General features: G+C 37.5%; 45 protein-coding genes. 24 read left to right on the top strand and 21 right to left on the bottom strand.

Going from position 1 to position 43,898, the window contains the following annotated elements:
- Positions 1 to 816 precede the first annotated feature (816 nt).
- The 7 genes from GQ598_RS06895 to nlpD all read right to left on the bottom strand — a co-directional run bounded on the left by GQ598_RS06895 (position 817) and on the right by nlpD (position 6,879).
- The gene (locus GQ598_RS06895) at positions 817 to 2,490 is read right to left on the bottom strand and encodes a hypothetical protein (protein ID WP_160403157.1); all 1,674 of its coding nucleotides are present in this window, start codon (positions 2,488 to 2,490) and stop codon (positions 817 to 819) included.
- A 19-nt stretch (positions 2,491 to 2,509) separates the two neighbouring features.
- On the bottom strand, positions 2,510 to 2,806 hold the full coding sequence (locus GQ598_RS06890) for a hypothetical protein (RefSeq protein WP_160403155.1): 297 nt from the start codon (positions 2,804 to 2,806) through the stop codon (positions 2,510 to 2,512).
- A gap of 44 nt (positions 2,807 to 2,850) precedes the next feature.
- A complete protein-coding gene (locus tag GQ598_RS06885) occupies positions 2,851 to 3,288 on the bottom strand; it encodes a pyridoxamine 5'-phosphate oxidase family protein (RefSeq protein WP_160403153.1) in 438 nt (145 codons plus the stop codon).
- Positions 3,289 to 3,306: 18 nt separating this feature from the next.
- Positions 3,307 to 3,900, bottom strand: a complete 594-nt coding sequence (locus GQ598_RS06880; RefSeq protein ID WP_160403151.1) for a UbiX family flavin prenyltransferase — start codon at positions 3,898 to 3,900, stop codon at positions 3,307 to 3,309.
- Between the two features lie 300 nt (positions 3,901 to 4,200).
- The gene (locus GQ598_RS06875) at positions 4,201 to 4,779 is read right to left on the bottom strand and encodes a thymidine kinase (RefSeq protein WP_141683378.1); all 579 of its coding nucleotides are present in this window, start codon (positions 4,777 to 4,779) and stop codon (positions 4,201 to 4,203) included.
- A 119-nt stretch (positions 4,780 to 4,898) separates the two neighbouring features.
- Positions 4,899 to 5,651 (bottom strand): 2,3-diphosphoglycerate-dependent phosphoglycerate mutase, encoded by a 753-nt coding sequence (gene gpmA, locus GQ598_RS06870; RefSeq protein ID WP_065637836.1) that lies wholly within the window; start codon positions 5,649 to 5,651, stop codon positions 4,899 to 4,901.
- Between the two features lie 121 nt (positions 5,652 to 5,772).
- Positions 5,773 to 6,879 carry a murein hydrolase activator NlpD gene (gene nlpD, locus GQ598_RS06865; protein WP_160403149.1) on the bottom strand — a complete coding sequence of 369 codons (1,107 nt, stop codon included), beginning with the start codon at positions 6,877 to 6,879 and terminating at the stop codon, positions 5,773 to 5,775.
- Between the two features lie 505 nt (positions 6,880 to 7,384).
- On the opposite strand from nlpD, the gene rsmI reads away from it, so the two are divergent.
- From rsmI to moeA, 3 genes are all read left to right on the top strand, one after another.
- On the top strand, positions 7,385 to 8,212 hold the full coding sequence (gene rsmI / locus GQ598_RS06860) for a 16S rRNA (cytidine(1402)-2'-O)-methyltransferase (RefSeq protein WP_091350898.1): 828 nt from the start codon (positions 7,385 to 7,387) through the stop codon (positions 8,210 to 8,212).
- Between the two features lie 143 nt (positions 8,213 to 8,355).
- Positions 8,356 to 9,447 carry a redox-regulated ATPase YchF gene (gene ychF, locus GQ598_RS06855; protein WP_091350896.1) on the top strand — a complete coding sequence of 364 codons (1,092 nt, stop codon included), beginning with the start codon at positions 8,356 to 8,358 and terminating at the stop codon, positions 9,445 to 9,447.
- 110 nt (positions 9,448 to 9,557) lie between these two features.
- The gene (moeA, locus tag GQ598_RS06850) at positions 9,558 to 10,784 is read left to right on the top strand and encodes a molybdopterin molybdotransferase MoeA (protein ID WP_160403147.1); all 1,227 of its coding nucleotides are present in this window, start codon (positions 9,558 to 9,560) and stop codon (positions 10,782 to 10,784) included.
- 30 nt (positions 10,785 to 10,814) lie between these two features.
- On the opposite strand, the gene GQ598_RS06845 is transcribed toward moeA, so the two are convergent.
- The 4 genes from GQ598_RS06845 to folB are packed head-to-tail and all read right to left on the bottom strand — an operon-like array spanning position 10,815 to position 12,910.
- The gene (locus GQ598_RS06845) at positions 10,815 to 11,243 is read right to left on the bottom strand and encodes an EamA family transporter (RefSeq protein ID WP_091350892.1); all 429 of its coding nucleotides are present in this window, start codon (positions 11,241 to 11,243) and stop codon (positions 10,815 to 10,817) included.
- A gap of 1 nt (position 11,244) precedes the next feature.
- Positions 11,245 to 11,451 carry a hypothetical protein gene (locus GQ598_RS06840; RefSeq protein WP_091350890.1) on the bottom strand — a complete coding sequence of 69 codons (207 nt, stop codon included), beginning with the start codon at positions 11,449 to 11,451 and terminating at the stop codon, positions 11,245 to 11,247.
- A 58-nt stretch (positions 11,452 to 11,509) separates the two neighbouring features.
- A complete protein-coding gene (locus tag GQ598_RS06835; protein WP_091350888.1) occupies positions 11,510 to 12,511 on the bottom strand; it encodes an MBL fold metallo-hydrolase in 1,002 nt (333 codons plus the stop codon).
- Positions 12,512 to 12,541: 30 nt separating this feature from the next.
- Positions 12,542 to 12,910, bottom strand: coding sequence for a dihydroneopterin aldolase (gene folB, locus GQ598_RS06830; protein ID WP_091350887.1), 369 nt, complete (start codon positions 12,908 to 12,910; stop codon positions 12,542 to 12,544).
- A gap of 98 nt (positions 12,911 to 13,008) precedes the next feature.
- Between folB and rsmE the strand changes: the two genes are divergently transcribed.
- The 6 genes from rsmE to purM all read left to right on the top strand — a co-directional run bounded on the left by rsmE (position 13,009) and on the right by purM (position 17,506).
- Positions 13,009 to 13,734, top strand: coding sequence for a 16S rRNA (uracil(1498)-N(3))-methyltransferase (gene rsmE / locus GQ598_RS06825; RefSeq protein ID WP_160403145.1), 726 nt, complete (start codon positions 13,009 to 13,011; stop codon positions 13,732 to 13,734).
- A 229-nt stretch (positions 13,735 to 13,963) separates the two neighbouring features.
- On the top strand, positions 13,964 to 14,920 hold the full coding sequence (gene gshB, locus GQ598_RS06820) for a glutathione synthase (protein ID WP_160403143.1): 957 nt from the start codon (positions 13,964 to 13,966) through the stop codon (positions 14,918 to 14,920).
- A 3-nt stretch (positions 14,921 to 14,923) separates the two neighbouring features.
- A complete protein-coding gene (locus GQ598_RS06815; protein WP_160403142.1) occupies positions 14,924 to 15,376 on the top strand; it encodes a GNAT family N-acetyltransferase in 453 nt (150 codons plus the stop codon).
- 21 nt (positions 15,377 to 15,397) lie between these two features.
- Entirely contained in the window at positions 15,398 to 15,955 is a 558-nt protein-coding gene (locus GQ598_RS06810; RefSeq protein WP_160403140.1) for a YqgE/AlgH family protein, read from the top strand.
- Positions 15,956 to 15,958: 3 nt separating this feature from the next.
- Complete coding sequence (ruvX, locus tag GQ598_RS06805) at positions 15,959 to 16,369, top strand: Holliday junction resolvase RuvX (RefSeq protein ID WP_160403138.1); 411 nt, start codon at positions 15,959 to 15,961, stop codon at positions 16,367 to 16,369.
- Positions 16,370 to 16,468: 99 nt separating this feature from the next.
- A complete protein-coding gene (gene purM / locus GQ598_RS06800) occupies positions 16,469 to 17,506 on the top strand; it encodes a phosphoribosylformylglycinamidine cyclo-ligase (RefSeq protein ID WP_160403136.1) in 1,038 nt (345 codons plus the stop codon).
- Between the two features lie 157 nt (positions 17,507 to 17,663).
- Here purM and GQ598_RS06795 read toward each other — a convergent pair whose 3' ends face one another.
- Positions 17,664 to 19,229: a hypothetical protein gene (locus GQ598_RS06795; protein ID WP_160403135.1), complete on the bottom strand. Its 1,566-nt coding sequence runs from the start codon at positions 19,227 to 19,229 to the stop codon at positions 17,664 to 17,666.
- A gap of 543 nt (positions 19,230 to 19,772) precedes the next feature.
- On the opposite strand from GQ598_RS06795, the gene nifJ reads away from it, so the two are divergent.
- Together nifJ and GQ598_RS06785 are read left to right on the top strand one after the other, a co-directional pair.
- Entirely contained in the window at positions 19,773 to 23,315 is a 3,543-nt protein-coding gene (gene nifJ, locus GQ598_RS06790; RefSeq protein ID WP_160403133.1) for a pyruvate:ferredoxin (flavodoxin) oxidoreductase, read from the top strand.
- A gap of 266 nt (positions 23,316 to 23,581) precedes the next feature.
- The gene (locus GQ598_RS06785) at positions 23,582 to 24,769 is read left to right on the top strand and encodes a histidinol-phosphate transaminase (protein WP_160403131.1); all 1,188 of its coding nucleotides are present in this window, start codon (positions 23,582 to 23,584) and stop codon (positions 24,767 to 24,769) included.
- Between the two features lie 106 nt (positions 24,770 to 24,875).
- On the opposite strand, the gene GQ598_RS06780 is transcribed toward GQ598_RS06785, so the two are convergent.
- The 4 genes from GQ598_RS06780 to zapB form a co-directional block, all read right to left on the bottom strand.
- The gene (locus GQ598_RS06780) at positions 24,876 to 25,409 is read right to left on the bottom strand and encodes a C40 family peptidase (protein ID WP_160403115.1); all 534 of its coding nucleotides are present in this window, start codon (positions 25,407 to 25,409) and stop codon (positions 24,876 to 24,878) included.
- Positions 25,357 to 26,715, bottom strand: coding sequence for a DUF3482 domain-containing protein (locus GQ598_RS06775; protein ID WP_160403113.1), 1,359 nt, complete (start codon positions 26,713 to 26,715; stop codon positions 25,357 to 25,359). Before GQ598_RS06775 ends, GQ598_RS06780 begins: the two co-directional genes overlap by 53 nt.
- A gap of 1 nt (position 26,716) precedes the next feature.
- Complete coding sequence (locus GQ598_RS06770; RefSeq protein WP_160403111.1) at positions 26,717 to 28,024, bottom strand: DUF2868 domain-containing protein; 1,308 nt, start codon at positions 28,022 to 28,024, stop codon at positions 26,717 to 26,719.
- A 79-nt stretch (positions 28,025 to 28,103) separates the two neighbouring features.
- Positions 28,104 to 28,349 (bottom strand): cell division protein ZapB, encoded by a 246-nt coding sequence (gene zapB, locus GQ598_RS06765; RefSeq protein WP_160403109.1) that lies wholly within the window; start codon positions 28,347 to 28,349, stop codon positions 28,104 to 28,106.
- A gap of 100 nt (positions 28,350 to 28,449) precedes the next feature.
- On the opposite strand from zapB, the gene tpiA reads away from it, so the two are divergent.
- The gene (tpiA, locus tag GQ598_RS06760) at positions 28,450 to 29,214 is read left to right on the top strand and encodes a triose-phosphate isomerase (protein ID WP_160403107.1); all 765 of its coding nucleotides are present in this window, start codon (positions 28,450 to 28,452) and stop codon (positions 29,212 to 29,214) included.
- Between the two features lie 63 nt (positions 29,215 to 29,277).
- On the opposite strand, the gene GQ598_RS06755 is transcribed toward tpiA, so the two are convergent.
- Complete coding sequence (locus GQ598_RS06755) at positions 29,278 to 29,505, bottom strand: helix-turn-helix domain-containing protein (RefSeq protein WP_091349515.1); 228 nt, start codon at positions 29,503 to 29,505, stop codon at positions 29,278 to 29,280.
- A 161-nt stretch (positions 29,506 to 29,666) separates the two neighbouring features.
- On the opposite strand from GQ598_RS06755, the gene GQ598_RS06750 reads away from it, so the two are divergent.
- From GQ598_RS06750 to GQ598_RS06715, 8 genes are all read left to right on the top strand, one after another.
- A complete protein-coding gene (locus GQ598_RS06750; protein WP_160403105.1) occupies positions 29,667 to 30,356 on the top strand; it encodes a LexA family transcriptional regulator in 690 nt (229 codons plus the stop codon).
- 289 nt (positions 30,357 to 30,645) lie between these two features.
- On the top strand, positions 30,646 to 31,764 hold the full coding sequence (mnmA, locus tag GQ598_RS06745) for a tRNA 2-thiouridine(34) synthase MnmA (RefSeq protein ID WP_160403103.1): 1,119 nt from the start codon (positions 30,646 to 30,648) through the stop codon (positions 31,762 to 31,764).
- Position 31,765: 1 nt separating this feature from the next.
- Complete coding sequence (gene hflD, locus GQ598_RS06740) at positions 31,766 to 32,413, top strand: high frequency lysogenization protein HflD (RefSeq protein WP_160403101.1); 648 nt, start codon at positions 31,766 to 31,768, stop codon at positions 32,411 to 32,413.
- Positions 32,414 to 32,460: 47 nt separating this feature from the next.
- Entirely contained in the window at positions 32,461 to 33,831 is a 1,371-nt protein-coding gene (gene purB / locus GQ598_RS06735; RefSeq protein WP_160403099.1) for an adenylosuccinate lyase, read from the top strand.
- Between the two features lie 141 nt (positions 33,832 to 33,972).
- On the top strand, positions 33,973 to 34,893 hold the full coding sequence (gene hemC / locus GQ598_RS06730; protein ID WP_091349501.1) for a hydroxymethylbilane synthase: 921 nt from the start codon (positions 33,973 to 33,975) through the stop codon (positions 34,891 to 34,893).
- Positions 34,890 to 35,630, top strand: a complete 741-nt coding sequence (locus GQ598_RS06725) for a uroporphyrinogen-III synthase (RefSeq protein ID WP_160403097.1) — start codon at positions 34,890 to 34,892, stop codon at positions 35,628 to 35,630. Before hemC ends, GQ598_RS06725 begins: the two co-directional genes overlap by 4 nt.
- An 18-nt stretch (positions 35,631 to 35,648) precedes the next feature.
- On the top strand, positions 35,649 to 37,118 hold the full coding sequence (locus tag GQ598_RS06720; RefSeq protein ID WP_160403096.1) for a uroporphyrinogen-III C-methyltransferase: 1,470 nt from the start codon (positions 35,649 to 35,651) through the stop codon (positions 37,116 to 37,118).
- A gap of 10 nt (positions 37,119 to 37,128) precedes the next feature.
- A complete protein-coding gene (locus tag GQ598_RS06715) occupies positions 37,129 to 38,028 on the top strand; it encodes a heme biosynthesis HemY N-terminal domain-containing protein (RefSeq protein ID WP_160403094.1) in 900 nt (299 codons plus the stop codon).
- 82 nt (positions 38,029 to 38,110) lie between these two features.
- Here the strand turns inward: GQ598_RS06715 and GQ598_RS06710 are convergent, their stop codons facing one another.
- On the bottom strand, positions 38,111 to 38,440 hold the full coding sequence (locus tag GQ598_RS06710; protein ID WP_370516531.1) for an AzlD domain-containing protein: 330 nt from the start codon (positions 38,438 to 38,440) through the stop codon (positions 38,111 to 38,113).
- Positions 38,421 to 39,125: an AzlC family ABC transporter permease gene (locus GQ598_RS06705; protein ID WP_237410327.1), complete on the bottom strand. Its 705-nt coding sequence runs from the start codon at positions 39,123 to 39,125 to the stop codon at positions 38,421 to 38,423. The genes GQ598_RS06710 and GQ598_RS06705 overlap by 20 nt, the downstream gene beginning before the upstream one ends.
- 208 nt (positions 39,126 to 39,333) lie before the next feature.
- Here GQ598_RS06705 and gmk point away from each other — a divergent pair, with 208 nt between their 5' ends.
- Entirely contained in the window at positions 39,334 to 39,963 is a 630-nt protein-coding gene (gmk, locus tag GQ598_RS06700) for a guanylate kinase (protein ID WP_160403088.1), read from the top strand.
- Between the two features lie 47 nt (positions 39,964 to 40,010).
- On the opposite strand, the gene gloA is transcribed toward gmk, so the two are convergent.
- On the bottom strand, positions 40,011 to 40,418 hold the full coding sequence (gene gloA, locus GQ598_RS06695) for a lactoylglutathione lyase (protein ID WP_091349487.1): 408 nt from the start codon (positions 40,416 to 40,418) through the stop codon (positions 40,011 to 40,013).
- A 204-nt stretch (positions 40,419 to 40,622) separates the two neighbouring features.
- A complete protein-coding gene (locus GQ598_RS06690) occupies positions 40,623 to 41,123 on the bottom strand; it encodes a glycine zipper 2TM domain-containing protein (RefSeq protein ID WP_160403159.1) in 501 nt (166 codons plus the stop codon).
- A 167-nt stretch (positions 41,124 to 41,290) separates the two neighbouring features.
- Between GQ598_RS06690 and GQ598_RS06685 the strand changes: the two genes are divergently transcribed.
- From GQ598_RS06685 to pgm, 3 genes are all read left to right on the top strand, one after another.
- Positions 41,291 to 41,476, top strand: coding sequence for a hypothetical protein (locus tag GQ598_RS06685; RefSeq protein WP_091349485.1), 186 nt, complete (start codon positions 41,291 to 41,293; stop codon positions 41,474 to 41,476).
- Between the two features lie 22 nt (positions 41,477 to 41,498).
- Positions 41,499 to 42,002, top strand: coding sequence for a replication initiation regulator SeqA (locus GQ598_RS06680; protein ID WP_160403086.1), 504 nt, complete (start codon positions 41,499 to 41,501; stop codon positions 42,000 to 42,002).
- 100 nt (positions 42,003 to 42,102) lie between these two features.
- The gene (pgm, locus tag GQ598_RS06675) at positions 42,103 to 43,740 is read left to right on the top strand and encodes a phosphoglucomutase (alpha-D-glucose-1,6-bisphosphate-dependent) (RefSeq protein ID WP_160403084.1); all 1,638 of its coding nucleotides are present in this window, start codon (positions 42,103 to 42,105) and stop codon (positions 43,738 to 43,740) included.
- The last annotated feature ends 158 nt before the right edge of the window (positions 43,741 to 43,898 follow it).

The raw sequence follows: 43,898 nt of genomic DNA, 5'->3' as shown, positions 1-43,898 counted from the left end.
GTATAAAGATAAACAACAATTTTGGTTTTGAAAACCCTTTTTTTGAGGTGTTTTATAATTTATTGATTTTATTTAATTTTAAATTGTCGTTAAAAAAAGGGTTTGGAGCGGTTAATTTGCTGTTATTAGGGCGCTATTTGTGGTTTTGTTGATTTACTGTATGCCAACACCTTTGCTTAGGTTGTGTAAGCAGTTGATTTTCCTTGAAAATAAAAAACAAAAACTTCAATAAAATCAATACCTTTCCTGACCACTTTTTGGATGTAATTGCATTGCTTTTTTACACAAAAGTAACTCATCAAAAAACACCTACGATTATGTTGTCTGTCTTGTTCCGGCGTCAGAATGTGCCGACAACAGAGCGAGGTTAGCACGCCAAACAGGGATGTTTGGCGAGTTTGTGGTGCGTCTGGAACGCGTCCACAAACGGTGCGTTAAGACCGAGCGACGGCGGAGGGCAGCCGCAGGCCACATTCTGTAGCCAAAGCGTGGGATTGCAAAGGGAATTCGCTTTAATTCCCTTTGCTCGGACGTGGTCACTGTGGCTATTTTGTTCACCCAAGGTCAAAACGTCCGAAACCTTGCCGTACTATAAATAGACCACAAATTTAAACCGCCACAGCATTATCCACTAGGATTGCCAACCACGCTTTTAGCGTCGTCGGCGGCGGGGCGGCGCGATTGTGGCTTCGCCGCAACAGCGCAACCCTAAGGGAATGTCCCAACTTGCGCGGGGGCGTTATTCTTTGTTAGATTGTCCTCTCAGGCACCATAACCTCCCCCGCGGCCCAAGGATTAAGGACTAAACGCTAAAAACTAAGGTGCGGCACAAAGGCCAGAGCGGATATTGCCAACTCTGGTGCTGGTAACACTGCCGTAGAACGAGTTGACATAGAACCCATCGCTACCTGTAGCGTCGCTTGTCCACCAGGTGCCGTTGCCGACGAAGCCCGCATGGTAGATGCCCATGCCGCCCCACTCCGTGAAAAAACCAGAACCTATGTGACGCATATAATAATTAACAGATGAATGAGGCAAGGCGCCAGAAATAGGATGATTACCAGTGTTGACTGCATTGGTTAAATCGCTGACCCTAGCAATACGATAACCCAAACTACTACACCAAGTGGATTGGTTAGCCTGAGTATCCCGTTTATCACCCCGATTGACGAACCACTGTTTTAACACAAACCCATACCTCACCTCATTACCTCGACTATCCCTACCGACTAACTCAAATGTCTGTGGCAAAGAGGGGACATCTAGCGGACTAGGATTACTTGAATTTTTCTGAGTATCATCAGCCCTAGGACCGCTTAATTTTACCCTTGTCCTATTTGACTCCCAGTTGACTGTAGCTGTTATTCCATCACGAGTAACAGGAGACCACGTAAACCGCCTTCCATCCACTCCTGCAGGCATCTCTAAGTCAAAATACAACCCATCAGCACCCGTTGTAGGAAAATTTCGGCCGTAAGAGGATGAATCAGTTGACTGAGTTAAAAAACCCTTAGGATAATCCCATATGTTAGCTGGGCCGGCGTAATTGCCTGTGCCATTGTTGGGATTCGGCCTTGCGTGACCCACAAAGTAACAAGTAACAGGACCTGTAACACCATACGGATTGATATAATATGTCACCGCCTGACTGCTAAAATTGGTCCTATTAGGAACACCGTACTGGGTCTGTAAATATCCCCCTGTACTACTTAAAGTTACCCTATAAGGAGCCTTACATCCACTTAATTCTTCGTTAAAACTAACATCATTGCCATCCTTATCTGTAAAGGATGCCGATATACTCCCTGATATACCATTTGCTGCCGGCTCATCTCCATCATCATCTCGCCAATAATTATACCTTGTGGCTAAATCACTTAAACTCACTGAACTAGCTGTTGTTCGTGGGAATATCATTCCTATATCTCCCAATCTACTTCCTTCATAAGGTAAGCTTATTGGATTTGATACGCTTGATGTATTAGTAGATGGCCTGATTACCCGACCACCTTCCAACCTTATAGACAACAAACTGTCTGTATCTGTTGCCTTTGTTCGACCATGGTTGAACGCTAAATACGGCGCACTACCCTCTATTACCCTTGAAGTACACGCCATGAATGGCTGTGAACAAGGCGTTAATGCCACAGAACCCTGTGTATATGACAACAACAACAATGCCACGAAGAACAACGCCGATTTAAGGAATCTAAATAATCTAAGTAAACTGAGTAAACCTGATAAGCCTGATAAGCTTGGTAAACTTGGTAAACTTGGTAAACTTGGTAAACTTGGTAAACCTGAAAATTTAAATAGAAGAGGTAAACGCCTTGACCTCGGCGATAACCCTACCGATAACGTCGCCGATTTCGCTACGCGAAATGACCTCGCTGATGAAAATAAGAATTGAGCTCGGTTTTGAATACCGTGAAAATTAAAAAGTTTTAGGGCGTAGGTTTGGCAGGCCAGATGCCAGATGCCAGATGCCATAAATGGTAACGCATTTCGATTATCCTGTCAAGTAATTTTTTGTTTTATTTCGATTTTTTATAACTGACTGCTCTAATAATGAGCACTCCCTTGCTTTAAAAGCGATTAAATTATAACCGCTTGACCAATAATGCGCTACCTTTTTTGTTAAAAATTTGTAAAGTTTTGTTAAAGGATGAGTCAGCTTATGCTTGTATGCTTTGGGGAATAGTTTTGGGTGGTGTTTTTTAGCTAAAAACCAATAAATAAAAACTTTAATAAAATCAATACCTTTTCTGACCGATTTTTGGGTAGTAATTGCGTTGTTTTTTAACAAAAAACACCCCAAACTTTTTCAGGGTGGACGAAGGATCTTTTATTTTATCTGTTTTGTTGTTTTACCCAATGCGTTTTTTTGGCAAATCCTAACAAGTTGTTGGTCATTTTTATGCTTTGCAGTTCTAATGCCCAAATCGGCGCTTTGATGATTCTTGCAAAAGGAAACGCTCGATAATATTGCCTATAGGCTTGTTCGGCTTGTTCATTTTGTAATTGGGTTGCTTTAGCTTGGAATTGGATGCCTTGGATTTGTGCAATGGTTTTGGGAGTGACGCTAATTGTTCCTGCCACCTGAGGGTGCATTATCATGGCTTTGGCGTGTTGGGTTTTTAGTTCGGAAAGAAGATATAGGTGCATTAGCTGTTCATCAAATACATAGAAGGTGTTGCATGCCCATGGAGTGTTGTCGGGTAAGATGACGCTGAGCGTTAGTACATGGTTCTTTTTGATAAATTTGGTGATTTTAGGATCGGCTTGCATAGTTTGGGCTTGTGCGAGTTATTCGGGTTTGTTATTTAGGTGCAGGTCTTCACCCCAGCGTGGTAGTGTTGGGATATCAATTCCAAATAAGTCGAGCGCTCTGGCAACACTGTGGGTGATGATGTCATCAATGTTGTTAATATGTTGATATAACGCAGGCACAGGTGGACAAATAACGCCGCCCATAAGGGTGATTGTTTCCATGTTTTTTAGATGTGCTAGGTTAAAAGGCGATTCGCGGACCATTAGCACTAAGCGACGGCGTTCTTTTAATACGACGTCGGCAGCGCGAGTCAGTAAATTATCAGATAGGCCTTGCGCTATGGCGGCAAGCGTGCGCATTGAGCAAGGGGCAATTAGCATTCCCATAGTTTTAAATGAGCCGCTTGCAATGGCAGCGCCAATGTTGTTAACGGGGTAGACCTTGTCGGCCAGTGATGCAATTTGAGCTAAACTTAGATCGGGCGCTTCGTGAGCACGCGTGATGTGTGCCGCTTTTGAGATCACTAAGTGTGTTTGGATGTTGAGTGGTTTTAAAAGCGTTAGGGCTTTTATTCCGTACGCAAACCCGGTTGCGCCACTAATGCCAATCACTATCCGCTGTTGTGTCATGTTGGTTCCTTTATTAATATCAAATTGCAATAAAAATTGTTAATCACTATTTTAAGTAGTTAACCAATCAAATGATACTTTAAAAAAATAAGCGATACTAAAGCTTGCTATGAAAGGATTGACTATACCTATCTATTGATAGTGAATCAAGTAGCAGATAGTTACGAACATGGTTATTGCATTAATAATATATAAATTAGGGGGGATTGAGTTGAGTTTATTCACACTTTTTCACTATCCTATAGGCTCACTGATAAATGTAGTCTATAAGTAGGAATAAGTGTGAAATATATAGAAAGATCAGCTTTTAGGTCTTATTTGACCTGCTTTCCAATGTTTTCGGCATACTGAGTGGTATTCGCTGTCGCCAAGATGGATGGAGTTACCAAATTTTACAATTTGTCCGTCTTCACCTTCTAATAAGATCATGGTAGCTTTTTTTCCACACCAGCATACAGTTTTGAGCTCTCTAAAGTTGTCGGCAATTTCGAGTAGTGTTTTTGAACCTTCAAATAAATGTCCCATATAATCGGTTTTGATGCCAAAAAACATGATGGGTACGCCTTGTTCGTCACAAACATCGGAGAGTTTCCAGATGGTATTGCGTGACAGGAATTGGCTTTCGTCAATGAGTATGCAAGCGTAGTTGCTTTGTTTGATGTGCTCTATGATGCTATCAACCGTTGTGTCATCAAGCTGTAACGCTTTTTTGCGTAACCCTAAGCGAGAGACGATTTCAACTGCGGAGTCGCGCGTGTCAACCGATGATTTAAGCAGTAACGTTTGCATGTTGTTACTTAGGTAGTTGTGGTCAATTTGAAGTAATTCGGTAGATTTGCCGGCATTCATTACGCCATATATATAGTAGATCTTAGACAAAATAACGCTCTCAAAATTAAAATAAGTCAGTCAATAAAAATGAATGAATAAAAAGCCATTATGTAGATAATAAAAAAGGTAAGTTAAATAACCTACCTTTTTGTTTGTTTAAGGAATAATTATTTTGCTTTACCTTGGTTTGCAACCGCTGCTTGTTTTGCCGCGATTTCGTCTGCGTTGCCTAGGTAATAGTGTTTGATAACTTTCATGTTGTCATCAAATTCGTACACTAATGGCACACCTGTTGGGATGTTAAGTTCAATGATGTCGTCATCGCTGATATTATCTAGGTGTTTTACTAATGCACGTAGTGAGTTACCGTGAGCGGCAATAATAACACGCTCACCTTTAGCTACACGTGGGGCAATAGTTGATTCCCAGTAAGGTAATACGCGTTTGATGGTTAATGCTAAGCTTTCGGTTAATGGTAGTTCTGATTCTGGTAATTTGCTATAACGAGAATCGTGACCCGGAAAACGTTCATCTGATTTTTCAAGTGCTGGAGGTGTGATTGCAAAGCCACGACGCCATAATTTTACTTGGTCATCACCATATTTTGCTGCTGTTTCAGCTTTGTTTAAACCTTGTAATGCACCATAGTGACGTTCATTTAATTTCCAACTTTTTTCAACCGGTAACCATGCTTGATCAACTTCGTCTAAAACGTGCCATAATGTGTGAATAGCGCGCTTTAATACTGATGTGTAGGCATAATCAAATGTGAAACCTTCTTTTTTTAGCAATTTACCTGCTTCAGCCGCTTCTTTGTTACCTTTGTCAGATAAATCAACATCAGTCCAACCACAAAAACGGTTTTCTTGGTTCCAAACACTTTCTCCATGTCGAATAAGCACTAATTTTTTTACAGCCATGAGTATAACTCCTTTATTACGTAGATTTAATTTTAGTATATCCTGTTCTTTTATGGATAGACTTAGCTGTTGCTGAGCATATCCATTGGTTTTGCGTTAATCGATTAACGCAAAACGCTTGCTATTTTGGTAAGTATTTTAACGGATCAACTGATTGCGCTTTGTATCGAATTTCAAAGTGTAATCTAACCGACGAGGTACCTGTTGCCCCCATTGTGGCAATTTGTTCACCTGCACGCACGGTTTGTTGTTCTTTAACTAATATAGATTGGTTGTGCGCATAAGCCGTTAAGTAGTCATCGTTATGTTTGATGATAATTAAATTGCCATACCCCGGCAACGCATTGCCCGAATACACAACTCGTCCATCTGCCGCTGCCATTACTTTGTCGCCAAGTGAGCCCGATATATCAATACCTTTGCTTGCACTTGAGAATTTTTCAATAATTTTACCCTTTGATGGCCATTGCCATGCAATGTTGGAAACATTCGATTTTGATGGGGTTGTAGTTGGTATGCTACTAGTTGAATCTAATGGTTCAGTAACTGTTTCGGTTGTTTCGGTCGTAGTTGGTTGTTGATTTTGATCCGTGGTGGTAACCGAAGTCGTTGTTGTTTTGGTTATTGTTGGTTTAGTTCTAGCCTGACTTGTCGCGATGCTTGAGTCATCTTTATTAGCTTTGCTTGATGTTGTGTGATTTGTTGTGGTTTTTTGGGTTACAACAACCGTTCCCCCACTTACGTCTAACACTTGCCCAACATTAACAGCAAAAGGTTCTTTGATGTTGTTTTTAGCCGCTAATGAGCGGTAATCATTACCTGTTACCCATGCAATATAAAATAAGGTATCACCACGTTTAACTGTGTAGGTGTCGCCTTTGTATCCCCCTTTGGGAATATCTTCATAATTACGGTTATAAACAATGCGCTCGTTACTAATTACTGTACCATGGTGGCCGTTGTTGCTGGCATTATTAGTAGTATGAGCTGTTTGTGTGTTTGTTACCGCCGTCTGTGTTGATGAAGGTGGATTATAAGTAGTAGGAGTAGAAGATATTCTTCCCCCTGTTGAGATGTTAGCTGGTGGTTTAGTATAGACAGAGGACGTTGATGGTCCACCTGCGCCAGAAATGTCTTCAATTTCGGCCTGCTCAGTTTGTGTACAAGCAGCAATCAGCAAACTTAAGCAACTTAATGTCAGTATTTTTTTCAAAGCAACACCTTTCATTCGTGAATTTTGTTTTTGGCTAATTTGCGTTCAATAGCATTCTATTTGCACATTTTAGCGTTTTTACAGCAAAAAGCTATTATCAAATAAGTTATTATCAAAAAAATTATTATATTGATTACTTATCGATTAAATCAACAAATTCATCAATAATTTGCCTAATATAATCGATATTTTTTAGCTGATTATCTTTTCTCATCAATTTTATTAGTCTATTTTAGTGATTAATAACCGTGAGTATGCATATTAATTTGACATTACACCACTATTTGTTTGTTTTTATTTATGTGATTTGATTCTTTTTCAAATCCTTTATTAATCAATCTGTAAGCGAAAGTTATATGCAGGAAATTTGCTATTAGTTAGTCATTTTTGCACTTGGGATGTTCGCTATTTCGTTTGCTTTGTCGGATTTATTTTGAAAGTAATGAGTATATACAATAAAATAGGCTTTCGTACAGTATCTTTACCGTATTTCTATAAAAATTTAATGTGATTTAAAATAATGACTTTATATATCGTTGCAACACCAATCGGAAACTTAGATGATATTACGCTTAGAGCAATCAATACGCTTAAAAGCGTTGATCTTATTGCGGCTGAAGATACTCGCCATAGCGGTCTACTTTTACAACATCTTGGCATTAAGGCGAAGCTGTTTGCTTTGCATGATCATAATGAGCAAGAAAAGTCTCATCTTCTGATTGAGAAATTAAAATCCGGCCTGTCTATTGCTTTAATTTCAGATGCCGGTACGCCATTAATTAATGATCCGGGTTATCATTTGGTTAAGGCTTGCCGTGATAATGATATTCAGGTCGTCCCTATTCCCGGTGCTTGTGCTGCTATTGCGGCATTGTCTGTTGCTGGGTTGCCTTCTGATAAATTTAGTTATGAAGGCTTTTTGCCAGCAAAAAGTAAAGCTCGGCAAGATAGTTTGTCTCAATTAGTCGATGAGCCACGTACCATGATTTTTTATGAATCAACCCACCGCTTGTTAGATACGTTACAAGATATGCAAACCGTTTTTGGCGCCGATAAGCGTGTTGTGTTGGCCAAAGAACTCACCAAAACATGGGAAACCATCGTCAGTTTTACCGTAAATCAGCTTATTGCATGGCTAAACGAGGATGCCAATCGGCAAAAAGGTGAATTTGTTTTGATTGTTGAAGGTCATGCAAAAACAGAAAATGATGTTGATCAAAAAGCCATTAATACCCTTAAGTTATTGCAAAAAGAGTTACCCCTTAAAAAAGCCGCTGCGATCACGGCCGAAATTCATGGGCTAAAAAAGAATCAGCTTTATCAAATTGGATTGATGTTAGAAGAATAATTTTACCAAGCTAATAGTAAAGCGTTACGATTGAATTACTAAACAAAGTAAAATCAGCAATAAGATCATTGGTACAAAGTGCGTTATTTGATATAATCCCCCGCAATTTTTATAACATTTTATGATAAAAGGTAACAAACAGTATGGGATTTAAATGTGGGATTGTCGGATTACCGAATGTAGGTAAGTCAACGCTTTTTAACGCACTAACTAAAGCAGGCATTGAGGCAGCTAACTTTCCGTTTTGTACTATCGAGCCAAATACTGGCGTTGTGCCAATGCCCGATCCACGTTTAGATGAGCTGGCTAAAATTGTTAAACCACAACGCACTTTGCCAACAACCATGGAATTTGTTGATATTGCTGGTTTAGTTAAAGGCGCGTCGAAAGGTGAAGGTTTAGGAAATCAATTTTTAGCTAACATTCGTGAAACCGAAGCAATCGGTCATGTTGTGCGTTGCTTTGAAAACGACAATATTATTCACGTCGCAGGCAAAATAGATCCTGCTGAAGATATCGAAATTATTAACACCGAACTTGCCCTATCCGACCTTGAAGCTTGCGAACGGGCAATAACACGCCTACAAAAACGTGCTAAAGGTGGCGATAAAGACGCTAAATTTGAACTAGAAATCCTTGAAAAGTGTTTGCCTCATCTTGAACAAGGTAAGAAACTGTTGTTATTGGATTTTAGCAAAGAAGAACTTGAAGCTATCAAATACCTTAGCTTTTTAACATTAAAACCAACCATGTACATTGCAAATGTCAATGAAGACGGTTTTGAAAATAATCCTTATTTAGATAAAGTCAAAGCAATAGCAGAACAAGAAAAAGCTGTTGTGGTACCAGTTTGTGCGGCAATTGAAGCAGAGCTTGCTGAGCTTGATGATGCTGATCGTGACGAGTTTATGCAAGATTTAGGCTTAACCGAACCAGGCTTAAATCGAGTGATTCGCGCTGGATACAGCTTACTTAACCTGCAAACTTATTTTACCGCAGGTGTTAAAGAAGTTCGAGCATGGACGATTTCGATTGGTGATACGGCGCCACAAGCAGCAGGCAAAATTCATACTGACTTCGAAAAGGGCTTTATCCGTGCGCAAACCATCGCTTTTGATGATTTTATTAAATATGGCGGTGAGCAAGGCGCTAAAGAGGCGGGCAAAATGCGTGCTGAAGGTAAAGAGTATGTCGTGCAAGATGGCGATATTATGAATTTCTTATTTAATGTGTAATTGATAATTTTACGTCGCCTTTTGGCGACGTTGTTATATGGGTTACCTATAAATTTTGTCAAATCTACTAATTTGTAGTGGACTGATAAACATAAGGATATTTAACTTTTATGTTACTCACTTTTCAACAAGCCAAACAACAAATACTGCAAAGCGTATCCACCATAAAATCACTAACTAGCGAAAAGGTTGGGTTATTTGATGCGCTAGATCGGATCACCGCTGAAAATGTGGTTTCGCCTATTAATGTGCCTGGATTCGATAATTCGGCAATGGATGGTTATGCTGTTCGGTTAGCTGATCTTAAGCAATCTACGTTGTTACCACAAGCGGGCGCGATTTTTGCTGGTGATGATATAAGCAATCTTCATTGGCCAAAAGGCACCTGTTTGCGCATTATGACGGGGGCTCCAGTGCCAAATGATGCTGATGCGGTTGTTATGCAAGAGCAGACCGAAAAATCAGATTTGGGTATCACTTTTTTAAGAGAGGTGAAAGCCGGCGATAATATCCGTCGTATGGGTGAAGATGTTAAACAAGATGCAATCACTGTCAACAAAGGAACGAAATTAACAATACCGACTCTATCAACATTGGCAACATTAGGCATTGGTGAGCTTGCTGTGTTTAGAAAGTTGAAAGTAGCTATTTTATCAACTGGTAACGAATTAACCCCTATTGGTGAACCGTTATCGGGCAATGGTGCTATTTATGATAGCAATCGTTTTACGTTAAAATTATTATTAAGCAAGCTTAACTGCGAGGTGGTTGATCTGGGTATTATTGCTGATGATCCCATCCAAATTAAACAAGCGTTGATGACAGCATCAAGTCAGGCTGATTTGGTGGTAACCAGTGGGGGAGTTTCGGTCGGTGATGCCGATTATACCAAAGCGGCTTTAGAAGAGTTGGGCACAATTAACTTTTGGAAAATGGCAATAAAACCAGGCAAACCGTTTGCCTTTGGTAAAATTGGCAATGCACTATTTTGTGGTTTGCCGGGTAATCCTGTTTCGGCTTTGGTGACATTTTACCAATTAGTGCAACCGTTGATTTTAGCGCTTTCAGGGCTTGAAGATTCGTCCATGGAGTTGAGCTTTAAAGTTAAAACAGCAACAAATCTTAAAAAAAGCGTTGGTAGGTTGGACTTTCAACGTGGTGTGTTACAAATCAATGCACAGGGTGAATTAGAAGTGAGCACAACTGGGCAGCAAGGTTCTCATATTACGCAGTCATTTAATCAAGCAAACTGTTTTATTGTGCTTGAACAAGAACGGGGCAATGTTGCTAAAGGTGAACTAGTTACTGTTGAGCTGTTTAATGCGCTACTAAAGTAGCCTATGTTTAGATTAATGCACTATTAACTATCAAAATAGTGCAACTAATATCGCGCCAGCTGCAATCATGGCAACACCAATCCCCGCTAACAATGAGATCTTTTCGCCAAATAGAATTACGGAAAACACAACCGCAAAAACAACACTTAATTTATCAATTGGCGCAACTTGTGACACTTTGCCTTCTTTAATTGCCATAAAGTAAAACAGCCAAGATAGTGCCCCCGCAATACCACTAAGCGCAATAATGAGTAAAGCTTTTTTGTCGTTAAAAAAAGTATTGATAAGGTTGAGCTTTCCTTGTATAACCACAACACCAACTAAAAAAATGGCCATGACAATAGCACGAATAGCGGTTGCGGTGTTTGCATCAAGGTGTTGTAAGCCGATTTTTCCCAAAATAGCAACACTTGCTGCTGTTATAGCAGAAAGTAGCGCGTAAATAAGCCAAGCACTCATATTAGTATCTGTCGATTTTGAATAGATATTGTTGGTTATTTGAATTAGTCTCACATTGTTGTGATTTATTCATTACACCACGACAATCTTCTAAAACTCCGTGAGCTTTTGACCAATGGTAGGTTTTGCCTTGGTCGTTTTTGCCGCCACATCCAACTAATATCAAACTGAACACTAAACAAGATAAACCTATAATGGCAGATTTCATTTCGTCCTCCTTTTTGCAAACATATAATATAACCATATTACGTTTGTTTTTATTTGAGCTATTTTACTCTAGAATCAATACGATTAATAGCTTGGCTGCCGCCTATTTTTATGAGGTTAAAACAACGTTCGGCTTTGTGAGCGTGTAACAATTGCGGGGGATCATCTAATGATTCATCGGCTAGCTCAAATGCTCCCCAATGGATGGCTATTGCACAATGACAATTGAGCTCGTCATATAACTGTACGGCTTGTTGTGGATCAATATGTTGTGATTGCATATACCAACGTGGTGCATAAGCGCCAATAGGAATTAATGCTAGATCAATTGATGGAAAGTGTTTAGCAATCTCTTTTAGCTCAGAAGAATAACAGGTATCGCCCATGAAATATACCGTTTTTGATTGATTTTGATTATCAATATTAGATTGAATCACCCAACCACACCACAAGGATTTATTTACATCAAACAAGCTACGATTGCTCCAGTGTATAGCAGGAGTGGCCGAAAAGCGAAGTCCATCAATCGTCACACAATCCCACCAATCTAATTCAATAACATGCTTAGCTCCCCATTTTAGTAAGGTTCTTTTTAACCCTAAAGGAACCATCACCACAATATTAGGGAAACGTGCAAGTAATTGGTGAATACTATGATAATTAAGGTGATCATAATGGTTGTGTGAAATGACAATAAAATCAATTTGTGGTAATTGCTTGATGCTTAAAGCTGGCGGTGTTCGGCGTTTGGGACCAATCCATTGCGATGGCGAAGCTCGTTTAAAAAAGATTGGATCAGTCAATATCATTTTACCACTTAAACGAATTAAGGTTGTCGAGTGACCAATCCACCAAACCCTATCATCAGGCAAATTAAGATCTATTGGTTCAAACCATGATTGATTAAAAGCGTAATAACCCGCTTTAGGTGGTAATACTCTACGCGTTAAACGCCAACGTATAAATTCGCCTATTTTAATTTTAAACGATCCATTATACCGAAAGCCTTTAGCTGTTTGACGTGTTTTTTTAGTCGTTAAATCTTGTTTAAGTTTTGTCATGGTTATCGTCTTTTCAACTAGTCAGTGGTTTTAATGCGCCGCACGTTCAATCACCACCGCAACATTATTAGCATTAGCAATTGCACTAGGTTTAGACACTTTGACTTTTAGCCATTGCACCGCAAATTTTTGTATGATTAATTTAGCAACCTGCTCCGCCACCGTTTCGATCAATTCAAATTGGTTTGATTCAATAAATTGAGTGATCGCTTGGCTAACTAAGAAATAATCCAAACAAAGCGATACTTTGTCGCTTTCACCCGCGGGTTTATTATCCCATGCCATTTCTAGATCAAGTATGAGTTTTTGTTTGATGGTCTTTTCCCACTCGTAAACACCTATGGTAGTTAGAACGGTTAATCCTTCAATTAATACCCTATCTTTGCTGTATGTATTCATGCTAGATTCCAAAATCCTAGTTTATTTAAATAGAGATTACCGAATCTTGATAAATTACGCTATAATTTATTGCAATATATTTTAAGATACTGGCAATTATGACGCGAATTTTTCAACCTTTTACGATTGTTCAAAATAGCCTTATTACCCTAGATGATAATGCGTTTAACCACCTTATTCGTGTATTGCGCATGAAAGTGGGTGAAGAAATCACTCTATTTGATGGAACAAATCAAATTACTCCAGCGGTTATCTGCAATGTTAATAAAAAATCGGTGACAGTCAAAACAGCTTCATCCATTTTAGACAATCGCGAATCACCATTAGATATCCATTTGGGGCAAGTAATATCACGTGGTGAAAAAATGGAATTTACGATTCAAAAGTCAGTAGAGTTAGGCGTTAGTAGTATTACGCCCCTACTTTCTGAACGCTGTGGGGTTAAATTGGATGCCGAACGGTTAGATAAAAAAGTCCAACAATGGCAAAAGATCGTGATTTCAGCTTGTGAACAATGTGGTCGTAATGTCATACCCATCATCCACCCTGTAACCAAACTTGAAACTTGGTGCACAAGTTTGACAACACAGTTACGCTTAAATCTACATCCTAAAGCCAAGCATGGCGTTAAACAGTTACCTAGTGATAAGCGGGATATTAGTCTGTTAATTGGCCCTGAGGGTGGGTTGTCAGATAGTGAAATTAACATGACACATGATTATCAATTCACTGATATTTTGCTTGGCCCACGCGTGTTACGTACCGAAACAGCAGCACTCACTGCCCTAACTGCTTTGCAAGTACATTTTGGTGATTTAGGATAAGGTAAAATCGTATTGCTTACTCTATTGCGATAGAGAAAATTAGCCCGACATTACTAATGTTTGCTTTGCATCTTAAGCTGTAACGAGTATGATAGTTGCAAGCACACTTTTAATAGTGATTTAAAACACTAACTATCGCATGTTCAAACTAACCCAGTAAACAAGTATAGGATAATACGCGTTATCAATCATTGTTCGCTAAAACCCAAAGAATCAGTAAGGAGTCACCATGATTAAACTTGGTATTGTTATGGATCCAATTAGTCATATTAATATTAAAAAAGATACCAGTTTTGCAATGTTACTTGAGGCACAAAAACGAGGTTATTCACTTTTTTATATTGAAATGAATGATCTATTTTTAGATACTGGCGAAGCATATGCAACAACGCGCCCGTTGAAGGTTTATAACGATAAAGATCATTGGTTCGAGCTTGGACAAGAACAGACCATTCCACTCAGTGAACTCGATACGATTTTAATGCGTAAAGATCCTCCTTTCGATACAGAATATATTTATGCTACTTATATTTTAGAACGCGCTGAAGATAAAGGTGTGTTAGTGGTCAATAAACCACAAAGCCTACGCGATTGTAATGAAAAACTATTTACTACATGGTTTGCACAATTTACACCACAAACGCTAGTTACACGCCAAACAAAACAAATTAAAGCTTTTTATCAAAAATACCATGACATTATTTTAAAACCGTTAGATGGTATGGGGGGATCATCGATTTTTAGAATCAAACAAGACGATCCTAATGTTTCAGTAATCATTGAAACATTAACTGAACATAATACGCGTTATTGCATGGCACAAAACTTCATTCCTGCCATTAAAAACGGTGATAAGCGTGTTTTAGTCGTTGATGGCGAACCAGTATCTTATTGTTTAGCACGAATCCCACAAAAAGGCGAAACGCGTGGTAATCTTGCTGCTGGTGGGCATGGAGAAGTGAGAGCATTAAGTGAAAGTGATTGGCATATAGCTAAAAGTATCGCTCCAGTTTTAAAAGAAAAAGGCCTTCTGTTTGTAGGACTTGATATTATTGGTGATAAGTTAACCGAAATTAACGTTACCAGCCCAACTTGCGTTCGCGAAATTGAAGCGGCAAATCCTGATCTTTCAATCACCGGTATGTTAATGGACGCAATTGAACATCGACTAAATAAAAAGAGTTAAACAATGATTAGAGAATATAAACCCGAAGATTTAAACAGCGTCATGACAATATGGCTGCAAGGTAATTTGCAAGCTCATGACTTTATCGATCCTGAATTTTTTAAGCAAAATTACGATTTAGTAAAAATGCTAATCCCAATGTCCACTTTATACGTGCAAGATCTTGACGGTATAAAAGGATTTATTGGTTTAACCGAAAACTATATTTCAGGGCTGTTTGTTGATCAAAATTACCGTCATCAAGGTGTCGGTGAAGCGTTAGTTAATAAAGCCAAACAGCGCCACAATGAACTATTAGTACATGTTTATAAAAAGAATACTGCGGCGATTGATTTTTATGTTGCTCAGAATTTCGATATTGTTTCAGAATCGATCAATGAAGAAACCCATGAGCCTGAGTTATTAATGCGCTGTCATGTTGAACATAACGTTAAAATTGGCAAATGTGCATTATAAAAGTTACCTAGATGTGAGATTATGAATTTAAAAGATCATTTTATTATTGCTATGCCAACATTGGATGACTCGTTGTTTAGTCGTTCTGTTATTTATATTTGCGAACATAACCGCGATGGTGCCATGGGCATTATGATTAATAAACCGATTGTTGAGCTCAATGTAGAATCCGTTCTTACACGGTTAGAAATTACGTCGCCCAAAAGTTGTGCTGAATTAGAGCATCCTGTGTTTTGTGGCGGTCCACTTGCTGAAGAGCAAGGGTTTATTTTGCATACACCTCAACAAGAGTTTGCTTCTAGCATTCAGATTTCAGATGATGTGATGATTACCACTTCACTTGATGCGCTTAAATCAATCGGCTCCCCCGAGCAACCGCAAAATATCTTTTTGGCTTTGGGATATTCAAGCTGGCAATCATTACAACTTGAAGGCGAAATTGCCCGTAATGATTGGTTGGTAACAAATGCTGATCCTAAAATTATTTATGAAGTTTCTATTGACGAACGTTGGCAAAAAGCAGCCGCATCACTTGGTATCAATATCAATACTATGTCACACCAAATGGGTAATGCATAACCTATGGCTACAATTATTGCATTTGATTTTGGCACGGCAAGTATTGGAGCGGCTATTGGTCAAGATATTACTAAAACAGCCAATCCATTGTGTTCTTTTAAAGCACGTGATGGCATTCCTAACTGGCAAGCTATCGAAAAAGTGTTAAATGACTGGAAGCCGGATTTTTTAGTCGTTGGACTACCTTTAAATATGGATGGAACCGAGCAACCATTAACTGCACGAGCACGTAAATTTGCTAACCGCCTGCATGGTAGATTTGGTTATCAAGTACATTTACAAGATGAGCGATTATCAACCGTTGAAGCAAAATCCCATATTTTTGCTTCACGAGGTTATCGTGCACTTGAAAAAGGCCATGTAGATGCAACTTCTGCCATTATTATTTTAGAAAGTTGGTTTGAAAATAATTAGCAACTTTAATTAATTGGTTATTTTGTAAATAATTAATCGCCATTAAATTTCATCCTTGCTAGAATAATCATCTATTTTCTATTGTAAGGATTGCTTGCTGTGTCAAATAATAAATCTCTCAGTTACAAAGATGCTGGTGTCGATATTGATGCTGGCAATGAACTTGTTAATCGCATTAAATCTGTCGTTAAAGAAACCAAGCGACCTGAGGTTATGGGTGGACTGGGTGGCTTTGGCGCACTATGTGCTATTCCACAAAAATATAAAGAACCTATTTTGGTATCAGGCACTGATGGTGTGGGGACTAAATTACGTCTTGCAATGGATTTAAACCGCCATGAATCAATTGGTATTGATTTAGTGGCAATGTGTGTTAACGATCTGATTGTCCAAGGTGCTGAACCTTTATTCTTCCTTGATTATTATGCCACCGGCAAACTTAATGTCGATGTAGCCGCCACTGTAGTGACTGGCATTGCCGAAGGATGTAAACAATCGGGGTGCGCTTTAGTGGGCGGTGAAACAGCCGAAATGCCGGGTATGTATCACGGCAACGACTATGATTTGGCAGGTTTTTGTGTTGGTGTCGTTGAAAAATCAGCTATGATCGACGGTAGCAAAGTGCAAGATGGCGATGCATTAATTGCATTAGCTTCAAGCGGCGCTCATTCTAATGGCTATTCGTTAATACGTAAAATTATTGAAGTCAGCGGCGTAAACCCAGCTACCGAAAAGCTAAATGGCAAATCACTTGCCGATCACTTACTTGCACCTACTAAGATCTATGTTAAGTCTGTTCTTGATCTTATCGCTCAAGTTGACGTGCACGCCATTGCCCATATTACAGGTGGCGGATTTTGGGAAAACATTCCTCGTGTTTTACCTGACAATACTCAAGCAGTCATCAATGAAGCAAGTTGGCAATGGCCAGACATCTTTAATTGGCTACAACAAGCAGGCAATGTTAACCGTCACGAAATGTACCGAACTTTTAACTGTGGTGTCGGTTTAATTATCGCATTACCTAAACAGTCAGCCGATAAAGCAATTAGCTTACTAAATAACCATGGTGAAAAAGCATGGTTATTAGGTGAAATTAAACACGCTACATCAGGCGAGCGTGTTGTAATCAAATAAATAGTATTTTCATATTATCCATCTGTTAGATGGATAATATGCCACTTTTCAGATCGTTATTGCCAGATCGTAACACTTTGTAAACATCTAGCTGTATCATTTAATAAATCGTATTTAGCTATTGTTTGGTGACCAACGATCAAATTAATTCATCACATTAAGGACTTACACACGCTGCTCTATTAGTATTATATAAATGACTAGAAATAGCAGTAGTATTAATGTTACCACCACCCGAACCAACGCTATACCATTCATTCCCTCCTCGCGCTTGATAAGCCCAATAGTCGTAGACGCTCCAGTCAGTACCAGGATAACCACTATTTGCGTCGCTCATAACTCCCCACTCATTAAAGAATCCTCCAACCCAGCGGTTACCGTCTCGGTAACTTAAAGCTCTTCGATACATATCGATATTTCTGCCTGGTATACCATTATTCCAACCAATATCTGGGCGATTCGCATTAGTATAATCTTCAACGCCAGGAATCCGATAACCATACCCTAAACTTCTACAAAAATTTTGAGCATTCCAATACCCATTTACTTGTCCTGGACGAGGTATAAACCAACGCTCTATTTTAAAATTATAAATTAAGTGACCACCAATATTATCAGAATATAATTTAAACTCTGTTGGTAAGAATCTTGTATTTGTCGAGTTTCGAGTCGGCCCAATTAGTTCAACCTTTAGAGCCCACTCCCTCTCTGGGTAACTAATACTTCCCCAACCATGTGTGGTTGCCGCACTTAATTGCAATGTTACGTTCCCTCCAGTTCCCTGTACTGTTGAGCCATTGACCGCAATAACTTGCTCTGGTGTAATACCAGCCAACAGCAGGTAGAAAAACATTTTATTTGAGCCTGTCGTTGGAAAATTATTGGTTGGGTTGTTAAATGGTTGCACTTTAAAACCTTTTTTTCTAACCCAATATTCTTTTTGTTCATCACCTTGTTGTGCATGTAAACTTGGTTGAGCAAAACAGACTTTTGCATTTATTCGATTCGGATTAATATAGTAACTATGGTTCGCATTATTAAAGTAAGTAGTTTTAGGTATACCGTATTCAGTTGATAAATAGCCACTCGTTGCACTTAATGTGAGCTGATAAGGTGCATTACAAAAATTTAATTCCATATTTGGGTTAGCTTTAACATCCTCCGTAATATCTTTACCACTGCTATCTTGCCATTTAATCGTCAAATTACCTGTTGCATTGATAGATCCATCTCCATCATCATCTCTCCCATAGTTATATGGCGCATTAACCAAGTCAGTTAACGAGATATTAGGATAACTTGCAACAGGTACGATCGTTTGAATATCCGCAAAAGTATAGGTCGTATTTGGCATCTCAATTGGGTTATTTATGTTTGATGTATCAACAATTGCATTTGGATAAAGCGTGCTATTTATACCTTGTGGTATATAGCTAATATTTGCCAATTTTATACCTAATGCCCCTTCAAAACTCATTACCTTAGTGGCGCCATCATCAAACGTTAAATACGGGGCTGTTCCTTGAATGACATTTGAAGTTTGCACCGATAATGCCTGTAAACTCAAAGAACACGGTAATAACAAAAATGGTGCAAAAAACAACGAGGGCTTTGATAAGTCCGTTAAGTTCAATAATAAAAGTGAGGAAAGATTTTGCTTTTGACTACTGTAATAATTAAAAAGATTTAGAATATATGACTGCTTTTTTCTATGGTAAAACATAATATTCCACCTATCGCATAAGATTTTGTTTAATTTTATATTTTTATAGCCATTTACTCGTTTAATGATCTGAATTTATATAAAACGTGCGAATTATAGACCGCTTAATTTTAGTTCGCTATTCCTTTTCAATTTAAATTTTGTAAAGCTTTGTTAAGGTTTTGATTGAAGATATCTTTGGGATATTTATGGTTAAAATAGTCCTCTAAAACACACTTTTTTCAGCGTTTTTAATAACCACGTGGTATAGACTTCTGAATATGTTTCGCAAAACATAATTTTAAAAATGAACTATTGTGTAAATTGTTCATTTTTACATATGTTATTTAATGTATTATCAGGTTGTTAAGTGTTATAAATGAAGTATGGCAGATAGATGCTTGATATGGACATTAGGCATTATTTTTGTTTTTTTATCTAAAGTAGTAATGATAAAAAATTTAACATAAAAATAACAAAAAGCTAACTTAGTTTCTGATACAATGATACAAATTTATAATAATTTAGTAATGTCGTAATAGTTTAAAATATAAGGTTTTTTTAATGATCATATCAGACGCTAACAGTGCGGTGTCGTCCGTTGCTTATCGTACAAACGAAGTCATTGCTATTTATCCAATTACTCCAAGCTCAACAATGGCCGAGCAAGCTAGCACGTGGGCAGAATTTAATAAGCCAAACGTATTTGGCGATACGCCAAGAGTAATTGAAATGCAGTCCGAAGCGGGTGCTATTGCAACTGTTCATGGTGCATTAATGACAGGTGGACTAGCCACTTCGTTTACTTCGTCACAAGGTTTGCTTTTAATGATTCCATCGCTGTATAAAATAGCGGGCGAACTTACCCCTTTTGTTTTGCATGTTGCCGCACGTACTGTTGCAACTCATGCTCTGTCTATTTTTGGCGATCATTCTGATGTGATGGCAATTAGGCAAACGGGTTTTGCTATGTTTTGTTCAAGTTCTGTGCAAGAAGCACAAGATTTTGCTCTGATTTCACAAATAGCAACTTTAAACAGCCGCGTTCCTTTTGTTCACTTTTTTGATGGATTTAGAACATCGCACGAAGTAAATAAAATCTATCCACTAAGTGATGAACAAATCCATAAATTATTACCTCACGAAGCAATTAAAGCCAATCGTGAACGAGCTTTAACACCCGATAATCCAGTAACTCGAGGTACATCTGCCAATCCTGATACCTACTTTCAATGCCGAGAAGCAATAAATACGTATTATGATGACACCTATCAACATGTCGTTGATGCTATGGACGCTTTTGCAATAGAAACGGGTAGAAAATATCAACCTTTTGAATATTATGGTGCTAGCGATGCCGAACGTATTATTATCATTATGGGTTCAGGAGCAAGTACGACTAAAGAAGTGGTTGATGTTTTAATTAAGCAAAACCAAAAAGTTGGTGTTGTGACCGTTAGATTATTTCGCCCTTTTTCTGCCAATCATTTGCTAGAGGTTATTCCAAGTACAGTGAATAAAATTGCTGTTCTTGATAGAACTAAAGAGCCAGGCGCTCAAGCTGAGCCACTTTATTTAGATATTATTACTGCATTTGCTGAAAGCTTATCACGTGGTGAACGCAATAGCATGCCAATCATTGTCGGTGGGCGTTATGGATTATCGTCTAAAGAGTTTGATCCTCGTTGTGTGCTTGCCATTTTTACTGAATTGGGATTAGATAAACCTAAACCACGATTTACCGTTGGTATTTATGATGATATAACAGGACTTTCTTTACCGTTGCCTGAAAAATCTATTCCACAAAAATCAGCTCTTGAAGCCTTATTTTATGGACTTGGTAGTGATGGCACTGTGTCGGCAACAAAAAATAATATCAAAATTATTGGTGATAGTTCGCCTTTTTATGTACAAGGGTATTTTGTCTATGACTCTAAAAAAGCCGGGGGTTTAACCACATCTCACTTAAGAGTTAGCTTAGATCCCATTGATTCCCCTTATTTAATTACCAGCGCCCACTTTATTGGATGCCACCAAGATCAGTTTATCGATAAATATCAAATTGTTGATAAATTAAAGGATGATGGTATCTTTTTGCTTAATACCCCGTATAGCAAAGATGAAATTTGGCACAGGCTCCCTAAAGAAGTGCAAGTGCAATTAATTCAGAAACGAGCACATTTTTATATCATTAATGCAGCAAAAATTGCTCGTGAATGTAATTTAGGGGCAAGAATTAATACCGTTATGCAGGCAGTTTTCTTTCACCTTGCTGAAATTTTTAAAAATGATTTTAGTATTACCCAATTAAAGGAAGTCATTGCTAAAAGTTACAGTAGTAAAGGGCAAGATTTAGTTGAAAACAACTGGAAAGCGCTTGATTTAGCTATCGCTTCGCTTGAGCAAATTCCACTTAGTTGTGTTGATCAAAGCAGTGCGACCATGCCACCTATTGTACCAACGAATGCCCCTACTTTTGTTAAAACAGTAACTGCGGCAATGTTAGCTGGCTTGGGTGATAATTTGCCTGTCTCAGCATTCCCACCCGATGGTACATGGCCTACAGGTACTACAAAATGGGAAAAGCGCAATATTGCAGAACAGATACCTATTTGGCAACCTGAACTGTGTACTCAGTGTAATCACTGTGCAGTTGCTTGTCCTCATGCGGCTATTCGCGCCAAAGTTGTTGAGCCAGATGATATGATCAACGCACCAGACTCATTAAGTTCACTAGAAGTCAAAGCCCGTGATATGAAAGGACAACGCTATGTATTACAAGTTGCACCTGAAGATTGTACGGGTTGTAATTTATGTGTTGAAGTATGTCCAGCACGTGATCGCAACAACTTTGAAATTAAAGCTATTAACATGCAATCGCGTATCGACAATTTTGATACTCAGCGCACCAATTTTGAGTATTTTATGGCATTACCAGATCGTGATATAAAAACACTCGAACGTATTGATGTTCGTACCTCACAATTACTTACTCCTTTATTTGAATATTCAGGTGCTTGTGCTGGATGTGGTGAAACGCCTTACATTAAGCTATTAACCCAACTTTATGGGGACCATTTAGCCATTGCCAATGCCACTGGTTGTTCATCAATTTATGGCGGCAACCTGCCGTCGTCACCTTATACCACCGATCGCGATGGTCGTGGACCGGCTTGGGCTAATTCGTTATTTGAAGATAATGCCGAATTTGCATTAGGGTATCGCATTACTTATGACCAACATAAAAAACGTGCGTTACGTTTGCTTGATTATGTCGCTGGTGACATTTCGCCTGAAATTGTAATGGCGTTAAAATCCTCGGAGACCTCTATCACTGAAAAACGCCAACAAATCATATTGCTACGTGAACAACTTGCCCACTTAGCATCTGCACAAGCACAAGAGTTAATCCAAGATGCCAATTACTTGGTTGATAAATCAGTCTGGGCTATAGGCGGTGATGGTTGGGCTTACGATATTGGATTTGGTGGGCTTGATCATGTCATGAGCTTAACCGATAACGTCAATATATTGGTATTAGACACGCAATGTTACTCCAATACAGGTGGTCAACAGTCCAAAGCGACGCCGATGGGTGCCGTATCAAAATTTGCTGATTTAGGTAAACATAAAGCGCGTAAAGATTTAGGTGTTAGCGTAATGATGTACGGTCATGTCTATGTTGCGCAAGTTGCGTTAGGTTCGCAACTAAACCAAACCCTTAAAGCCTTACAAGAAGCCGAAGCCTATGATGGGCCATCGCTAGTTATTGCTTATAGCCCTTGTGAAGAACATGGCTATGATCTTGCTAAATCACATGAACAAATGAAAGATCTCGTTAAATCTGGTTTCTGGCCTCTTTACCGTTATGATCCACGTCGTATGATAGAAGGTAAACCAGGTTTGGTACTTGATTCAAAAGCACCAAATAGCGAGTTATTATCAGGCATTTTATTGAAAGAGCAGCGTTTCCGCCGTTTAGAGACATTAGAGCCAATCATTGCAAACACCTTGCATGAGCGTTCCACTAAAATGGTGAATTCTAAATATAAATTCTTGCAAATGCTGGCTACCTTTTCAGATATTGAGCCTCCTGCCGATAGTTGATCATAAAGAATAGTCTATGATTATCCAATCTATTAAACCAGTTATTGACTTAACAGTAACTGGTTTTTTATTTCCTGATATTAAGCAATAAAGCACCAATTAAGTGCATATTAAAATACCAGATAAAAAATCAAATCTTTTTTTAGCTATATACATATGATCTTTCTATTAAAAATAAGTAAGAAATATAATTTTTTAAAATTGGTATTAATTTTGCAATGTTAATAATTAAGTACGTAAGTATCAACTAAAACATGAGGTGTATCATGGTATCTAATATCAATGTTAGTAGAAGAAAACTAATCACACTTTCTAGTGCAGCAATTGCAGGGCTATCTATTAATCAATTCCTATCTAAAGCTCACGCAGTAGAAGCACAAAACTCAGTCTCATTCTCTGTTCCCATGCTTGATAAGGTGGTAATACCAGATGTTAACAATCCAGTTAGGCTAAACTTCAACGAAAATGCACTTGGAATGTCACCAAGTGCAAAACAAGCAGCAATAAATGCCGTACCAAAAGCTAATCGTTATGCAAAAGCAGAAATGCCACTACTTAATAAACGTTTAGCTAAACATCATAATGTTGATGATGCTCAAATTTTGCTAACCGCTGGCTCATCAGAAGGTATTCGTAGTGCTATTGCCGCATTTGTTAAGCCCAACGCTCAACTAGTAATTCCTGAACTTACTTATAGCGATGGGGAACATTTTGCAAAAATTTTTAATTTAAACATAACCAAAGTCCCGAGTTTGCCAGATTGGCAAATTGATATCAAAGGTTTACAAAAGGCAGTTGAAGATTATAAAGGCTTTTCAATTGTCTATTTAGTTAATCCCAACAATCCTACTTCAACTATTTTTGCAACGCATCAAATAGAACCTTGGATCAAAAGCAAGCCTAAAAATACAATTTTTATTGTTGATGAGGCTTATGCTGAATTTGTTAATGATCCTGCATTTAAATCAGTCGATAAGCTAATTATACAAGGTTGCGATAATATTATCTTACTTAAAACCTTCTCAAAAATTCATGCTATGGCTGGATTACGAGTAGGTTATGCGGTAAGTTCAATTGAAAATATCAAAAATATGGCTCAATATGTCGCAGGTGAAAAGCTCAACTATTGTGGCGTTTGTGCAGCGCTGACATCTATGGATGATCAACCATTTTTGACTTATTCAAAAAAAGCGGTTGATGTATCACGCCAAATCATGGAAAAAGTGCTATCAGACTTAGGGTTACATTATCTAAAATCAGAAACTAATTTTATGTTTCACAAAAGCCCTATCGATTTAAAAGATTATCGTGAACTAATGGAAAATAATTTTATATTGATTGGCAGAGATTTTGAACCAGCAACAAATTGGTGCCGAATATCACTTGGCTCACCTGGCGAAATGCTTTATGTAGCCAATATAATGAATGAATTAAAAGAAAAAGGAAAAATTTAAGTATAATTATTTTTATGGTAGATAAAAAATAAGCGCTATAAATGTTAATTAATTTAAAGCGCTTTTTTGTTACAATTATTAGCAAAAATAATAAAAAAGAAACTGTTTAGCTACCCGTTATACGACGAGCCATCCAGTAATGCTTCTTCCAATAATCCTCATTCAAGTTTGAATAGGTAACCCCTTTTGAGGTTGAAGCATGTAAAAACTTACCATCAGCATAATAGATACCAACATGTAAGCCACTACGGCTACGACCTGTTTTAAAGAACACTAAATCGCCAGCTTTAGGTGTGTTTACTTTAACACCTAATTGAGCTTGTTCTGCCGCACTTCTTGGTAAGGGTTTTGAAAGTCTATTTTTGAAAAAATTCATAACCAAAGCAGAACAATCACTACCGGCCAAAGTTGTGCCACCATAACGATACGGTGTATTTTGCCATTTTTTATAGTGAGATTCTATTTTAGCTAACATAGCTGAATCTGATTTGATATTTTTAGTAGAAACCTGACCTTGACTAGTACTACAACCAAATAACACAAAGAGAGAAAAGATCAATGTAGTTATTAAAAAACGTTTCTTTACATTAATGCAGTTGCTGAGCAACGTTCCTAATAGTCGATTGTCTTTTTTTGTCATTTCTTTTTGTTCCTTTATTTAACGTCGACCAGTGCGGATAACGTCTTGCTACCTTTAGGCTTCTAGGTAACACGCCTTTTTCCCATTCATTTTTATCTAATTTAGATAATCTAACAGGGCTCATATCCGCATGGCTGCGATGATTTAAACTTTCTTTAAGGCGAATTAATCGTAAAGAAAGAAAACAAATAATAACATCATCAACACTTAATTTACTATATCCAGAAAGCTGATACCGCATTCTAGAACCATAATGTTTAGCAGTTTGCATTAAACTACCAACTGCTGCGCCAATTAACGCAGCCGAGCCAAGCGAAATACCACCAGTTGCTAAGTCAATACTTGCACCAATTGTTGCGCCTGACACAAAGCCTTTAGTCAAATGCATGCCTACCGTTTTTAGTGCATCAACATTAAAAAGGTCAGCATTATAACGACCTTTGATTAAAGGCAAGCTCTCTTCACTCTCTTGAGTTGAATCGAATTGATACAATTTTAATAATTCATCGATCGCTATTTGTTCTCGCTTTCTGACTTTGTTTTGCAAATCAGTAATCGCTTGGCGATCGTCTAGTTTAGCCATTTTGTAAAAGGCGGTAACATCAACGAGCGTTTCGGCAATAATCCGATTAGCGGTTTGATTACGAGAATCACGAATTTGTGAGATTTTATCTAGCCAATTATCTAATATTTCTTTAGCTGGTTCAACCAATAAAGCAAGGCTACGATATAGCCGCTCTTCCCCATCTAAAGGAGGGAAAATAGCGTCAAATCTAATAATAGCATGAATCCCAACGCGTGACAGCAATCTTTTCCATTCCTTTTCATTTTGGTTACTATCAGCGATAAAATTTAAAACGGCTAATATTGGTTTATCACTATTAGCTAAAATAGCTAACTCATCGTGATATTTGGATAATACTGGTTCACGCACATCTATCACATAGATGGCTGCATCACTATTTAACAATTGTCTAATAACTTTAGCTTCTTGATTAAATACGTTTTCAGACTCTGGACTTTGTAAAAAAAATGTTAATTTATCAATACCATCAAGTTTTGAATTAGCGGGAACAAGTTGGTTAATGTAATCATAAAGGGCTAAACTGTCTTCTAATCCTGGGGTGTCATAAAAAACAATCGATTTACTATCTTCAAGTGGCAATGTTATTGATTCAACATGTCTTGTCGTGCCAGGGCGATCCGATACCTGACCAAAATGGTTATTCCGAACTAAAGTACGTAATAATGATGTTTTGCCAACATTGGCATGACCAACCACAGCTAATTTTAATGTTGATAACATCTTAAAGGTCCTCGCTTAACCAATCAGGTTCAGCTAACTGTAAAGATAGCAATTGCCAATTATGATACTGCTTACCTTGATTAATAAACCAAATACGACTTTGTTGCGATTTATTAATCAGTTGATTAATAAAATTCAATAGTCCCCTATCGGGTGCTCTATCGGTATCAATTGCAATTAATAATTTTTTAGCAGGTGTTAATTGCAGATAATCTAGAATTTTACTGCGCTGTTCACGAGTATTTAAAAAACCTAAAAATGAAACAAACTCTGGATGATGCCAACTTTCTTGCACATCAATGGCAACCAAAAAAGCGCCTTTTCCATCTTCAATAGAATGTGTTGGCAAATGCCATTGGTGATCGTTGTTGCCAAATTTATCGGCATCTTCAATGTTAATAAGTAATGGCTGTAATTGATTGGCTAATATTTGATAATCTGGATGTGAAATATTGAGCTTAATTTGACGGCAACTAATTAACCAATTAACACCACAAAATACCATACATAAAAATCGCACGACTAACCCGTAAATAATAAACACACCCAACAACCAAATAGCCCACGACGAACGCACTTCACCAGCATTTAAAGCATGTTCACTTAACTTTATTACATCATCTTTAGGAATGTCAAAACCCAATAATGAGGGTAAATAACCTAAATAACGAGTTAAATTAATAATGGTATCAGAACTAAGTAATGTCGTTTGCCATTCAAAGCTATAATGTTTGGTTGAAAATAACACAACTAACACCAACAATGCACTACTTAAAATCACAGTCCAAAATAGATTAAGAACAAAACCAATAAGCCAGCGAACTCGCGAACCAAACAGTTCAACAAACGCAGGAATAAGCTGTTGTACAGTCTTTTTCTGAGATAGTTTTTTCGCTAACCACAACCAGACATGAATCAACAAACTGCCACCAAAATTAGCAAAGAAAAAAAACGAACTAAGCCAAATAGATAATGTAATCAAATGCACACCTAATAAACTAAAAAGTGCCCAATACAAATTGATTGGATTTTGACTTAACGCTCCCAATGCCAAAGAGCTTCCCAAAAACACAGATAGCAGCAGTAATAGCACAAAAGAAAATTTAACAGATCTTAACAGTATTTTCTGCGCCGAATATAACCCATTTTGTTTAGACAACATGGTTGCTCGCATCACAATTCGATCTGTGAGCGATATCTGTTCTACTCTTACTTGTCTATTAATATCTTGGTCAGCAAACCGTCCAGATTCGGTCTCAATTAAATGGATGGTTTCGGTCAGCCAGAGTGATTTTAGTTTTTGTTGCATTAAACTTAATCTTCGCCACTATTAACAATTAAGAATAAAAGAAACGCGACCTAAGTCGCGTTAATAAAATTCGAATCAATTATTGCGTAATTTCACCAATTTTACTTAATAAAGTTTGGATACGTTGTTGCCATATTTGTTGATCTTGTTTTAGTTTTTCGTTTTCGTCACGTAGTGCTTTCATTTCATCAGAACTATCATTGATTAGTTGCTCCAACTCTTGATTACCTCGTTTTAAAGTTGCAATTTCTTGTTGTAATGTGGTGATAGTATTAACAGTGTGTTGGATTTTATTCTCTAATTGGTTCAATATTTCTAATGACATATTTTTCCTCAGGCTCAATTTATTTGGTGTATAATGCTAATCATTATACCGAATTCATTCTAAAATCAACACTATTTTAAACCTTAAGTTGGAGAAAATTATGCGTAAACCACTTGTTATGGGAAACTGGAAGCTCAATGGTAGTATCGATATGGCTAAAAACCTAATTGCAGGACTACGGAAAGAGCTATCAAACGACACTGCATGTAATATTGCAATTGCACCACCAGTTGTCTATCTTGATTCTGTAAAGCACCAATTAGATGGAACTAACATCATTTTAGGAGCCCAAGATGTCGGCATTCATCTTTCTGGCGCTTATACTGGTGAAGTATCAGTAGAAATGTTAAAAGATATTGGTGTGACTCACATCATTATTGGTCATTCTGAACGTCGCACTTATCACAAAGAATCTGACGAATTTATTGCTAAAAAATTTGGTGTCATTAAAGAAGCCGGTTTAGTGCCTGTATTATGTATTGGTGAAACTGAAGCTGAAAACGAAGCTGGTCAAACACAAGCTGTTTGCGCTCGTCAAATTGACGCGGTCATCAAAGCACTTGGAGTTCAAGCATTCAACGGTGCTGTTATTGCCTATGAACCTGTATGGGCAATTGGAACTGGCAAATCTGCAACCCCAGCACAAGCTCAAGCTGTTCACAAATTTATTCGTGATCATATTGCAAAACAAGATGCAAAAGTGGCACAACAAGTGATCATTCAATATGGTGGTTCTGTTAATGACAAAAATGCAGCAGAATTATTTACTCAACCAGACATTGACGGTGCATTAGTCGGTGGTGCATCTTTAAAAGCGGATGCTTTTGCGGCAATTGTTAAAGCAGCAGAATTAGCTAAAAAATAAATCACAATATAACTAATAATAAAAAAGACGTTGATAAGCGTCTTTTTTATTTGCAAATTAATATTATTTTTTTGCTTTTGGTTGATAGCGCGATGGCCAAATTTTTTCAACAGGGACTTGCAAATACTCGGAAATAATTCGTTCATACTTAGGACAATGTCGATATAATGCGTTTCTTAAAGTATCAGCTTGTAATCCACTCGCTCTCGACAATGCTCTTAAATTTCCACCTCTAATTTTAATTTCTCCCACTACTCTAGATGGGGCCCAGTCTTGATCTTGCTCTCTCATTATGAGATCCTCTATTGGTTAAACTTTTGCTGTTGTAAAGATTATCGGTATTACAACGTTCAAAAAAATATTCAAAAGATAAAAATTACAAGCAAAGAATAGCACATAAAAAAACGAATTAAAATAAAAAAAACGAAAAAGCATATGGAATAAAATGAAAAATGACAGAAAACAAAATAAAAAAAACAACAGAAGAAGAAAAAACACGAATCCTAACTAATACAGGAGTTATTGATTTTAAGAAAAGATTAAACTTAGTACTAGAAGGAGTATCGGGTAACGCATTTGCAAAAAAAGTTGGTATGTCAGAAGCTGTGATACGGGATTACCTATCAGGAAAAACCTATCCTGCATTAAATAGACTGGCGATTATTGCCCAAAAATGTGATGTACCTATTGAGTGGTTAGCAACAGGAAAAGGAGAATGTCGATTATTGGCAGAGTCCAAATATAGCAACTTTGTACATATTCCATTTCATCATTTAAACGAAACAAGTAAATCTTATTCGCAAATCGAATCAATCCCATTTGATATGACTTTAATAAAACATCAAGGTTGTAGTTGCGAAGATTTAACTGCAGTATGGGCAAAAGGCGATAGCATGGAGCCTACAATATCAAACCACGATATTCTTATTGTCAACAAAGCGCATTACAAACCAATTGACGGCTATTTGTATGCTGTTGAATATGAAGATCAAATCAGCATAAAACGCATTCAAAATCAAGGCGTCAATTTGGCACTACTTTGTGATAATCCTAAATACCCTGCCATTATTGGCGATAAATATGGTCAACAAGATTTTAAAATTATTGGGCTTGTTGTTTACCTTTTAAAAGATCTTAATTAATTTGATTTGACCTTTAAATAATAGCAGCTTTATAAGTTTTGACTGGTAAAGCTGTTTTAATCTTATGCGATCGCATTTTTTTCTGCGAAAATAAAAAAACAAAAAATCGACAAAAAGCTTCGTGAAAGTATTCGTTTAAATATAAATGTAGTATTAAGTTAATATTAAATTTGTATAAAAAATGAATCAATACAGTAATCTTTATCTGCATAACTTTATGCTTTTTTCCTTAATTATGCTAAAATTGATGTTAAATTTTTATTAATTTTACCTATTAATTATAGTCATTATGTCAAATATAAACACTCGAAAAAAAGTCGTTATCGGTATGTCTGGTGGTGTTGATTCTTCTGTTTCTGCATATTTATTACAACAACAAGGATACGATGTTGTTGGATTATTTATGAAAAATTGGGAAGAAGACGACACCGAAGAATACTGCTCCGCTGCTGTTGACTTAGCAGACGCACAAGCAGTTTGTGATAAATTAAACATCAAATTACATACTGTTAATTTTGCTGCCGAATATTGGGACAACGTGTTCGAACATTTTTTATCGGAATACCAAGCAGGCCGAACACCAAATCCCGATATTTTATGTAATAAAGAAATTAAATTTAAAGCCTTTTTAGAGTATGCCGGCGAAGATCTCGGCGCTGACTTTATTGCCACTGGGCATTATGTTCGTAAACGTGAAATAGATGGTAAAGTTGAATTATTACGTGGCATAGACACTAACAAAGACCAAAGTTACTTTCTTTACACTTTGAGCGAAACACAACTAAGCCAAAGCTTGTTTCCCGTCGGAGAGCTTGAAAAGCCTGAAGTACGTAAAATTGCCCAGCAACTTGGTTTAGCTACCGCCGCAAAAAAAGACTCAACGGGTATCTGTTTTATTGGTGAGCGCAAATTTAGTGACTTTTTAGCCCGATATTTACCCGCTCAAGCAGGTCATATTCGCACAGTTGATGGTGAAATTATAGGCCAGCATCAAGGTCTGATGTATCACACATTAGGGCAACGTAAAGGACTAGGTATCGGTGGTTTAAAACAAGCCGATGACACACCATGGTATGTAGTTGACAAAGACCTAACCAATAACGAATTAATTGTGGCACAAGGTCATGACCACCCAGCACTATTTTCAGACGGATTAATTGCTCAACAACTCCATTGGGTTGACCGTAAAGTGGTAACCGAACCATTTAACTGTACGGTAAAAACGCGCTATCGCCAACAAGATATCGCTTGCCAAGTAATACCTCTAGCTGACGACAAAATTAACGTCATTTTTGACAACCCTGTTGCGGCTGTTACACCAGGTCAATCTGCCGTCTTTTATAAAAATGAAGTATGCCTTGGTGGCGGCATTATAGAAGAACGAATAAAAAGCAGTAAGGAGTACTAAAGTGAATAACAAATACCATCATATTGCCATCGCCCTAGCAGGTGCTACGCAAAGCGCAATATTAGTGCCACAACTTGCCAACACAGGGGTTTGTAGTGCAATACTTTATGAACGAGCAATAAAAAGCGTGTTTAAAACTTCACCGAAAACAACGGATGATGTTTATGATGGTATTGAAAATGTTAAAACAGGCTTACAAACGTTAATACAACTATTATCATCAGGACAAAAAGAACAAGTCCAAATTATTCGTTACATATTTGGCACACTTAGTATTACAAGTAAATTATTAAAAAATAACGATGCATTAGATAAAATAGACCAGCGATTACGACGCATTTCAGGGCTTTATTCGGAAATGAACGATGAAACTGTTAGTGCTAATGTTGATGATCTGTCTTATTCATTAGCGGGAATTTATTCTGACATTATCAGCCCAATATCAACTAAAATAAAAGTTACTGGTAAAATCGAATTTTTACAAAACTCATTAGTGCAAGCAAAAGTAAGAACTGCGCTTTTGGGGTGTGTTCGATCAGCCATTTTATGGTATCAAGTTGACGGTAGTCGCTTTCAGTTTATTTTTTGCCGTAAACGTATTTGTAATGCTGCACAACAACTGCTGGACCAAATTAATCGCGCAAGCTAATTTACACTTTATAATTGATATTTCAAAATAGCAACGGAGTTAAACCGATGGAATTATCTGCACTTACTGCCCTTTCACCAATTGATGGACGTTATGGTGACAAAACAACAGAATTACGCACCATTTTTAGCGAATATGGCTTATTAAAATACCGTGTTCAAGTTGAAGTTCGTTGGTTACAAAAGTTAGCCTCTCAAGCAGATATTTTAGAGGTTCCATCCTTAAGTCAATCAGCTATCGATCACCTTAATAAAATTGTTGAGCAATTTAGTGAACAAGATGCTAAGCGTATTAAAGAAATCGAAAGAACCACAAATCACGATGTCAAAGCGGTAGAATACTTTTTAAAAGAAAAAGTCAGCACCAATGAAGAATTACATGCGATTAATGAATTCATCCATTTTGCCTGCACATCAGAAGACATCAACAACTTATCTTATGCATTAATGCTAAAAACAGCGAAAGAAACGGTATTAGAACCATATTGGAACAAGCTGATTGATAAAATCACCTCGCAAGCCAAAGCTTATCGCGATTTACCGCTGCTTTCAAGAACACATGGTCAGCCTGCTACACCATCAACAATTGGTAAAGAATTTGCCAATGTCGCTTACCGTTTAAAACGTCAACTAAAACAACTAAAATCAGTTGAAATACTGGGTAAAATTAATGGTGCAACAGGCAATTATAATGCACATATGGTTGCTTACCCACAAGTAAATTGGCATAAATTCAGCGAAGAATTTGTTAGCTCGCTAGGATTAAAATGGAACCCTTATACCACCCAAATTGAACCCCATGACTATATTGCCGAGTTCTTTGATTGTGTAGCACGCTTTAATACCATTATGCTCGACTTTGATCGCGATGTTTGGGGATATATTTCGTTAAATCACTTTAAACAAAAAACCATTGCTGGCGAAATTGGCTCTTCAACCATGCCACACAAGGTTAACCCAATCGACTTTGAAAATTCAGAAGGAAATTTAGGTATTGCCAATGCAATCATGAACCATTTAGGTAGCAAATTACCTATTTCCCGCTGGCAACGCGATTTGACCGATTCAACAGTATTACGCAATTTAGGTGTAGGTATTGGTTATGCCATTATAGCTTACCAATCAACCTTAAAAGGCTTAAATAAACTTGAAGTTAATCACGATTACTTACTTGAAGAACTTGATCGAAACTGGGAAGTATTAGCAGAACCAATCCAAACCGTCATGCGCCGTTACGGCATCGAAAAGCCTTACGAAAAACTAAAAGAACTAACCCGAGGAAAACGTGTTGATGCTAAAGGCATGCAAGAATTTATTGACTCGTTAGATTTACCCGAAGACGAAAAAACACGGCTAAAACAGCTAACACCGGCTAACTATATTGGTTATGCAGTTAGCTTTGTTGACGATTTAGCCTAACTGTTTAAATGTAATTAGCCTAATGCAAATCACACTGCGTTAGGCAATATTACTATTCAAGTGATCGATATAAATCAAACGAAAAATGCACTTGCGCAGTAAATATAAATCACCTAATAAAAAAGAAAATAGAGAAATCAATTGAACATTCGCATTGCAACACGAAAAAGCCCTTTAGCGCTATGGCAAGCTAATTTTGTTAAGCAACAACTGCTAGCTGCTCACCCTAATTTAACGGTGGAATTGATTCCGATGGTCACTAAAGGCGACGTATTACTAGACAGCCCCCTATCAAAAATTGGTGGAAAAGGACTATTTGTTAAACAGCTTGAACAAGCGATACTAAATAACGAAGCGGATATCGCTGTTCACTCAATAAAAGATATTCCTGCTGAGTTTCCTGAGGGATTAATGTTAGCAACAATTTGTCAACGCGACGAAGTACGTGATGCTTTTGTGTCAAATCAATACGCCAACTTAGACCAATTACCCAATGGTGCAATTGTAGGTACATCAAGTTTACGACGCCAATGTCAGCTACGAGCTAAATACCCCCACTTACAAATTAAAGAACTACGTGGCAACGTTGGAACACGTTTAGCAAAGCTTGATAACAATGAATACGATGCTATTATTTTAGCGTCAGTTGGACTAAAACGCTTAGCGCTTGAACACCGAATAAAACAGTATATTGATATCAATTTAATCTTACCTGCGGTTGGACAAGGAGCTATTGGCATTGAAACACGAAGTAATGACGAATGCCTATTATCACTATTAGCTCCACTTGATGACAACCATAGCCGCCAATGCATTATAGCAGAAAGAGCAATGAATAAAGCACTACAAGGTGGATGCCAAGTACCTATTGCCTGCTATAGCCAGCTAAATAATGACACGTTAACTTTACAAGGATTTGTTGGTTGTGTTGATGGGTCACAAATAATCAGAGCTGAACTAAAAGGCCCTGCAAGCCAAGCCGAACAATTGGGTCACAACCTAGCCAAACAGCTATTAAACCAAGGTGCTGACAAAATACTACGGGAATTAATAGACGAATGATTTATGTAACAAGACCCTCGCCCAATGGCGAGGAACTAACTAAACAACTGAATCAAGCCCATTTACCGGCAACTCACCTTCCCTTATTTGATATTTTACCCAGCTCTGAGCTGGTTGATTTACAGCAACAACTTAACCGCCTTTTGCCATCAGACATTGTTATTGCGCTATCGCCACAAGTAATTCATACCATCAAAGCACATTTACCCGATTTATACTTTCCAAAGCATGTACATTATTTCGCAATTGGTAACAAAACGGCACACTTATTAAGTCAACTAACCACAACTAAAGTCAGCTCCCCTAAACAAGAAGATAGCGAAGGTTTATTAGACTTACTCAAAAACACAACGCTAGCACATCGCACCGTACTCATTTTACGGGGTAACTCAGGCCGGCAATTATTAGCAGACACACTCACAAAACAACAAGCGCAAGTTAAATTGCTAGCATGTTATCATCGAAAGCCAATAACCTATTGTGACAATATTTTGGCTAACAACATAAACAATCAAATTATCATTATTACCAGTGTTGAACACTTAATACAGCTTGAACTTTATTGTCAAAAACAACACAAACAGCAAGCCCAGCTCGTTGTAACCAGTGAGCGAATTTTAAAAAAAGCACAACAACTAAACTGGCAAAACGTTTTGCAAATAGTAGGTGCAAATAATCAAATTTTATTTAAAACAATGTTAACTCTATGTCATAATGCCAATATCAATTTTGAATAAATCTAAATGAGGTTATTTATGCCGCCAAAATATTATGGTGCCAACGCAACACTCTCAACTATTAACACAACTTCATTTAGTCAACCAACGACAACAGCGAATCAAAATGAAGCGAATAAGATTATGAAAGAAGACAAAAAAAATCAAACAAGCTCACAATCTACTACAACTTTAGAATCTAAAGCTCAACCCCAAGACAGTAATAACAGTCACACAAACAAAGTGCCGGTTTCAAAACTATCAATACTGGCAATAGCATTAACCGTTTGCTTAAGTGGTATTGGCTTTTATTATGGTAACAACCAAGTTGAAATGCAAAAAAAGACCATCTCAACATTACAAACAGAACTAGCTAATTTAAAACAAACCACCAAGCAGAGCATAACAGACGATCTCAACAGTAGTATTAGCGATGCGGTTAACAAACAAAATCAACAATTCAACACATTAGAACAGCGCGTAGAGCGTGAACTTGGCGATCAGCAAAAAGTACAACAGCAATTAAGCAACCAAGTAAATGATACCTTAAAGCTCAACGAACAAAGCTTACAAAACATCAACGAACGTTTAGCGGCTATGTCAACCACAGATCATAAAGTTTGGTTGATTTCACAAGCAAATTATTTAGTACACTTAGCGGGACGCAAAATTTGGAATGACCAAGATTACACATCAGCACGACTACTCCTTAAAAGTGCTGACGAAAGTCTAGCTCAAGCAGATGATCCTAGCCTATTACCTGCTCGGCAAGCGATCAGTAAAGATATTAACTCACTTGCTCAAGTAAGCTTTATTGATACTGACGGAATTATTATTAACTTAATTGGATTGTCAGATTCACTTACCGAATTACCTTTAGTGGGTCATTACCAAGAAATCGATCTTGGCATGACCCAATATAACGAAGATTCAACCAATACAGACGACAACAAAGAACCGCAAACCAAAAACGCTAACGTAGCAAACAATCAGCAAGCACAAGCAAATAATGCAACTGACAATACAAATAGCGAAATATCATCGTCAACCAATGATTGGTCTAACAATCTATTCAACAGCACCAAGACTTTTATGGATAAATTCATTACTATTGAAAAGCTTGATAATAAAGACAACAGCTTCAAAGCATGCTTAGAACACGCTGGCCAAGATGAAAAGCAAATCATCCATTGCCAAATATTAAAAGCACCGTTAAGCATAGAACAATCGCTTTACCTGCGTGAAAATATCCGCTTCCGCCTATTGATTGCAGCACAAGCGGTACCAAGACATCAAGATCTTATTTATCAACGTGCACTTAGCGATACCGCAACTTGGGTTAATGCCTATTTTGATGGTAATGCACCAAGCGTTAAAGCATTTATTAGTGAACTTGAGACTTTACAAAGTCAATCAATCAGCGACCAAAACGTTCCTGAAAATCTAACTAGTATCAGCGAACTTGAGAAACTAATGCAAACTCGCGTTCGTTCAATGTTGGCAAAATAGGAGAATAATAATGATAAAAATACTGATTATTTTCTTAGTGCTAGTGGGTGGATTTTTTCTTGGACCGTTATTACAAGGACACCAAGGTTCGGCGGTATTTGAATTTGTAAATTACCGTGTCAGCATGTCGTTTAATTCATTTATTATACTTGAATTAATTGGTCTGCTTTTCCTTTACCTAATTTATTCTATTTTCAATAAAATTTTAAATTCTAAAACTGTATTAGGCAATTGGTTACGCTTAAAATCACCTAAAAAATCAATAAAACGCATTGAACAAGCGCAAATTTTATTGCTAGAAGGTGATTATCAACAAGCAGCCAGACTGTTTGTAAAAAGTGCCAAAGGAGCAAAAAATACTACTTTATCGTATTTACTTGCCGCACAAGCGCAAATCGACAATGACGAATTAATTCCGGCCAACCAATCGCTTGAACAAGCAGCTAAAAGCTGTCAGCCTAAAGAAATGTTTGCCTTTCAATTAGTACAAATTCGGCTACAACTAAAAAACCGCGAATACACTGCCGCACGTAGCGTGTTAGAACAGTTACTAAATGAAAAGCCCCGCAATGTCGAAGTGCTTAGATTAGCCGATCAACTTTATTACGAAACTGGCGATTACCAAGCAGTTATAGATCTATTACCAGTAATGTATAAAACTAAAGCATATAGCGAATCGCAACTCGATCAGTTTAAACAAGCGGCTTATATTGCTAGAATCAAGCAATTATCGACCGATAGCGATGCACAAGCACTTATAAAATGGTGGCACTCACAACCACGAGCTATTATGAACAACATGACTTATCAAAAAGCGATGGCAACCTATCTTAATCAACTAGGCCAAAATAACGAAGCCGAAAAGCTATTAAAATCGATTAGCAAACTAGAACAAAAAGAAAGAACATAACTAAAAAAAACAGGGCAAATAGCCCTGTTTTATTTTAACAGTTCACAAACACAACAATAAACATCAGTTCAATTGACCTAAATTAAACCACAAAATAACGAATCAGTGCCATAAAACACATACCAGCAACTACAATGCACATTAAGTTTTTAGTGATAACAGCAACAATGACGGTTGGAATTGTCGCCAAACAATATTCCACATGAAAACTAGGAAACTGCCCCTCTTTTGCCACAAACAGATTTTGCACAAACAATGCAGTTAAAATACACAAGGGTACATACGACAAAAAACGAATCACCACATTTGGCAACTGCAACTTTCGAACCAACATAAAAGGAATTACTCTTGGCAACCAAGTGACTAGGCCACAACCTAAAATGATCAATAGACTATAAACTGTCATTCTCACGCTCCATTGCCATACCCATAAAACAGCCACCAAAAGTGCTAATTAAAATCGCCATTTCAGGTGACACAAAACGCATTAGCAAAATTAGCATAACAGCAACGGTAACCATTACTAACAATCGATTTTTAAGGCTTTTACTTTTATCGCCAATCAATTGCAAATAAAGTAAACCAATAAACATGGCAACTAATGCATAATCTAAACCAAACAAATTAGGATCGGGCAACCATTCACCGATTATCGCGCCTAAAAAGCAAGACATAATCCAAGTCAAATAAGCCATAACATTAAGCCCATGCATCCAAGCAGCATTTACAGGTACTTTATTGGCAATGGCATTCATCACAACAGCAAAGCTTTCGTCGGTTAACAAACTACCAATACCCATATTATTTAAAAATGAAAATTTACGAAAAGCAGGTGCTGTTGCCATACTCATTAAAAAATGACGGGAATTAACTAAAAAAACAGTAAAAATAATAGCTGAAACAGGTGTAGCTACCATCATCAAACCAGCAATAATAAATTGCGATGCACCAGCATAAACAATAATAGCCAGTAATGTAATTTCAAACACAGATAGATTTGCCGACTTGCCCACAACCCCTGCTGCAATGCCAATACCAATATATCCTAATAAAGTTGGAATACATGCATAAACGCCATCTTTAAAAGTCAAAGACATAATCATCCCTTACGATAACATACACTTATACAGAATATTGCAAACAAGTAACAAAGTACTTATAAACGAAAACCTAAACACTAAATTAAGCTACTTAACTCACAATAAGCCACAATATATTGCCAAATTTTGCTATAATATCGTTTAACTTGTATTAATGGCAATCAAAATAAATAACTCAATAGCAACCAAAGTGGCAAACATATCTATGTATACAGGAACTCTATTTATCATCTCTGCGCCTAGTGGTGCAGGTAAATCAAGCCTTATTCGCGCTTATCTAAACCAACAACCACATCAAGCCAAAGTGTCAATTTCGCATACAACACGCGAACCACGACCTGGTGAAACACATGGCGAACACTATTATTTTGTCGATCACAAACACTTTGAATCCTTAATTGATAAAAATGCATTTGTAGAATATGCCAACGTATTTGACCACTATTACGGCACCTCCAAAGCCGAAATAGAACAAAGCCTATCACAAGGAATTAATGTCTTTTTAGATATTGACTGGCAAGGTGCACGGCAAGTACGCAAAAAAATGCCTCAAGCAAAAAGCATCTTTATATTACCACCTTCGCTAAAAGAGCTAGAAAACCGCCTAATAAAACGCGGACAAGATAACAGTGCCGTCATAGCCAAAAGAATGCAAAAAGCGCAAGCCGAAATTTCGCATTATAACGAATACGACTATATCATTATTAATGATGATTTTGATGCTTCATTAAACGCATTAAACGCAATCATTACCGCGGCTAGCTTAGAGCAACAAAAACAAACAATTATCAACAAACAATTATTAGCTGATTTATTGAGTAGTCAATCGAATTAAAAACAAAATATATCGCCAAAACACCGGCGATATACTGTTGTGATTGGTTAATGACCTAAGGCTTGATCAGCCTGATCGTTTTGAATCAACTCTAACTTATAACCATCAGGATCTTCAACAAAAGCAATAATCGTTGAACCACCTTTTACTGGCCCTGCTTCGCGGGTTACTTTACCTCCGGCTTGCTTAACGGCATGACACATTTGGGCAACATCATCAACACCAATAGCAATATGACCAAATGCCGTTCCATGATCATATGTATCGGTGTCCCAATTATAAGTTAGCTCAATAACTGAGCTCGTTGTCTCATCGCCATAGCCGACAAAGGCTAATGAATATTTGTATTGTGTGTTTTCGCTTGTTCTTAGCACTCGCATCCCCATTACACGGGTATAAAAATCGATCGAACGTTGCAAATCACCCACTCGGATCATCGTGTGTAAAATACGCATTGCTTATTGTTCCTTTAAACATAACAAATAAAAATCACATAGAGTTTATACGTTAGTATTTAGACAGGCAAATTTTTGTTATTGAAAGGAGGGAACATGTATGAAGAATAATGATTGATAAAAAGCAGATCACCACTCACTAAACTAAATATAATGCTCACCATCAAGATGAGCAAAATAAAGTATTATATTTTCAATTCGTTATTATTTCGATTGATTGTCATAACGTGGTGATGCACTAATTTTCTTACCATTAGTGACTAAACGAACCGCTTGACCAGCAAAGAAATCTTTAGCTGAACCTTTTTGTACAATAACAATATTTGATCCGTTTTCTTGTTTAATTTCTAATTCAACAGCACTAGCTTGGCTAGTTTTATCTTGAATGGTATCACCCAAAATTGCACCACCAATAGCACCGGTTGCAACAGCTAGCACTCGGCCAGTACCACCGCCAATAGTATTACCTAATACACCACCTAAAACCGCACCGCCTAAGTTACCTGCTACGTTTTCGCTCTTACCGTCTGATGATGCATTAGCTTGAATTTTAACAGGACGTACTGAAACAACTGTACCATAACTCACTTGCTGAACTTGTTTTGCTTGATCAGCAGTATAAACATCGCCAGAATAAAGATCACTATTGCTACATCCTGATAAAATTGTAGCTAAAATAGCTAATGTGACGATTTTTTTCATAATTAATTCCTCATATAATATCGGTATCTTACTCATTATACCTTGTTTAGGATAATATCGTTTTTGAAAAACGACAACATCATTTTCATTATTTTATCAATAGCCAATACAATTTATCCTTAAGTTAGGTTATACTCAGCGCAATAGTTTATAGAGCGAACAATGAGTATATGAAACGGTTATTTTTTCCATTAATATTATCAGTTATGATAACGGCTTGCCATGATGCAAATCAAGCGCCCAAAAAAAATGATAGTGCTGAATTAAAACAACCATCGAATAATTGTTTAAACCACTCATCGGCGAATAATTTGCATTTAGACAGCACTCCTGCTTTAGGATGTCCCGTAAAATAATTTAATAGGCACATGTAACACAATGAAAACGATAGAAATCGACGAAGAATTATACCAATTTATTGCCGGCCAAACTAAACACATCGGCGAAAATGCATCAAGTATATTACGACGTTTATTGAAAATAGATCAGCCAACCTTGGCAAAACAAAATATCATTGCACAAAAAGAAAGCCATTATACGCCTTTTAATGACTTATTAACCAGCGATACCTTTACAAATGAAAAATCCATTATTAATCGCTTTATATTATTACTTAGTGCACTGTATAACTATAACCCAGCACTCTTTGCCATTGCGGCTACTTCATTGCATGGTAGCAAACGCCAATATCTGGCCAAAGACAAACAATTGCTAGAAACATCTGGTAAAAATACCAAACCCCGTGAAATCATTGGCACACCTTATTGGGTTATTAGCAACACCAACACAGCCAGAAAGCAATATATTATAGAATCAATAATGAGTGACATGGGCATATCCGAAACGATGATAAACCAAGTCACCAATGCTTTTTTACCTTAACCGGACAAATAACAAATAAAAGCTAAAAACGCGATCCCTCCTAACTTGTTCACGTTTTTAGCCATTATAAAAATACTATTTTATGAAAGAGGATTAAAAAATGGCCAAGCAAAACCGCGCAGGAATGTTAGCTCAACCATCAGATCTTATTAACGTTGAAACATTACGGAATAATTATTATCAAATTCAACCTGACACGGATAATGCTAGCCAACTAGTCATATTTGGCACCTCTGGCCATCGTGGCAGTTCAAACAAAGGCACATTTAACGAAGCACATATACTAGCTGTAGCTCAAGCCATTGCCGAATACCGCAAAACCAACAATATCACAGGGCCATGCTTTATCGGTCAAGATACTCATGCATTATCAGAACTCGCATTAAAATCAGTGCTTGAAGTCTTTGTTGCCAACGAACAAACGGTTGTCATGGCGCAAGATTGGGGTTATACACCAACGCCAGTAATATCGCATGCAATTTTAACCTACAACCAAGGCAAACAAACTCAACTAGCCGATGGCATTGTAATAACCCCATCGCACAATCCACCAGAAGATGGCGGAATAAAATACAACCCAACCAATGGTGGCCCTGCAGATACGGACATCACCAAACAAATTGAAAACCGCGCCAACGAACTATTAAAAAACAAACTCAATGAAGTCAAGCGCGTAACTTTAGACAAAGCCATAAATTCAAATTACATTCATACTAAAGAGTACGAAACCGACTACATCAACGACCTTGAAAACATTTTAGATTTAGCGCTGATCAAATCATCATCGCTACAAATTGGCGTTGACCCACTGGGTGGTGCTGGTATCACCTATTGGCCTCGAATAGCCGAAAAATACGGTATCAACCTCAACATTGTAAATAACAAAGTCGATCCAACATTCAGCTTTATGCACCTAGATCATGACGAAGTGATTCGAATGGACTGCTCAAGTCGCTGGGCCATGGCAGGATTATTAAAATTAAAAGACCAATTTGATTTAGCCTTTGGCAATGATACCGACTTTGACCGCCATGGTATTGTCACACCTAAAGGACTAATGAACCCAAATGCCTACCTATCAACTTGTGTCAATTACTTATTCCAAAATCGTCCACAATGGCACAAAGATATCGCTATAGGCAAAACACTGGTTACAAGCTCAATGATCGACCGCGTGGCAAACAGTTTAAACAAAAAATACCTAGAATACCCTGTTGGCTTTAAATGGTATGCAGATGGGCTTTACAACGGCAAACTAGGCTTTGCAGGCGAAGAAAGCGCAGGTGCATCGTTTTTAAGAACCAACGGCAAAGTATGGGCAACCGACAAAGATGGTATTATCCTATGCCTACTTGCAGCCGAAATGACAGCAAAAATGGGCAAAAACCCACAAGAACAGTACCAAGAACTCGAAGATAAATTTGGTATTTCTTATTATGGACGAATCCAAGCGCCTGCATCGTTTAGCGAAAAACAAAAACTAGCTAAACTTGATGCCAGCCAACTAACCACCGACAACCTAGCCGGTGAAAAAATCACTCAATGCCTAACCACTGCACCGGCTAACAATGCTGCAATTGGTGGACTTAAAGTGATAACTAAAAATGGCTGGTTTGCCGCTCGTCCTTCTGGAACAGAAGATGCTTACAAAATTTATGCTGAAAGCTTTATAAGTAACGAGCATTTAAATACGTTACAGCAAGAGGCGCAACAAATTGTAGCTAAAGCGATTAAATAACCGAAAAGAACAAATGCAATAACAAAACAGCAGCTATTTGGCTGCTGTTTTGTTATGTAGGTTTTTATGTAAAAACCTAGATTACACCATGAAGTGCAATTTTTCTTAGCTCCTTTGAATAAAAGGAGGCAGGGCTTTTAAACTTATGCCGTTTTCTT

The organism is Gilliamella sp. Pas-s95, assembly GCF_009795795.1.
In the GTDB taxonomy this organism is placed as follows: domain Bacteria; phylum Pseudomonadota; class Gammaproteobacteria; order Enterobacterales; family Orbaceae; genus Gilliamella; species Gilliamella bombicola.
Note: the sequence above shows the minus strand (reverse complement) of the source record. Positions and strands in the feature narration are given on the sequence as shown.

What these genes read in the sequence shown, in the direction of transcription:
- GQ598_RS06895 (WP_160403157.1), bottom strand. Translation starts at nt 2,490, where the DNA reads ATGGCATCTGGCATCTGGCATCTGGCCTGCCAAACCTACGCCCTAAAA.
- GQ598_RS06885 (WP_160403153.1), bottom strand. Translation starts at nt 3,288, where the DNA reads ATGCAAGCCGATCCTAAAATCACCAAATTTATCAAAAAGAACCATGTA.
- GQ598_RS06880 (WP_160403151.1), bottom strand. Translation starts at nt 3,900, where the DNA reads ATGACACAACAGCGGATAGTGATTGGCATTAGTGGCGCAACCGGGTTT.
- gpmA (WP_065637836.1), bottom strand. Translation starts at nt 5,651, where the DNA reads ATGGCTGTAAAAAAATTAGTGCTTATTCGACATGGAGAAAGTGTTTGG.
- nlpD (WP_160403149.1), bottom strand. Translation starts at nt 6,879, where the DNA reads ATGAAAGGTGTTGCTTTGAAAAAAATACTGACATTAAGTTGCTTAAGT.
- rsmI (WP_091350898.1), top strand. Translation starts at nt 7,385, where the DNA reads ATGACTTTATATATCGTTGCAACACCAATCGGAAACTTAGATGATATT.
- ychF (WP_091350896.1), top strand. Translation starts at nt 8,356, where the DNA reads ATGGGATTTAAATGTGGGATTGTCGGATTACCGAATGTAGGTAAGTCA.
- moeA (WP_160403147.1), top strand. Translation starts at nt 9,558, where the DNA reads ATGTTACTCACTTTTCAACAAGCCAAACAACAAATACTGCAAAGCGTA.
- GQ598_RS06845 (WP_091350892.1), bottom strand. Translation starts at nt 11,243, where the DNA reads ATGAGTGCTTGGCTTATTTACGCGCTACTTTCTGCTATAACAGCAGCA.
- GQ598_RS06840 (WP_091350890.1), bottom strand. Translation starts at nt 11,451, where the DNA reads ATGAAATCTGCCATTATAGGTTTATCTTGTTTAGTGTTCAGTTTGATA.
- GQ598_RS06835 (WP_091350888.1), bottom strand. Translation starts at nt 12,511, where the DNA reads ATGACAAAACTTAAACAAGATTTAACGACTAAAAAAACACGTCAAACA.
- folB (WP_091350887.1), bottom strand. Translation starts at nt 12,910, where the DNA reads ATGAATACATACAGCAAAGATAGGGTATTAATTGAAGGATTAACCGTT.
- rsmE (WP_160403145.1), top strand. Translation starts at nt 13,009, where the DNA reads ATGACGCGAATTTTTCAACCTTTTACGATTGTTCAAAATAGCCTTATT.
- gshB (WP_160403143.1), top strand. Translation starts at nt 13,964, where the DNA reads ATGATTAAACTTGGTATTGTTATGGATCCAATTAGTCATATTAATATT.
- GQ598_RS06815 (WP_160403142.1), top strand. Translation starts at nt 14,924, where the DNA reads ATGATTAGAGAATATAAACCCGAAGATTTAAACAGCGTCATGACAATA.
- GQ598_RS06810 (WP_160403140.1), top strand. Translation starts at nt 15,398, where the DNA reads ATGAATTTAAAAGATCATTTTATTATTGCTATGCCAACATTGGATGAC.
- ruvX (WP_160403138.1), top strand. Translation starts at nt 15,959, where the DNA reads ATGGCTACAATTATTGCATTTGATTTTGGCACGGCAAGTATTGGAGCG.
- GQ598_RS06795 (WP_160403135.1), bottom strand. Translation starts at nt 19,229, where the DNA reads ATGTTTTACCATAGAAAAAAGCAGTCATATATTCTAAATCTTTTTAAT.
- nifJ (WP_160403133.1), top strand. Translation starts at nt 19,773, where the DNA reads ATGATCATATCAGACGCTAACAGTGCGGTGTCGTCCGTTGCTTATCGT.
- GQ598_RS06785 (WP_160403131.1), top strand. Translation starts at nt 23,582, where the DNA reads ATGGTATCTAATATCAATGTTAGTAGAAGAAAACTAATCACACTTTCT.
- GQ598_RS06780 (WP_160403115.1), bottom strand. Translation starts at nt 25,409, where the DNA reads ATGACAAAAAAAGACAATCGACTATTAGGAACGTTGCTCAGCAACTGC.
- GQ598_RS06775 (WP_160403113.1), bottom strand. Translation starts at nt 26,715, where the DNA reads ATGTTATCAACATTAAAATTAGCTGTGGTTGGTCATGCCAATGTTGGC.
- GQ598_RS06770 (WP_160403111.1), bottom strand. Translation starts at nt 28,024, where the DNA reads ATGCAACAAAAACTAAAATCACTCTGGCTGACCGAAACCATCCATTTA.
- zapB (WP_160403109.1), bottom strand. Translation starts at nt 28,349, where the DNA reads ATGTCATTAGAAATATTGAACCAATTAGAGAATAAAATCCAACACACT.
- tpiA (WP_160403107.1), top strand. Translation starts at nt 28,450, where the DNA reads ATGCGTAAACCACTTGTTATGGGAAACTGGAAGCTCAATGGTAGTATC.
- GQ598_RS06755 (WP_091349515.1), bottom strand. Translation starts at nt 29,505, where the DNA reads ATGAGAGAGCAAGATCAAGACTGGGCCCCATCTAGAGTAGTGGGAGAA.
- GQ598_RS06750 (WP_160403105.1), top strand. Translation starts at nt 29,667, where the DNA reads ATGACAGAAAACAAAATAAAAAAAACAACAGAAGAAGAAAAAACACGA.
- mnmA (WP_160403103.1), top strand. Translation starts at nt 30,646, where the DNA reads ATGTCAAATATAAACACTCGAAAAAAAGTCGTTATCGGTATGTCTGGT.
- purB (WP_160403099.1), top strand. Translation starts at nt 32,461, where the DNA reads ATGGAATTATCTGCACTTACTGCCCTTTCACCAATTGATGGACGTTAT.
- GQ598_RS06725 (WP_160403097.1), top strand. Translation starts at nt 34,890, where the DNA reads ATGATTTATGTAACAAGACCCTCGCCCAATGGCGAGGAACTAACTAAA.
- GQ598_RS06720 (WP_160403096.1), top strand. Translation starts at nt 35,649, where the DNA reads ATGCCGCCAAAATATTATGGTGCCAACGCAACACTCTCAACTATTAAC.
- GQ598_RS06715 (WP_160403094.1), top strand. Translation starts at nt 37,129, where the DNA reads ATGATAAAAATACTGATTATTTTCTTAGTGCTAGTGGGTGGATTTTTT.
- GQ598_RS06705 (WP_237410327.1), bottom strand. Translation starts at nt 39,125, where the DNA reads ATGTCTTTGACTTTTAAAGATGGCGTTTATGCATGTATTCCAACTTTA.
- gmk (WP_160403088.1), top strand. Translation starts at nt 39,334, where the DNA reads ATGTATACAGGAACTCTATTTATCATCTCTGCGCCTAGTGGTGCAGGT.
- gloA (WP_091349487.1), bottom strand. Translation starts at nt 40,418, where the DNA reads ATGCGTATTTTACACACGATGATCCGAGTGGGTGATTTGCAACGTTCG.
- GQ598_RS06685 (WP_091349485.1), top strand. Translation starts at nt 41,291, where the DNA reads ATGAAACGGTTATTTTTTCCATTAATATTATCAGTTATGATAACGGCT.
- GQ598_RS06680 (WP_160403086.1), top strand. Translation starts at nt 41,499, where the DNA reads ATGAAAACGATAGAAATCGACGAAGAATTATACCAATTTATTGCCGGC.
- pgm (WP_160403084.1), top strand. Translation starts at nt 42,103, where the DNA reads ATGGCCAAGCAAAACCGCGCAGGAATGTTAGCTCAACCATCAGATCTT.